Source organism: Cutibacterium sp. KB22876 (genome assembly GCF_059728865.1).
Window position 1 is genome coordinate 1,092,378 of the sequence record NZ_AP040858.1, and the last position, 56,164, is coordinate 1,148,541.

Sequence of the window (56,164 nt, forward strand, 5' to 3'; positions counted from 1 at the left end):
CTGCCCACCGTCGTCCTGCACCCGAACTGCCTGGTCGTCGGGATGGGATGTAACAAGGGCACCGAGGTCGAACCGCTGCGAGAGCTTCTCGAGAAGACCCTCGCTGACAACGGTCTGGCTCTTGGATCGGTCACTCGTCTGGTCTCCCACGAGGTCAAGGCCGGTGAGCTCGGTCTCGTGAAGCTGGCGAATCAGCTCGGCGTCGAGTACCGCACCGAGTCCGCGGAGGAGCTGGCCGCCCAGGATGTCCCGACTCCCTCCGACGTCGTCGCCCGCGAGGTCGGCACACCGAGTGTCAGCGAGGCTGCCGTGCTGTGCCAGGGAGCCGAGCTGCTGGTCCACAAGACCAAGACTCCCGAGGCCACCTGCGCAGTCGGTCGCATCCCGGCTCGGGGTCACCTCTCGGTCGTCGGCCTCGGGCCCGGCTCGCGAGATCTTCTCACCCCGCGCGCCGTCGATGCCATCCGCAATGCCACCTTCATAGCGGGTTATGCCCCCTACGTCCGTCAGATCCGCGACCTGGTGCGTCCGGGTGCCACAATCCTGGCCACCAAGATGGGCACCGAGGAGGAGCGCACCCAGGCGGCCATTGACGCGACCCGCGACGGTCGCAACGTGGCTTTCGTGTGCGGCGGCGACCCGGCCATCTATGCCATGGCCTCCCCGACCCTGGAGATGGGCACCGATGGCATCGACGTCGAGATCGTTCCCGGTGTCACCGCCGAGCTCGCCATCTCGGCGATCCTCGGTGCTCCGCTGGGCCATGATCACGCCACGATCAGTCTCTCGGACCTGCACACCGACTGGGATCTCATCCTCAAGAGGGTGAGAGCGGCTGCCGAGGGGGATCTCGTCACCACCTTCTACAACCCGCGTTCACGTACCCGAACCCATCAGCTCCCCGACGCCCTGGCGATCATGGCTGAGCACCGTCCGCCGTCCACCCCGGTGGCGATCGTCTCCCATGCCGAGCGTCGTCAGCAGGAGGTGATCATGTCCACCCTCGAGGAGTTCAAGCCCGAATGGGTCGGCATGACGACCCTTGTCGTCGTGGGTTCGACGACGACCAAGTACGTGAGCTCCGGAGACGGACGACGCCTCATGGTCACCCCACGTGACTACCACTGGATGGACGGCCACGTCACCGGTGAGGCTCGCAAGAACTACACGCACAAGGACCTGCCCAAGGCTGACGAGAAGACCTACCTGTCCAAGCCGCCGGTCCACTCGACCCGCATGTCCGGGTCCGAGAAGAACGCCGAGACGAAGGAGTCGAAATGACCGATCCACTCACCAGTGGGACCCCGCTGGTCATCGCAGCACATGGCACCCGTGACGAGTCCGGCGTGGCCGAGTGTCGCGCCCTGGCCGAGCGCATCGCCGGCAAACTGCCCGGCATCCCGGTCGAGCTGGGGTTCGTCGAGCTCGCCGAGCCCGGCATCCCGGACGCCGTCCGTGCCGCCGTCGCCCAGACACCGGAGGTTCCCGAGGGCGCTGACGGTGACGAGGACCCGGCAGCCGCCGTCGTCGTTCCGTTGATGTTCAACACCGGCGGTCACGTCCGGGAGGACATTCCAGAGGCCATCGACGAGGGCCGTGGGGACGCACGCGTCATGTATTCCGCCCCATTGCTGCCGGACGTGCGGATGCGCAAGGCCCTCAACCGTCGTCTCGCTGAGACCCTCGCTGCCGGTGAGGGACGCGAGGAGTGGCGTTCCCGCGACACGGCCGTGGTGTTGGTGGGACGCGGAGCTCTCGTGCCCGATGCCAACGCTTCCCACTACACCTTGACGAGGATGTTCTGGGAGGAGAACGACCTTGACCGGGTTGAACCGGCCTTCATCCAGGTGACCCGTCCGTCGGTTCCCGAGGCCCTCTCCGCCCTGGCTGCCCAGGGTGCCGATCAGATCGTCGTGCAGGGCAATTTCCTCTTCCCGGGGCTGCTGCACGTGTGGATGACCGAGCAGGTGGAGGCCTGGCAGGCCAGCCATCCCGGAGTCGAAATCCGCATCGCCCCGGTCATCGGTGACTGTGACGAGGTCGCTGACGTCGTCGTCGATCGCTACCGAGAACCCCTTGACGAGGTGGGCCTGGGGGAGGGAGCCCCGGTTTACATGACGGGTCTGCGTCTGCAGGGCCGCAAGGTTCTGGTCGTCGGTGCCGGGCACGTTGCCGAACGCCGCGTCGTGAGGCTGCTCGAGGCCGGGGCCGAGGTCCACGTCGTCGCCCCGAACTCCGGTATCCAGCTCACGCGGATGTCCCGCAAGGGATTGGTGGACCTGGAGCGTCGCGCCTTCCAGGTCGAGGATCTTGACGGCGTCTGGTTCGTCCAGGCCCTCACCAACGATCCTGAGGTGAACGCCTTGGTGGCCGAGGAGGCCGATAAGCGCGGCGTCTTCTGTGTGCGTGGTGACAAGGGACGCAAGGGCAGTGCCTTCACCCCGGCCACCGAGAGGGCTGGTGGCATGACGGTCAGCGTCGTCGGCGACCGTACCCCGCGTCGCTCCGCCAAGCTGCGTGACGAGGTGCTGCGAGCCTTGCAGGGCTGAATCTGTCGAGGAGGGATTCCCCGACGATGACGGTTCAGGGCTTTCCTGCCTATCATCGTCGGGTGATCTCCCATGACCTACATGCCCTGGGCTTCGACGCCCCCGATCTCGACGTCCTCGTCAATTCCGCGGCTGAGGCTGGTGCTGTCGGGGTGGAGGACGTCGGAGGGTTCGACCTGCTGGCTGCTTACACCGATCCGTCCGGGGCGCGGCTGGCGCTCATGAAGCAGAAGGATCGCGACGAGATCGAGACGATGGCCTCCCTCGTCGCCCCGACGACTCACCCCGCCGATCTGGTGCGGTTCAGCTCGACGGTGGCACTGGTCGACATCTACTCCCACGCCAACTTGGCATCCATGCTCACCGGGGAGTCGGTGCTCAAGCTGCCCGCCGCCAACCGCAAGCACCTGGCGCGCTTCCTGGCCAATGTTGACGACCCGGTTGAGATACCGCTGTGCCCCGAACCCGGTGACGACACCCCACGCTTCATCGAGCATCTGAGGGTGGGCGCCGTCGCCAATCAGATGCTGCGGGTTTTCGAGTCCGAGGAGGAGTACGGACGCTCTCACGAGGGGTCTCTGGGCGGTACCGGTGATCTGCAGTTCGCCGCCGGAACCCTGATCAGCCCGTGGCTGATGGAGATCAATGCCGGTCGCGCCACTCGCGGGGAGGCCAGCGCCGTCGCCGAGATGACGATGGTCTGCAAGCGGGTCGAGAAGCGCGCCAATGCGCTCACCGGCGTCGACTGGTACCGGATCGTCGGCGATACCTCGATCCCGATGACCCTGGCCGCCCCGGCGAACCTGCCGAGGGTTCCCCATGAGGGGTCGGTCATCTCGGGTCAGGTCGTCCCGGTGGTATCGCTGGGAACCTGGGAGGGTGAATCCTTCTGGGGCTGAGGCCGTGTGCCGGTCCCCCATGTGGCTGGCCCGTACGGTCAGCGATATTCCGTCCCCGTGGCACCCCCCAAGCGTTGGGGGTGAGCCAGCTGCAGGCGCCCCCGTTTCCCGACGGTGTCTGTTCTGGTGCCCAGCTCCACGCCGTTCACATGTGTTCCAGGCCTGGCGGGTGGGTCGCCAGACTGCAACTCACACTGCAAGTGTTGCAGTGTGAGTGAAAGTGTGGATGGTTCAGCATACGGTATGGATTCGGTAGCAGGTCGTCCGGGCACCTTGGCGGCCATCCATGACGACGAGTCTTTCCTTGAGCGGCAACGCCAGAGCGTAACGCACCTGACCAGTTGTCAGTCCCGCGTAGTCTGCAAGTTCGTGGATCGTCAGTGCTCTCCCCTGCGACGAGTGTAGCGAGTACGTGCTCCTCGTTGCGGGTTGGGACCGAAGATCTTTGGGGCCCGGTGAGGGCCTCGCTGTCTTCGCTTCGTAGTCGTCATGTTGACGCCACATGAGCGCCGGGTAGTGCCCCTGCGGATAGTCACCCAGGGCATACAGTCCTGCCAACGTTGGTTCTCCCTGATGCTGTCAGCATGTTCGTCATCCGCAGGATTCGCTCGTCAGCATGGTCGCGCAATCGTCGGTCACTGGTGCGTACTGTCGTCAGATACGACTCCACCAGCTCAGGTTCCAGGTCGTCAACGACACGTCCCCTGGCAGCGGCCAAGTCGTAGTCGATCTGTTCGTCCACATGGAGAACCTCCACCTGTCTGCCGTCAATGGTGAATGTCTGAAAATCCAGATGCGGTGATGCTTGGACGGCATCCCTGGCCTGTGTTGCGATACCCGCCTCCGTTGTTGCGATGTCCTTGACGCCCACCACGTCGAACCGACCGTTTGCTTCGTCCACCCCGAGGATGACTGTGCCGCCATTGGGCATGTTCGCGAATAGCGTCTCCGCCATCTTTGGCACGTTGCCCGATGTTCGTTACTTGCACTGTTGTTTGCAGTGTAAGTGAGAGTGTGCGCGGGCCCGGGTGAGGTGGTGGTCCGGTCTGCCGAGCGGGTCGTGGTCCAGCGACCCCGTGGCAGATGTGCCAGGGATCGTGGGGTTCGCCACCTGGCGTGGCACGAGGTGCCTTGCCGAACCGAAATACCGCACTGAATCATCCGCCGCCCCGCTGTGTTGGCTCATGTTGTCTCAACATGCCAGCCAGTTGTCTCCCCAATCGTGAGGGGACGTCAGATCCATCGAAAATGTGTGCGCACTCCTCGTCGCTGAGCTTGATCATAACTTTTCAGTCATAAAGTTATACTCAATGTCTGGACTGGATGCCTGGTTAAAAGTTTCTGGGCACAAACTTGTAGCTGGAAGTGGACTGCTCACATGGGAACAACTTTCGGGCCAGACCCGATTGCAGTTGAGATCGACGCTGCGCTGGAGCACTTGGACGCAGGGCACCGGGTCCCGGAATGCAAGTATCTTGACTTCAAGGAGGATTCCAGTCGACGAGGCAAGCACGGTGAGTTGCTACTGGGTCGACGTGAGGATGAACGAGCCGCTGAGCAGCTTGCCGGTGAAGCCGCGTGCATGGCCAACACCCCTGGGGGTGGTGCTCTGATCGTCGGAGTCAATGACAAGGATGATGGACCATTGCTCATCGGTACATCCTTGGATACCGAGTGGTTGCGGAGGAAGATCTATGAGCACACCTCTCGCGCGTTGACTGTTGACGTCCGAGAAGTCCACGTTCACGATGCCAGGTTGTTGATCGTCAGATCACCCACCGCGCTGGAACCGATCAAGGTCAAGGGAAAGATCCGCTGGCGGATTGGTGATCATTGCGAGGAGATCGACGCAACGTCATGGCACCACCGCCATCAGTACTCTATCCGCTACGACTGGTCGGCGCAGTTCTCAAACGTGAGCCTGGAGGAAGTGCGACCTGCTGCCCTTGACGCAGCACGCGCCTTCCTCCAAGCCAGCACCGACGAGGCGGCGGTGGAATTGGCCAACTGTACGAGTCGTGAGTTGCTGTCCCGGTTGAACGCCATTGATGGTGAGGGCAAGCTCACCAATGCTGCTGCTCTGGTCTTTGTGGGGCGTCCCGAGCCATGCCTTGACTACATACGTCGTGACATGCCCGGTCAGGACAGCGGTGACCGAGTACGTATTGGTGGGGTATCACTGCTTGAGCAGCTCCAACGGGTGTTCGCCGTCGCGCGGGCGTACAACCCTTTATCGCATGTGTCTTCGGGACTTGTCGAGGGGCAGGTCCGCCAGCTGCCGGAACGTGCCATTCGTGAGGCCATCGTCAATGGGTTGGCTCATCGTGAATGGGGGCTGCCCGATGCAACGCTCATCGAGCACAATGGAGCCGTCTTGCGAGTTACCAGCCCCGGAGGATTCTTCGGAGGTGTGACGGCTGAGAACATCATCACCCACCCATCGACGTCCAGAAACGTTGCTCTCACTGAGCTCTTGGCATCACTTCGAATTGCAGAACGTGAAGGTATCGGAGTTGACCGTATGGTTGGTGATTTGCTTCGCCGGGGGCTTCGCATGCCGACCATTCGGGAAATTGACGGTCCCTATGTGGTGACGACGCTTTCCGGTGTCGATCCTGACGTGGCATGGACATCGTGGCTCACTGGTATGGATGTTCCCGAGCTCATGCAAAATCTCCGCACTTTGATGGTTATGCGTTTCCTCACTGATCATCTCTGGATCGACGAGGACATTCTTGCTCCCTACCTGCAAGTCCCCGTCGAGGAAGTTCACGAAACTCTTGAGCTTCTACGGCAGACGGAGTGTGATGGCGAACCCTTGCTGAAGCCCATCCGCGGCGTTCCCGACGAAGCCCTCCCCGCGTTTACCCTCTCCAAGAGAGCAAACAAGCAGCTGGACATGGAATATGCGAATCGCGGTTTGAAGCGTTCAGTGCCTAGTAGAGCAGTGACGGCTCGTCAATATGCCCGGCATCGAGGGCGTATCAGTACGACAGAATTGGGCGTCATCCTGGATGTGTGGGCTTCCAACGTCGGACAGGTCCTCAAGGATCTCATGGCTGACGGAGTACTGCAGCCTTCGTCAGAGGCAATGGCAGGTCGCGGATTTCACTACCTGTGGACAGGTGACGAGGCATCCTGACTTTTTCAGTCCTTATGATCCATCTCGCCAAGTTCCTGGTCAGGCAGAGCGTGTTCCGATACACCGGAAAGCTAAGTGCACTTCCCCTTTCGGGGCGGTGGAGCACAACTTTTTGACCGAAAGATTGTACTTGCACCCTCGGATTGGGTGTCTGGGTGCAGTCTTCGAGGCTGCTCCCTGTGGTTCTGGCTGCTGAACCAGTCGAGAAAATTGTGCTTACCCTCGCGCTTGTGCTGTTGAGCAGAATTTTTCAGCCACAAAGTTGTACTCCAGGCATGAAGCGGCGGCGGGAGCACAACTTTTCGCAGTGTGGGGAGCTCTGCGCGGTATGGAGATCCTGTCGGTGGCGGTGTTGTGGTCCGTTCGTCTCTGTGGCAGATGTGTCAGGAGTCGTGGTGTCTGTCACCTGGTGTGGCACGAGGTACCTTGCCGAACTGAATTACCACGCGGGTGCGAAGTACCCCGTCGATTGCGCTCGGTGGGTTCCGAGGCGTGTGCCGCACGCGATCCGGCATGTCTGTGACAAGGGGCTGGCGGACGGCACGTCGCGAAGTGCGTGTCACAGGTGCTAGCCTGCCTCGCATACATGGTGCGGCCCCGATGAGGCCGCAGTGAATCCGGTGAGAATCCGGGACTGTTGCGCAGCGGTGACGGTGACGACGTCGGCAAGACCACTGGGAGTGATCCTGGGAAGGGCCGACCGAGAGTGATCCGAAGTCCGAAGACCCCATGTATGACTTGTGTCGTTCGGGCCTCGCATCAAGGTCCTCGCACCCAGAAGGAACAGCTATGCCTTCCTCGAGACGGTCGGCCGAGCGTGACCGCCGGTTGCCGGTGGCACCCCTGGTGATCATCCTCGTCGTGCTCATCGTCGTCAGCGCCGTCGTCTCGCTGACCATTGGTTCGGAACCATTGCCAATGCGTGGCGTTCTTGACACGGTTGGTGCCAGGATCACTGGTGAGCCGGGCCCCGACCCGACGATCGATGTCATCGTCTGGGACCTGCGTGCCCCCAGGGCACTGCTGGCGATCATCGTCGGAGCCGGACTCGCCCTGGCCGGAAGCGGTATGCAGACCCTGGTGCGCAACCCGCTTGCCGACCCCTACCTGCTGGGTGTCTCGGCCGGTGCGAGTGTGGGGGCCACCGCGGTCATCGCCCTGGGGATGTTTGCCTCCTGGGGCCCTCACCGGCTCACCATCGGAGCCTTGGTGGGGGCATTGGGCGCCGCCGGTCTGGTGTACCTCATCTCCATGGCCCAGGGCGGCATGACGCCGCTGCGGCTGGTGCTCTCGGGCGTCGTGCTCTCTGCGGCATTCTCGGCACTGGCGAGTTTCCTCGTCTTCCGCAGCTCGGACCCGCGCGCGGCGCAGTCGGTGCTGTACTGGATGCTGGGATCGGTGTCCGGTGCCACTTGGGACAGTTTGTGGGTGGCAGCCATCGTCACCGCTCTGTCCGTGGTGCTCATGATCGCCTTCTCGGGTTGGCTCGATGCCCTGGCGGCTGGCACCGACGTCGCTCGATCCCTCGGCATCCCCGACACCAGGGTGCGTAAGGCGTTGTTCGTCGGCAACTCGGTACTCGTCGGGGTGCTCGTGGCGGTCTCGGGCGGCATCGGATTCGTCGGACTCGTCATTCCGCACATGTCACGGCTGCTCGTGGGAGCCAGTCACCGGTCGATGCTGCCTGTCGCCGCCGCCATCGGCAGTCTCTTCCTGCTGTGGGTGGACGTCGGCGCCCGCGTCATCGCGGCACCACAGGAGGTGCCTCTCGGCGTCGTCACCGGGTTCATCGGCGCTCCCATCTTCCTGTACCTCATGGGGCGCAGTCAGTACCGATTCTCGAGTGAGTCATGACACGTCTCGAAGTTCGCAACGTCCAGTGCCGCATCAACGACCGCGTCATCGTCGACGACGTCAGCTTCATCGCCGAGCCGGGGAAGCTCACCGCCATCGTCGGCGTCAACGGAGTCGGCAAGTCGACTCTGCTGCGATCCATCGCCGGGGTGCGTCAGTTCAATTCCGGCGACGTCCTGCTCGACGGCACCTCCGTCACCGACTACACCCCCATGAAACGTGCTCGGCTCATGGCCTTCGTCGGGCAGGAGGAGTCGCCATCGCCAGACCTCCTGCTGGGTGAGATGGTTGCGCTGGGACGCACTCCGCATCGCAAGCCGTGGCAGGTGGGGCAGCGTTCCGAGCGAAGGATCATCCGGGATTCCCTGGCCCTGGTCGGACTTGACCACCTCATCGATCGTCGCTGCGACCACCTGTCCGGCGGTGAACGGCGTCGCGCCGTCATCGCCCGTGGCCTGGCCCAGGGTGCAGACCTCATCATGCTCGACGAGCCGACCAATCACCTCGACGTGCGCCACCAACTCATGCTGCTGGACACGCTGCGCGCCAGCGGTCGGACGGTGGTCGCCACCATCCACGACCTGGGCATGGCCGCAGCCCACTTCGACCACGTCGTCGTCCTGGCGGATGGCGGAGTGCTCTCTGCAGGTCCGGCCCATGAGGCGCTCAGCCCATCGAACGTCGCGACGGCATTCCACGTCGTCGCACACCATGTCACCACCCCCGATGGCAGCCAGGAGCTCGTGTGCACTGCGCCGCTGCCTGAACTCAGCAGAGAGGAAAACTGAAATGTCCACCAAATTCCTACCCGTCGTCATGGCCGCCTGTCTGGCCGTGGGACTCACCGCCTGCGGCAGTGGGGCCACTCCCAAGAGCGGCGACTCCGCCAAGGACTCCAGCGAAGTCACCGTGACCAACTGTGGCAAGAAGGTCACCTATCCCAGGAATGCCGAACGCCTCTACGTCAATGACGGCAGCATCATCGCCACGACGCTGAGTGCCGGGGCACGCAAACAGATCGCCGCAGTGAGCTCGATGGGCCGGGACAAGGAGATTCTCACCGCGAAGTATGGCGCTTCCACCATCAATGGCCTGCACGAGGCTGTCAAGGGTTACATGACGCTCGAGTCGATCATCGCCAACAAGCCCGACGTCGTCGTCGCCGGCTGGGACTACGGATTCTCCGAGGCGAACAACCTCACTCCCGACACTCTGCACGGCAAGGGCATCAACAGCTATCTGCTCACTGAGTCCTGCCGACAGAAGGACGGCCAGAACGCCCGCGGCGTCATGGACCCTTGGAATGCGGTGCGTACCGACATCACCAATCTCGCCACCCTCACTGGGCACGAGGACACCGGCAAGAAGGCCGTGAAGGACATGGATGATCGTCTCGATGCCCTTCAGAAGGCTCCGAAGGCCAAGAAGACCCCGACGGTGCTGCTCTTCGACTCCGCCAAGGACACCGTCTTCACCAGCGGAAGCAAGGGCGGCCCCCAAGCCATCATCAACGCGGCGGGTGCGCAGAACGGCGCCCATGACGTCAATGACACCTGGGTGCGCATCGGCTGGGAGAAGGTGGCGAAGATGAACCCGGACGCCATCGCCTTCGTCGACTACGACGCTCAGCCTTACAGCGAGAAGATCAAGATCTTGGAATCGAATCCGGCGACCAAGAACCTGGATGCGGTGAAGAAGAAGCGCTACCTCAACCTTCCCTACGCCATGTGGACCTCTGGTCCGCTCAACATCGATGCCGCCGAGCACCTGAGGGTCAGCCTGGAGAAGTGGGGGTTGGAACCCCAGTCGTCGATCAAACCCCAGCTGAAGATTCCGGCCTCCGTGCCCGGGCACGAGGGCTGAGAGGTAGCTGCGCCGCTTCGGTACCCCTTGGCTTCACAGGTGCGGTGTCTGTGACGTTGACGTGGTTGTCGTTGACCATGACGACGGCGAGCAGGGGTGCAGATCTCCGGACAGGCGAGCTACGGAGCCTGGCTGGGATGGTGAGATGCGGCTGCTGGGCGACGCCGGTTTCAGCCCCACTGCGATGCTCTGGCGAGGGGCTTCTCAGCGATGGTTGTTGGTCAGCTCGTCGGTCGATGCAATGGCGTTGACGGCGGCCACTGCGATCGCTGAGCCGCCACGTCGTCCCAACAAGGTGAGGTATTCCAAGTCCAGGGGCGAGTCGACAAGGGCTTGCTTGGACTCGGCTGCACCGACGAACCCGACAGGGATGCCGACGACGGCTGCCGGGCAGGCACCCGTCTCCTCGCACACCTCGAGCACCCGGTACAAGGCGGTGGGGGCGTTGCCGATGGCGACGATGGCCCCGTCGAGCTTGCCCTCCTCGGCCCACAGGTCCACCGCTGCGCAGGTTTTCGTCATGTTCTTGGCCTTGGCGATGTCGGCCAAGCGGGGATCCTTGATGTAACAGATCGTCTCGTTGTCACGGGGCAGACGGGACCGGATGATTCCGGTGGCCGTCATGGAGGAGTCGCACAGGATCGGGGCACCGTTGCCCAAGGCCTTGCGGGCGGCCTTGACCACACCTGGTGTGAAGACGATGTCGTCAGCGATGGCGGGATCCGCAGCAGCGTGAATCATCCGGACGACGACTCCCTCGACGTCGGTGGGGAAGCGATCCAAATTCGCCTCGGAACGAATGATGCGGAAGGACTCGCGGTAGATGTCGGATCCGTTGTTGACGTACTCGTGGGCCACGACGTCCTCCTGACGACGGCGAAAACTGATTCCTCGGAAGCGTAACACTCGCCAATTCCGTCGTGACAGGGCGGAATCACGCTTAGGCAACCCTTGGATGAAACCCCTGAATTGCTGTGTTTCACTGGTCTTAGAACAATTCAAGAACGCCCTGATGACGTGGTTGAAGCCGGGAACCGCCGGCACGGACGCGCCACTGTGAACGATCCCGTGAGGACCGAAAGTCAGATCTGCCATGCACGTCAGGCCTTTCCAGGACGGGACGCGAATCCCGAGAAAGGAGATGACGCCTCATGCACATCGCTGAGGGGATTCTCTCACCTACTCAGTGCGCAGTCTGGTACGCGGCTGCCGCACCATTCGTCATCCATGGCGGCTATCGAGTCGTCAAGGAGGTCAAGGAGCACCCCGAGAACAAGCTCTTGCTCGCCACTGCTGGCGCCTTCACCTTCGTCCTCTCCGCCATCAAGCTTCCCAGTGTCACCGGCTCGTCCTCGCACCCGACGGGAACCGGCGTCGGCGCTGCCCTCTTCAAACCACCGGTCATGGCATTCCTCGGGATGATCGTGTTGATCTTCCAGGCCTTGCTGCTGGCTCACGGTGGCATGTCCACACTGGGGGCCAATACCTTCTCGATGGGCATCGCCGGGCCGTGGGCCGGTTACGCCTTCTACAAACTCACCAAGAAACTCCACGGATCCGACGCGTTGGCAATCTTCCTGTGCATGGTCTTCGCCGACTTCATCACCTACGTCGTCACGAGCTTCCAGCTCGCCTTCGCCTTCCCGGATCCCACCGGTGGCGTCTGGGGAGCTGCTGGAAAGTTTCTCGGCATCTTCGCCATCACCCAAATTCCGCTAGCCCTCATTGAGGGGTTCATCGGCATCTTGCTGTTCCGTTTCCTTGCCAAGGTCGCAACCCCGCAGCTCCAGCAGCTCGGCGTCCTCGGTAACAGTCAGGAGGTGGCTCATGCCTGAGAGCACCGTAACCAAGACCCGTCAGGACAATTCTCTGACCGGACAGAGCAAGTGGGTAACCCCCGTCATCATCGTCCTCGTGGTGGCCCTGTTCGTCATCAGCATGGTACTGGGTGGCAAGAAGACCAGCGGCGACGAGGAAGGATTCGGGGGGACTGACGACGCTGCCGCCGAGGCCGCCGAGCAAGCCGGTGCCAAGAAATGGATCGAGCCGATCTTCGAGCCGAACTCGGGTGAGGTCGAGTCCGGTCTGTTCGCCATGCAGGCTGCCCTGGGTGCCGGCATTGCCGGGTACGCGTTGGGCCGCATGTCCGGCAAGAAGAAGGGTCGTGAGGAGGCCGAGCACGCCTCTGACCTGCACAGTGTCGACGACGTGCCCGAGGCCGCCGTCACCTCGTCGGAATCCACTGCGACTGCCAAGTCATGACAATCACCTCTCTCGACGACGCCGCCTGGGATTCCCCCTGGCGGCGTCGTCCGGTTGGTGAGAAGGTCGCCCTATCAGCATCCTTGCTCCTGACCGCTCTGTGTACCCCGTCGATGGAGTCATCGTCGTGGGTGAGCCCGGTCGTCGGCTCCGGCATCTGGCCCGGGGCGCTACTCGCCGGGATCATCAGCGTCATCGTCATCCTCGGCCCGGCGCGCATCCGGGGGCGAGTGCTGTGGCAAGCCATGGCCGCCCCGATCGTCTTCCTGGTGGTCGGCGGGATCTCGGTCCTCATCAGCCTTGGGTCGTCCCCCATCGGGACAGTCTGGTGGCATGCCGGGGTGTTCAGCATCGGGCCGGTCACCACCGCCCAGGCGATGTCACTGATTGAACATGGCGTCTGCGGCACCCTCACCCTCATGGTGCTGGCCGTCACCACCCCCATGGTCGATCTGCTCACGTGGTTGCGGAAGTTCCACATCCCTGACCCGTTGCTCGAGATCGCCTCCCTGACCTACCGGCTCATCTTCGTGCTGCTCGACACCGTCGTGACGGCCGGTGAAGCTCAGCACGCCCGCCTCGGCGACGCCCCGGAAGGGAAATTTGGCGGGCTCAACCGGCGCATGAGCAACACCGCAGCGCTGCTCGGATCGGTCGGAATTCGAGCCTGGACGAGGGCCAACCGCCTCAACGACGGCCTGGTCAACCGCGGATTCGAGTCCGCACTGGTGACCCTGCCCGTCAAACGCGTCGGATCAGCGCGGTTCAAGATCATCGTCGTCACCGTCATCGCCGCAGTCTGGGCGATCAGCTGGTCGACGACCGGAAGGATTTTCAGATGAGTGACGAAGCCCTGTTGTCGACCGAGCACCTGTACGCCACTCACCCTGGCCGGCCCATGGTGCTCACCGACGTCAACGTGTCCTTCCGCGCTGGAGTTCGGGTGGCGATTCTGGGAGCAAACGGATCGGGCAAGACGACGCTGATGCGTTGCTTGTCGGGCTCCCTCAAGCCCGTCAAGGGCAAGGTCAAGAGAGGTGACACCGTGCTCGGTCACGGGCGCACCCAGCTTCGTGAGCACCGTCGGGCGGTTCAGCTCGTCCTTCAGGACCCCGACGACCAACTCTTCAGCGCTGACGTGAGCCAGGACGTCTCCTTCGGCCCGATGAACATGGGGCTGGACGTGGCGGAGGTGCGCGACCGCGTCGCCGAGGCCCTGCAGCTACTCGGGGCCAGCCATCTTGCCGAGCGTGCCACGCACCAGCTGTCCTACGGCGAACGCAAGAGGATTGCTGTCGCCGGTGCCGTCGCCATGCGCCCGGATCTGCTTCTCCTTGACGAGCCCACCGCCGGACTCGACCCGGTCGGCGTCACCAAGATGCTGGAGGCTTTGGACCGTCTGCGCGACCACGGTACGACCGTGGCGATGGCTACCCATGACGTCGACCTGGCCCTGGCCTGGGCTGACGAGGCGCTCATCGTTGTCGACGGGGGAGTGCAGCAGGGGCCGATCGACGAGTTACTCGCAAATGTGACCATGGTGGAGAGGGCCCATCTACACCTGCCTTGGCCCCTCGAACTGGTCCGGCGTCTTGGGATGGATGAGCGTCCCCGAACGATGAGCGAGGTCGTCGCGATCCTGTCACACCTGGCGCCGAGCAGTCCGTGTTGACGTCATCGTTGTGACATCAGCGGCACAAGGCACTCTTGATGGGGCGGCCACAGTGCGGCGGTTCGATGGTCATCATGAACAGGTCAGCGCTGTCGGTTTCGGCAGTGCCACACCATGTGCGTTTCGCTGCCGAGCAGACCTGGGCTGCCTGCCTGCTGGCCTCCCAGATCAGCTGAGTCCAGGGTCAGACAACTGTGCACACTGGGTGGCTCGTCGTCACTCAGTGTGCTGCCAGGTCCACGCCACGACGGTGCGGGCCGGTTTCCAGCCCCGCAGCCGGCCGATGCTGTCGGCGGTCTCGACGCCGAACCTCATGAGGTCACCGCCCAGATCCCGGTGCAAGGACTCCACGAGCATCTCGGCCTCCATCGTCACCCCATGGACGACGAGCCGTCCCCCGATGGGTAGACGTGGTCGACACTGGGTGACGAGAGTTTCCGTCGCACCGCCGCCGATGAAGATGGCATCCGGGTCGGGCAGTCCCTCCGGCAGCCCCTTGGTGAGGTCGGCGTCGATGACCTCGAACTGGCCGGGCAGAGTGAGTTCTGCGGCATTCGTGCGGGCATTGGCGGCCCGTTCTGTCTTGCGCTCCACCCCGATGGCTCGGCAGGTCGGATCGGTGCGACACCACTCGACACCGATCGACCCGGCGCCGGTGCCGAGGTCCCACAGCAGCTGGCCCGGCATGGGTCGCAACGCTGCCAGAGCGACGGCCCTCACCGGATGTTTGGTGATGAGGCCGTCATGGGCGAAGTGCGTCTCGTCGAGGCCAGGCGTGCGTCCGAGGAGGGTGGCGTCAGGATCATGGGTCATGAGGGAAGCTTAGGGCAGTGCCGGGTGAGGACAACCCGACCCGTGTGACACAATCGACGGTGGCCCTCGGGGAGGAATCCGGTGTGAATCCGGAGCGGTCCCGCCACTGTGAGCGCCTCAGCGCGAGCCAGGTCGATCCTGCGGGTCAGGTCACGGAAATCCCGTGACCCGACGGGCGCGGACCCGCAAGGAGGTCGTTCATGCCGCACGCGCGCAGTGGCGCCACACCAGACGACGGGCTGTCCACCAGACAGCGACGGTTACGGCCAGTTCTTGCTGTGAACACCGGCGAGGGCAAGGGCAAGACGACAGCGGCGATGGGTACCGCCCTGCGCGCCTGGAACCAAGGGTGGAGAGTCGGCGTCTTCCAGTTCGTGAAGTCCGGACGATGGCATGTCGGCGAGCAGGACGCCCTGCAAGCTCTCGGGAAACTCCACGAGGAGACCGGTGCCGGCGGTCCCGTCACATGGGAGGTCATGGGGACTGGATGGTCCTGGGCACGCTCCTTCGATGCCGCCGATGACCCCGAGGCCGCTGCCCGCGAGGGGTGGCGACACGTGTCGGAACTCCTGGCCAGCGAGGCGCTTGACTTCTACCTTCTTGACGAGTTCACCTACCCGCTGGACTGGGGATGGCTCGATGTCGACGAGGTCGTCGACACACTGGTCAACCGCCCCGGCACCCAGCACGTCGTCATCACTGGCCGTCGCGCCCCGGCAGCCCTCGTCGAGGTCGCAGACCTCGTCACCGAGATGACCAAGGTCAAGCACCCCTTCGACGCCGGTCAGCGTGGTCAGGCGGGAATCGAATGGTGATGCGCATTCCACGAATCCTCATCGCCGCCCCGGCGTCGGGAGGCGGTAAGACGACCGTCGCGACAGGTCTCATGGCAGCCCTGCGTGCCACCGGCCGGACGGTGGCGCCGTTCAAGGTCGGGCCGGATTACATCGATCCCGGTTACCACTCGATGGCCAGTGGTCGTCCGGGCCGCAACCTGGACTCCGTCATGTGTGGTGACGAGCTCATGGCCCCGCTGCTGGCCCATGGTTTCGTCACCCCCGATGCGGCGGACATTGCGGTCATCGAGGGAGTGATGGGCCTCTTCGACGGCCAGCTCGGGACCGGACGCGGGTCCAGCGCCGAGATCGCCACCTCGATCCAGACCCCGGTGGTCGTGGTCGTCGACACCGCTCATGCGTCCCTCACCCACGCCGCAGTGGTGGCAGGTCTGGCGACGTTTGATCCGAATGTCACGATCGCCGGTGTGATCCTCAACCGGGTCGCCTCTCCTCGTCATGGTGCCGAGGTCGTGCGCGGACTCGACCGACTCGGCATCCCGGTGCTGGGGCGGATTCCGCGCACCGAGTCGATCTTCGTGCCGTCTCGCCACCTGGGCCTGGTCCCGGCGGGGGAGTGGGAGCACTCCGCCTCCAAGGTCGCCGGCCTGGGTGACCTCATCGCCGAACACGTCGATCTCGACGCCGTTATGGACCTGGCCGATTCCGCACCCGACCTCGACGTCGAGCCTTGGGATCCGCGAGCCGCTCTGCAATCAGCTGGCTGGCAAGGCCATTCCTTCGACGAGCCGCCGGTGGTCGGAATCTTCGCGGGGCGAGCCTTCACCTTCCGCTACCCCGAGACCACCGAGATGTTGCGGGCGGCCGGGTTCCGGGTCGTCGACGTCGATCCCCTCACCGATCGACATCTTCCGGACGGCATCCAGGGCCTGTACCTGGGCGGTGGATTCCCGGAGATGCACGCCACGGATTTGGAGGACAACACCGAGCTCGCGGCAGATGTCCGCGCCCATGCCGAGGCCGGGATGCCGATCGTCGCGGAGTGCGCCGGGCTTCTCTACCTCTGCCGCCACCTCGACGGGCGCGACATGGCAGGCGTCCTTCCGATGGACGCGGCGATGGCGACGAGGCTGACGATGGGGTACCGGGTCGCCACCCGCAACTCCATCAGCGTCGTCGGCCACGAATTCCACCGCACCACGACGACGCCATTGGCTGACGTCGACCCGGCTTGGCACATCACCATGCCCGACGGCACCGATCGTGCCGAGGGAGCTCTGGGAGACCCTGCTTCTCTGGGGAGTCCCACCGTTCAGGCCTCCTACCTGCACCTGCACTGGGCCGGTCACCCCTCCCAGGCGGCGTGGTTTGCCCGTGAGGTGGCGAGGTTCCACGAGGGGAGGGGGGCCCAGGACACCGAGCCTGACCTCAATCACCACGGGGACAGCGACATTGCTGACGGTCTGGTCGACCTGGCCGTCAACGTCCGCGTCCTCGAGCCGCCGCAGTGGCTTCGCGACGCAATCACCTCCACCGAGCACGACTGGGCGCGTTATCCTGACGCCGCCCCGGCCCGGGACGCCCTGGCCACCATGCACGGTGTGGGAACCGACATGGTTCTGCCCACTTCCGGAGCAGCCGAGGCCTTCCCCCTCATTGCGACCACGCAGCCGCACCACGCTGCGGTCGTCCATCCTCAGTTCACCGAGCCGGAGGTAGCTCTGAGATCAGCCGGGATTGACGTCGACCGAGTCATCCTCAATGCCTCCGACGGGTTCGCACTGGATCCGGCCCTCGTCCCGGAGGATGCCGACCTCGTCATTGTCGGTAACCCCACGAACCCCACCGGTCGGCTGCACCCGGCGTCCGACCTGCTGACCCTGCGCCGCCCGGATCGGATCCTCGTCGTCGACGAAGCCTTCATGGACGCCACTGACGAGTCCCAGTCCCTCATCGGCAACGACATGGGCGACCTGCTGGTGCTGCGTTCCCTGACGAAGACCTACGGGCTGGCCGGGATCCGTGCCGGATACGTCGTCGGGGATCCGCGACTCATCGCACGTCTGGCGGCTCACCAGACCCCGTGGTCGGTGTCCACCCCGGCCGTCGCGGCCATGGTCTCCTGCACCTCCGAGGAAGCGTCTCGGTTCCGCAACCAGCTGCGCGACGAGATTCCCGCGGCCCGCGCCGACCTCGTCGGACGCCTTCGAGAACTCGGTCTGACCATCGTCGATTCCGAGGCTCCCTTCGTGCTCGTCGACACCTCGTCAATCAGCGGCGAATCGGTGCGTCTTCCTCTGGCTGATCGCGGGTTTGCCGTGAGGCGCGGGGAGACCTTCCCCGGTCTCGATCCCAGCTGGATCAGACTTGCCGTCCGTGACACGAAGACACATGCTGAGCTCGCCCGAGCCATCTCCGATCTGACAGCACACCAACCCAAGGAAAACTGATGTCCTACTCCCCAGAACTCGTTCCCGGCACTGTCACCCTCGTCGGAGGTGGCCCCGGTGATCCCGGGCTGCTGACCGTTGCAGGGCTGGAGGCAGTGCGTCAGGCCGACGTCATCCTCCATGACCGTCTCGCTCCGGTCGTCGTCATGGACGAGAATCCCGACGCCGAGAAGATCCCGGTCGGCAAGGTGCCGCGCGGGCCCTACGTCCCGCAGGAGCGCACCAACGAGCTGCTCATCGAGCATGCCAGGGCCGGGCGAAAGGTGGTGCGCCTCAAGGGTGGCGACTCCTTCGTCTTCGGACGTGGTGGCGAGGAGTGGCAGGCCTGCGCTGCTGCCGGTGTTCCGGTGCGCGTCATTCCCGGCGTCACCTCCTGCGTGGCCGGCCCCGAACTCATGGGAGTCCCACTGACCCACCGTCATTTGGTTCAGGGATTCACCGTCGTCTCGGGGCACGTCGCCCCCGGCGACACCCGGTCCGAACTCGACTGGGCACAGATCGCCAAGACCGGCACCACCCTCGTCATCCTCATGGGCGTGGCGCACATTGGTGACATCGCTGCACGCCTCATGGAAGGTGGACTTGCCGGTGACACCCCCGTCGCCGTCGTCGCGGACGCCTCACTGTTCACCCAGCGATCCCTGACGACGACCCTGGAGAAGGCTGCCGAGGACATGGTCGAAGCGGGCATCAAGCCGCCGGCCATCACCGTTGTCGGAGACGTCGCGGGCCTGGACCTCGACGAGACCCAGGTCCACGAACCGTCTGATCACTGAGATTTCACCGTCGCGAGGTGGGCGTTGATCCACTGCACCGCCTCGTCGACCTCGCTGAGCTCGTCCCCCCAACCAGGGGCCGGGCCGCGTGACACCATGACGATCTGGACGCCGGTCTCGGCTGCCAGACGGAGTTTGGGGTCCAGCTCGGTGCCCCCGGAGTCCTTCGAGACGACGGTCGCCACACCCCCGGAGAAGATCTCGCACTCCCGGGCCATGGTGAAAGGGCCACGCTCCTGCAGCACCGTCCAGCCCTCGGGAAGCTCCTCCTCGGGGGCGTCAACGCAGCGCACGATGACCCGACGCGGGCCAAGGCGCAGGTAATGGCTGATGGGTTGGCGTCCCACCGTCAGCAGGACGACGTCAGGCAGGTCCGCAAGGGCTCGTGCGGCGGCGTCGTGATCGTCCACCCAGTGCCAGGTTGCGGCTTCGGGTTGGGTGCGCCAGCTCGGCGGTGCGAGCCGGGCCAGCGGCAGGTTGAGATCGAGACACGCCTGTGCGGCGTGGCCGTGCATGGTCGCGGCGAAGGGGTGTGAGGCGTCCACCATGACCTTGACCTCGTTGGCGGTGAGGAAGTCCTTGAGACCGTCGACACCGCCGAACCCGCCCAGTCTCGTCGGTCCTGGGACGGGTCGTGGGGACTTCGTGCGTCCCGCCAGGGATGTGCACAGGTCGATCCCGTCATCGACCAGTCGAGTGGCCAGCTGCCGGGCCTTTGTCGTGCCGCCAAGAATGAGGACGTCCATGACTCCATCAAAGCAGGCTGTGGGACAATGATCCTCGACCGCGGTGGAACACCGGTGTGAATCCGGGACGGTCCCGCCACTGTGACGCCATCGAGGCGAAGTCAGACCAGAACCGCGCACACCTGCCCCGACCGGGGTGGGACCACATTGCGACGCACGTGCGTGGCGTCCGGGACTGCGAGGACACAGGCCCGGGGGATGCGGCGGCGTCCCCGACGATGGAGCATGATGGCCCGACTGTCTGAATCCGTGTCCGCTGAGAGCCTGCTTGCCCGTACAGTGCGCGGCATTCGAGGAGCTGACGCCAAGGCCCTGGAGGCTGCCCGAGCCCGTCAGCAGGTGCTCACCAAGCCCGAGGGTTCGCTCGGGCTGTTGGAGGATCTCTCGATCCGGCTGGCGGGAATGTACGGACAGGTACCGGTCCCTGTCCCGAGCCACCCGGTCGTCGGGCTGTTCGCAGGCGACCACGGGGTGTGGGCCCAGGGAGTCTCCCCGGATCCTCAGGAGATCACCACCCAGCAGATGGCCAACATGGCGGCCGGCGGGGCAGCGATCAGCGTGTTGTCGCGGCAGATGGGTGCGCAGCTGTGGATCACCGACGTCGGTGCCCTCCACGAGGTCGACGCGCCCATTCGTCAGCGTTGCGTGCGACGAGGCACCGATGACATCTCCCAGGGCCCGGCCATGAGTGCTGACGAGGCCGTCCAGGCCCTTGAAGTCGGTATCGAGACCGGCCTCGAGGCTGTCGAGGGGGGAGCAGACATCCTCGTCACTGGCGAGATGGGCATCGCGAATACGACGCCGGCCTCGGCACTCATCAGCGTCTTCACCGGGTGCTCTCCTGCTGAGGTGACGGGTAAGGGCGCTGGGTCGGACGACCGTCGTCACCAGCACAAGATCGGTGTCGTGTCCCGCGCACTCCAGGTCAACCGGCCCGACGCCGACCACCCGGTTGAGGCATTGGCGAAGGTGGGAGGTTTCGAGCACGCCGCCATGGCGGGGTACATCCTGGCCGCGGCCTCCCGGCGTGTCCCGGTGCTCATCGACGGGGTTATCGCCTGCTCGGCAGCTCTGACGGCCACCGCGATCTGCCCGGAGGTACGCGATTTCGTCATCACCAGCCATGCCGGCGCCGAGCCGGGAATCACCGCGTCCACCAGCGCACTCGGTCTTCCGGCCCTGCTGGATCTGGGGATGCGGCTGGGGGAGGGGTCGGGGGCCATCCTCACCCTGCCAATCGTTCAGGCCAGCGCCCACATCCTCAACGAGATGGCCACCTTCGAGGACGCCGACGTCACCGACATCAAGGTGACTGGTGAGACCGATCTACCTGACACCCTCGAGACGAGTGTTCGCCCTTGCCGGGCCCTCGTTCTCGGTGGTGCCCGGTCTGGCAAGTCGACCTTCGCGGAGTCGAAGTTGCCCCGTGACTCCAAGGTCACCTACGTCGCTACCTCCGAGCGAAATCTTGACGATGCTGAGTGGGAGGAGCGGATCCAGCTGCACCGGACCCGGCGTCCGGCAACGTGGCAGACCGTCGAGACCAAGGACATCGCCTCGGTGCTGCTGGCTGACGACGACTCCCCAGTGCTGGTGGACTGCCTCGGGGTGTGGATCACACGGATTCTCGACGAGGTGGGAACCTGGACTGCTGATCCAGGTGACGGGACCTGGCAAAAATCCTTGAGAAGTCGGGTTGATGAACTGACCGACGCCATCCGTCGTACTCGGCGCGACGTCATCCTCGTTTCCAACGAGGTCGGGATGGGGGTTGTGCCTGACACCCCGGCCGGACGACTCTTTCGCGACGAGTTGGGGAGACTCAACGCCGCTGTTGGACAGGTCTGTGACGAGGTGTGGATGTGTGTGGCCGGGGTCCCGAAGAGGTGGGCATGAGCGACGAACGGCATGTGGATCTTGGAAAGCTCGGTCCGCTGCGTGGCGTGGCGGAGGCCCTGTCCCTCTTCACGATCCTCCCCGGGCCGTACCTCAGTGACATCGACCGTCCGCTGGCTCGTCGGGCCATCACGGCATTCCCCTGGCTGGGGCTGTGTCTGGGGGCGGTGGCCGGCGGAATCGTCTCCCTGGTCCTCGGACTGGGAGCCGGATCGTTGCTGGCCGGGGTGCTCGCGCTGTGCTGGCTGGCCGGTGCAACCGGAGGCTTCCATCTTGACGGGGTCGCCGACACTGCCGACGGTCTGGGGTCGCGAGCAGCGCCTGACAAGGCCCTCGAGATCCTGAAGAAGTCCGACATCGGTCCGATGGGTGTCATCAGCATCGTCCTGGTACTGATCGTGGACGCGGCTGCCGTGGTGAGCCTGGCCGGAACGACCGTTTCGGGGGCATGGTGGCGTGTGGCGATGGTGGTTGCGCTCGGGCCGGCCATCGGTCGAGCTGCCATTCTCTTCGCCACGATGACCGGCGTGCCCTGCGCTCGTCCGGGTGGATTCGGGTCCCTCGTCGCCGGGGTGACGACTCCTGAATCAGCCTCGATCAACCTGACGGTTCTGGGAGCTGTCGTGGCCTTGGCGGGCTTTGTTGCCGGAGGCTGGCGGTGGTGCCTGATCGCCCTGATTTGCGCCGCATTGGCCCTGCTCATAGCGTGGGCCTGGATTCATCACCTGGTGAGGCGTCTGTCCGGGATGACGGGGGACACCTTTGGAAGCATCAATGAGGTGACGCAGATGAGTTTCTGGGTGCTGTCCGCCTTGGCCGTGGCGGTGGTGTCATGATCGACGATCTTGGTGCTGACGTGCCGGTGAGCGGACGAGTGCAACGGGTGGTGAGCCTGGTGCCGTCAATCACCGAGGCGATCGTGGCGACGTGTCCGCAGACTCTGGTGGGATGCACGGATTACTGCATTCGGCCTGCCAACCTGGACGAGGCTGTCGGCCACGAGGTGGCGCGAATCAGGGGGACGAAGAATCCTGATCGGGCAGCCATCACCGACCTGGAACCAGATTTGGTCGTCGCCAATCAGGAGGAGAACCGCGAGTACGACGTCACCTTGTTGCGGGACGCCGGTGTGCCGGTGTGGGTGACACGGATCGACACGGTGCCCGAGGCGATCTCCAGCCTGACGAGGCTCCTCGTGGAGGGGTTCGGCGTCGAGAGACCGCAGTGGCTGTGCGATGCCGATGAGGAGTGGAACCAGCCCTGGACTGACGAGGTGCGCAGTGCCGTCGTCGCGGTGTGGCGGGATCCGTGGATCTGCGTCGGACAGGACACCTACATTGCCGACGTGTTGAGGCACGTCGGCGTGGAGTTGATCGATGTGCCGGGGGAGTCCCGTTATCCCCACGCCGAACTGGCCGACCTCATCTCGGCCCGTCCAGACCGCGTCATCTTGCCCGACGAGCCCTACCATTTCGGCCCTGGCGATGTATCGGCTTTCCCTGACCTCGACGTCCGTCTCGTCGACGGCCAGAAGCTGGCCTGGTACGGCCCGTCCATGGTCGGTGCCCGTCGATACCTCTGCGAGATGCTGCCCTGACGACACAGCCGGTGTGCTAGCTGGTCACACCATGCTGGCAACATGTGCCACAATGTCCCACGTCGCCGTGAGGCGGCATGCCTCTGTAGCTCAGTTGGTAGAGCGCCGCTCTTGTAAAGCGATGGTCGCGGGTTCGAATCCTGTCAGAGGCTCCACTGGCCCCTAGTTGTAATCGCCGGACAGGTTAGGTACGCGGTCGGCGGGTGATTTGCTTTTGAGCGCGGTGTGTCCGCGGTGGTGATTGTAGTGGTGCAGCCAGCCGGGGAGTTCGGCCAGGCGGTCGGTCTTGCTGGGGTAGGGCCGTGGGTAGGCCCACTCGGCGACCAGGGTCCTGGTGAACCGCTCGACCTTGCCGTTGGTCTTGGGCGTGTAGGGCCGGGTGTACGTGTGCGTGATGTGGGTGTCTTTGAGTGCCTTGTTGAAGGCTTTGGACCGGTAGCAGGAGCCGTGGTCGGTCAGGACCGGCTTGACGGTGATGGCCTGGCTGGCGAACCAGGCCTGGGCCCTGGTCCAGAACCCGGCGGCGGTGTCCTTGCGCTCATCGCTGAGGACCTCGACGTAGGCCAGGCGGGAGTGGTCGTCGACGGCGTTGTGGATGTAGTGATACCCACCCCCGCTGGCGGATCGGCCACGGTTGCGTACTCCTTGGGCGCGTCCGACCATGCGGTGGCCGCCGCCGTCGGGGATCCGGCCCAGCTTCTTGATGTCGACGTGGACCAGCCAACCGGGGGTGTCGTGTTCGTAGCGGACGGGTGTGGGCTGGGCGCGTAGCCGGGCGCCGGTGGCCTTGTCGATCCAGGTCAGGGGTGGGCATCCGTAGCGTTGCAGGATCTTGCCGACGGTCGAGACGCTGAGGTGCTGGTGGCGTAGGTGGTAGGCGATGCGTGCTGGGCCCCACTGGTGGGTGATGGGCAATCCCACCACCCGTCGTTGCGTGCGACGGCAGACCCGTCGGGGCTGGTGGTGGGGTCGGCTGGAGTGATCACGCATTCCGGCCGGCCCGTGGGCGCGGTAGCGTTGGGCCGTGGTGACGCTGACGTTGAAGCGTTCGGCGGCCCGACGCAGGGGCCAGCCATCCTCGACGATGCAGCAGGCCAGGCGCAAACGTCCGGTTTCGGACAACGGGGCATTACGATGGGTCATGAGGGCCTCTTGGGAGTCGTGCTTTGTGTGGTAGCAACACACTCCACCCAGAGGCCCTCGCCCGTGTCCAGCCACAGCTGTCTCTAACCAGCCCGATGTACCTAACCTGTGTGGTGGTTACAACTAGTCGATTGGCGCGACCCGAACGCGATTGCCGTCAGGGTCGGCAACGACGAATGTAGTGCCGAATACGTCCTCGTGCGGCTCTTCGATGACGCGAACACCCTTCGCAACCCAGGCGTCGTAAGTCTCCTGCACCTGCTCTGCTGTGACGTTCAGACAAACTTCCGAAGTACGTACTGGTTCGCCCGCCAGGGCTGATGACTCTCCAGTCCACAGGGCCAGAGCAACGCCTTCCGCTAGTCCGAAAGTGACGTAACGCGGTGTTTCAAAAGTTGTTTCGATTTCGAGCAAAGCCTTGTAGAAGTCAACCGATTTCTGGATGTCGCTGACGTAGACGATGAAAACCAATTCGCGGTTCATTTTCTTCCTCCAAACTCAAGATTGTTCTGGCCACGTTACGGGCTCTTCCCAGATGAGGGTGTAGCGCACGTTGCGCGGCGGGCCGGCGCGTCGGTGGCCGGATAGAGGTCGAGGTCTCTCGAGGATGAGAGCTCTTACACACTCAGCCCGAAAGACCTCGACGTGTACGACTCTACCGTCGGCGGGCGCGTTGATGCGTTGGCCAGCCCCGACCTGACTGTCTTTTGCCGCCTCGACGAACTCGGCCTCGTTGTCACCGGGCAGCGACTCGGCCCGGATCGTGCCGTATTGGCCTGCCAGGTGGTCGAGCCCGACCAGTGGTGCCGGTGCTGCGGCTGCGAGGGGAGACCACGTGACACCGTGGTCCGACGGCTTGCCCACGAACCACTGGGCTGGCGGCCTACGACGCTGGAGGTCGTTGTGCGCCGTTACCGTTGCAGCGGCTGCGGGTATGTGTGGCGCCAGGACGCCACCGCCGCGGCCGAGCCCCAGGCCACGTTGTCTCGGCGCGCTCTGCGGTGGGCGCTGGAAGGGATCGTGGTCCAGCACCTGAGCGTGGCTCGGGTCGCCGAGGGGCTCGCGGTGGCCTGGGACACCGCCAACGACGCCGTTCTGGCCGAGGGCAAGCGGGTGCTGATCGACCAGGAGCACCGCTTCGAGGGGGTGAAGGTCGTCGGGGTCGATGAGCACGTGTGGCGCCACACCCGTCGCGGCGACAGGTACGTCACCGTGATCATCGACCTCACCCCGGCACGAGATGGCACCGGCCCGGCACGGCTGCTGGACATGGTCGAAGGACGCTGCAAGCAGGCGTTCAAGACCTGGCTGGCCGACCGCCCGCAGCAGTGGCGCGACGGCGTGGAGGTGGTCGCGATGGACGGCTTCACCGGGTTCAAGACCGCCGCCGTCGAGGAACTGCCCGACGTGGTGACCGTGCTAGATCCCTTCCACGTCACGCGCCTGGCTGGCGAGGCGCTCGATGAGTGCCGACGGCAAGTTCAGCAGGCCATCTGTGGGCACCGCGGCCGCAAGGGCGACCCGCTCTATGCCGCCCGCCGGACCCTGTCGACCGGCGCCGACCTGCTCAACGACAAGCAGAAGGACCGACTGGACACCCTGTTCGCCGACGACGCCCACGTCGAGGTCGAGGTCACGGAGCGTCTACCAGCCCATGATCGCCGCCTACCGCCACGAGAACCGGCGCCACGGCCGCGAGCTGATGGCCCGGCTCATCGACTCGATCAGCACCGGCGTCCCCAAGGCCCTGGTCGAGATCACCAAGCTCGGCAGAACGCTGAAGAAGCGCGCCGCCGACGTCCTGGCCTACTTCGACCGGCCCAGCACCTCCACCGGGCCCACCGAGGCGATCAACGGCAGGCTCGAGCACCTGCCCGGCTCGGCACTGGGGTTCCGCAACCTGACCACCTACATCGCCAGATCCCTGCTCGAGACCGGCGGGTTCAGACCCCGACTACACCCTGGATTCGGATGAGCCACCAAAGCTATCAATGGTCGCTTCGAACATGATCCATAGCTTGGCCCTTGGGTTTTGGTAATGCTGCCAAGTACAATACCCGCACGCAGATGGATTCAGACCCCCAACTACGCCTTCGATTGTGAAGAGTCCGTATCTTGATCATTGGGGAGGGGTTGTTGAAACCCCATTCTCTAAGGGAATTTCTCCATTCCCAGTGCCGACACCATTCACCGTGTGGGGTGCTCCGATGTCGATCGGAGCACCCCTTGTCCGGGCGTATGACGGCATGTTTCCCTGTGATTTGCACTCTGGACGATGAATCGACATCGCAGGAGCGCTCAGGCCATCACCTGTTCCCATTCGTCACGGTGGTCCAGCATCCGTCGGACGGCGTCTTGAGCCGCCTCGAGCGAGTGGCTGGCTCCCCATCCGCACTGAATCTCATTGGCGGCTGGAGTGGCATCGAGTGTGAGAATGTCACGCAACGTTGTTTCGACCAGCTCGCAGGTGGCTGGTACGTCCGGCTCGCCGACCATGATGAGGTAGAACCCGGTCTGGCATCCCATCGGTCCGAAGTCGATGACGGACTCTGAATGGTTACGCACGCACTCGGCGAAGGAGTGCTCGATCGAGTGGATCGCAGGCATCTCCAGATGATCCTTGTTGGGCTGGCAGAACCTCACGTCGTACTTGGTGAGGGTGTCGCCGGCGGGCAGGTGCTTGACGTCCGCCACGCGGACAAACGGTGCCGCTACCTTGGTGTGGTCCAGGTTGAAACTCTCGACGTTCATCTTGTGTGCCATGGGTCCATCCTCTCGCAAGCTCTCGAATTCCACACGAGGCAGCGTCACACCCCGGCAGCAGCGAGGAATCCGTCGCAGTTCCCGTCCACCTGTACCTGTTCGCCAGCAGGAATCCAGGCGGCCTGTCCACGCACGATCTCGTCAGTGCCCTGGGGGCTTGAGCACACCGCATAGCCACCGGTGATGAGCAGGATTCGGGCTAAGTCGTTGGCCGGCAGGATGGCTGGACGGGTGGTGTCGAGGTCGAGTTCCCATAGTCGGAACTGTTCATCGGTGCCCGGGAAGACCCGCATACCTGGATCTACCTCTTCGGCCGTCATGACCCATGGTTCCTGCGTCTGGAAGTCCACGATCTCTATCAAGGAATCGACGTCGATGTGTTTATCGGTGAGTCCACCACGCACGACGTTGTTGGAATCAGCCATGATCTCGATTCCCGTTCCTGACAAGTAGGAATGCATGAGACCGGGCGGAACGGCTAATGCCTCTCCGGGCCTGAGATGAATGCGGTTGAGCATCAGTGCTGTCAGGATCGATGGGTCTCCGGGGAAGTACTCGTCGAGCTCGACAGCGGTGCGCGCGAACTTACCCAGCGGGGTGTCCTCGCCAACATGGTTGACGGCCCCGGACACCACCTCGGTGACGATCTGCCGGCGCAGGTCATCTCCGGCGAGGCAGTCGAGGAAGGTCTCGGCCAGTGCCGCCGGGCCGGAACGCTCGGTCAACGATCCCAACACCGGATCCACCGGAATACGAATGTCCAGCCCGTCGAAGAGTTGACGGGTCTCATGCGGATCCCGGAACCCGCACAGTCCCTCGAAGTCGCTCATGGCGACGAGGATTTCTGGCTTGGGCCAGTCATCGACGAAGGTGCGCTGGGAATCGGTGACGTCAACGCCAGCCTGGTTCTCGCGTACGAATCCATTTCGCGCCATACGGGCGTCAGGGTGGGCCTGGAGGCTCAGTGGGCGGCGAGCCGAGAGGATCTTGAGCAGGAAAGGTAGCCTGGATCCGAAGGCATCACGGCTGCGCTCACCCAGCTCCTCGGGGTGCGCGTCGAGGTATTCGGTGAGGGGAGCACCGTCAAGGGTCGATGGCGAGGTTTCGTGGGCCCCGAGCCAGTACTCGGCCCAGGGCTGGCCGTCGGCTTCCCTTCCCAAGATATCAGGGATCGCGTCATAGGAGCCCCAGGAGTACGTCCGGACCGTACCGGTCAGGCGTTTCATAGTGTGCCTCTCGTCAATGGCGTCGCATCGTTGACAACGCCGCGTGTGTCATCCGAGCAGCTGCGCGCTGCGGGCCTTGCGCTTTTGACTGCGGACTCGTTGCAGCCTCCCGACAAGGGCGGGCGCATATCGCGCGGCCGACTCATCGTCGATCAGCTCGTTGAGTCGTAAGTGGTAGCGGGGGGACGACATGTTGAGCCTCTCGCGGATGACGGTCTCCTTGTCAACACCCGGGTTCCCGGTCTGCCAGGACTCCTCGAGATCCAGAATCGCGCGGTCCGATGCACTGAGATCGCTGGACGTCGCGGTTTCGGGGGCGGGAGAATCTGACACAAGGCCAGTCTAGGGCGCGCATCACAATCACCACCCGGTGACGCGACGCAATCTGCCTGACGCCATCGTCGGCAGCACAATCAGTCACTTTCCGCTCATCAACTCTTTGCACTCACTGGGTGCGAGTGCTAAACATGTCATTGGCACTCGGCAAGCGAGAGTGCTACTGCCCGAATCGGTGTTGCGAGTGCCGACGAGGGTGGTCATCCCGGTGATGAGATCACCAGATCGTCCGTCGCGGGCATCACGGGGAAATACAACGCGGGGTCGCTCCCGCCACACCATCTGACGTCCACGGGCTGCCAGGCCCACCGGAGCGGAGGAATTCCCCAAACATGGCAAAGCTCATCGAATTCAACATTGAGGCCCGCCGCGGGCTCGAGGCGGGTATGAACACCCTCGCCGACGCGGTCAAGGTCACCCTCGGCCCCAAGGGTCGCAACGTCGTTCTCGAGAAGTCGTGGGGCGCCCCCACCATCACCAACGACGGTGTCTCCATCGCCAAGGAGATCGAGCTCGACGATCCGTACGAGAAGATCGGCGCTGAGCTCGTCAAGGAGGTCGCCAAGAAGACCGACGACGTCGCTGGCGACGGCACCACCACCGCCACCGTTCTCGCCCAGGCCATGGTCCGTGAGGGCCTGCGCAATGTTACCGCCGGCGCCAACCCGATGGGCCTGAAGAAGGGCATCGAGACCGCCGTCGAGGCCATCAGTGCTCGTCTGTCCGAGATGGCCATCGACATCGAGACCAAGGACCAGATCGCCTCCACCGCCTCCATCTCGGCTGCCGACACCACTGTCGGTGAGATCATCGCCGAGGCCATGGACAAGGTCGGCAAGGAAGGCGTCATCACCGTCGAGGAGTCCAACACCTTCGGCCTGGAGCTCGAGCTCACCGAGGGCATGCGCTTCGACAAGGGCTACATCTCGCCCTATTTCGTCACCGACACCGAGCGCATGGAGGCTGTCCTCGAGGACCCCTACATCCTCATCGTCAACTCCAAGATCTCCTCGCTGAAGGATCTCCTGCCGATCCTCGAGAAGGTCATGCAGTCCGGCAAGCCGCTCTTTGTCATCGCCGAGGATGTTGAGGGAGAGGCCTTGGCTGGCCTCATCGTCAACAAGATCCGCGGCACCTTCAAGTCTGTCGCCGTCAAGGCCCCGGGCTTCGGCGACCGTCGCAAGGCCATGCTCAACGACATCGCCATCCTCACCGGTGGTCAGGTCATCTCCGAGGAGGTCGGCCTGTCCCTCGACGCCGTCACCCTCGACCTGCTGGGCCACGCTCGCCAGGTTGTCGTCACCAAGGACGAGGCCACCATCGTTGACGGTGCCGGCGACTCCGAGCAGATCGCTGGACGCGTTGCCCAGATCCGCAAGGAGATCGAGAACTCCGACTCCGACTACGACCGCGAGAAGTTGCAGGAGCGCCTCGCCAAGCTCGCCGGCGGTGTCGCCGTCATCAAGGTGGGTGCTGCCACCGAGGTCGAGCTCAAGGAGCGCAAGCACCGTATCGAGGATGCCGTGCGCAACGCCAAAGCTGCCGTCGAGGAGGGCATCATCCCTGGTGGTGGTGTCGCCCTCATCCAGGCTTCCAAGGCCGCCACGATCGAGGGGCTGGAGGGTGACGAGCTCACCGGCGCCCAGATCGTCCGGACCGCCTGCTCCGCCCCCCTCAAGCAGATCGCCATCAACGCTGGTCTCGAGGGTGGAGTTGTGGCTGAGAAGGTCGCCGGTCTGCCCGCCGGAGAGGGCCTCAACGCTGCCACTGGCGAGTACGTCGACATGGTCAAGACCGGCATCATCGATCCGGCCAAGGTGACCCGTTCGGCCCTACAGAACGCCGCTTCCATCGCGGCTCTGTTCCTCACCACCGAGGCCGTCATTGCTGACAAGCCTGAGCCTGTGAAGGCCCCGGCTGGCGGCGATATGGATGGCATGGGCGGCATGGGCGGAATGATGTGATCTAGCTCATTCGATCCACAATGGGGCGTCCCCGCGGGGACGCCCCATTGTTGTGTCCGATGGCACTACTGACGAGTGTCGGTAATCGACTAGTCTCGGACGGTGCCCCCGACACCCACATACCGTCGTCCCGTCGATCGTTTCCTGGCCGGAGCCGGCACCTTCCATCCGCTGTTGTCAGTGTTGGCAGCAATGACCATCCTCGGGGTGGGACAGGGTGGTTTCGCGCTTGTGCTCACGGCCTTGGTAGGTGGTCATCCAGACGCTCAGACTTCGACGATCCTGCTTCTGGCGTCATTCTCAGGGGTCTGGTTGCTGCTGTGGTTGTGGATGAGGTTCGTCGAGCAGCGGCCGATGGTGTGCCTGGGTTTGCGCGGGCTCGCCCGGGACATCTGGATCGGCGTGGCAATCGCAGTGGCGGTTCTGGCAGTTGACGTCGCTGGCATGACAGCCAGCGGCCAGGTCCGGATGGCGTGGGCCCATCCTGATGCCATGAGCGCGGTGCTCGTAGCCGCCTCGCTCCTGTTGTTCGTGGTTCAGGGGTGTGCCGAGGAAGTTGTGCTGCGTGGCTACCTCATGCAGTCGGTCGCAGCGAAGTGGGGGGTTCCTGCTGGCCTTGCCATCCAGGCTGTGGTCTTCGCTGTCCTCCACGGAGCGAACCCGGGGATGACGTGGATTGCACTGGTCAACGTTGCGGGATACGGCCTCATGCTGGGTCTATTAGTGGTGTGGCGAGGAAATCTGCTCGCCGCTATGGGATTTCACAGCGTGTGGAACTGGTTGCAGGGAGTGGTATTGGGATTCGACGTCTCCGGACTGGGATTCAGAAACACCCTGATGACGGCTGACAAGACGGTCGGATCCCATTTCTGGCTCACCGGAGGAACCTTCGGGGCGGAAGGATCCATCATCAGTACCGGCGTCCTCGTCATCCTCATCACTGGACTTGTCGTGACGATTCGGCGCGACTGGCGCAAGAATTAGGCCATGGCATTGCTCGAGGTCATCTGTCTGCACGAGAACGACGCCAAGCGGGCAGCACAGGGAGGTGCCGATCGCATCGAATTGGTCGGCACGATGGACGACGACGGTCTTGCGCCCAGCCCAGAAGTGCTGGCACGCACCCTCAGCGCCGTTGACATCCCGGTGCGTCCCATGCTGCGCCTTCACGGTGGATTTCGCGCTGACCCGCACAGACGTGACGAGATGCTCCACCTGGTCAGCACCTATCGTGACCTCGGTGCTGACGGGCCGGTGCTGGGATTCCTCGACGAGGCCACCGGGGTTGACGTGGGGACCGTCACCGAGCTGACGGCGGGCTGGCCGGGCTGGACCTTCCACCGAGCCATCGACAACAGCCTGGAACCCGACAAGGCATGGGTACAGCTGCTGGGCCTGCCGAGGCTCGATCAGGTTCTCACTGCCGGATCACCGCGGGGGATCGATCACGGTCTCGACGACCTCATCGCCCGAGCCGAGGCCACCCCGTGTGTGGCCGAGCTCATCATGGCTGGTGGCGGTCTGCGGCCCGAGCACGTCCCGTGGCTGTATCGGGCCGGGGTCAAGGCCTTCCACATCGGCGGCCCGGCTCGTCCCCAGGGGTCGTGGAAGGCGTGGGTGGACGTCGATCTGGTGAGGTCATGGCGCGATCTCGTCGATCGCCTCGACGGATGACCGCGACTCGATGAGTCGGGGAGAACTCAGAACGCCTGAATCCACACGTCCCGGGTTCCGGGTGCGCGGAAGGGGATGTGACCGTGGTCGTCCCCGACAGCCTGAGGCGCCGGGGCGGCGGTCTGAGTCGGCCGAGCTGACGGTGGCGGCGGAGGAGTCGTCACGCTGCGAGGCTGGTGACGGGCAATGATCCGAGCCATCCCCTCGATGGTCTCGACGAGGTCCTCCATGGGAGCCGTGGTTGAATGGGTCAGTCCAACTGCGGTGTAACCCTTGGTTCCGGTGGAAGCCACGGAATTGACGTGCCAACCGTCATCACGTGGCAGCCATCCGTTCTTGACGTAGGGCGATCGCATCCCCGCCGTCATACCCCAGTCTTGGTCCTCAGCAACGCTGGACATGAGCTCCCTGGCATAGGCCTGCATGGACTCGGGAATGATCTTGTTGGGGCAGAAGATGTGGTCAGCGAGCACGACCTGGTCGGCGGCCGTCGTCGAGGTCAATCCCCAGTGGTCATCGGGGTCGAAGGTGGTGTGAGTGGCACCCATGCGGTGCATCGCCCTGCGAACCCCGTCAGCCCTACCAACCCTGTTCCACAGGGCAGTCGCGGCGTCGTTGCTGGAGTTCTCGATCATGGGGACCAGAAGGTTCTTCTCGGCTCCGGAAAGCTGACGTTTCTCACCCGCAGCCTGAATCATGACCGTCTCCATGATTGCCAGCTTGATGATAGATGCGGTGATGTAGTGCGTGGCCCCGTGATTGAGAACGTGGATGTTGCGTTGTCCATGCACCCTCATGGCGACCGACTGCTCGCCATCGCGGGTGTTGAGGTATTTCTTGAGCTCGTTCTGGTACGGGAACGTGACGTAGGGTCCGGGAGCAGCCGGATTGGCGACCCTCGTCGGAGCGGGCCTGCGCGGCTCGGGGTGATCTGGTCGGTTCGCGGCCTGGACTGCCGGTAAGCCGATGGCCGTCCCAGTAGCTATGAGCAAACCGCCTAACGCAGTGCGCCTGGAGAATAGCGCCTTCCCAGACAATTACGTCCCCCTTCTTCCACGGCCCATTTCGTTCACATCCATTTTCACGCTGTCCGGTCCAGGGCGTCCAAATCGTCCGCATCGACGATGCGATACGAGTACCCCTGTTCGGCGAGGAAACGTTGACGGTGACTGGCGAAATCGGCATCGACGGTGTCTCGGGAGACGACCGCGTAGAACCTGGCCACGAGCCCGTCCTTGGGTCGCAGCAGACGGCCCAGACGCTGGGCTTCCTCCTGTCGGGACCCGAATGCCCCCGACACTTGAATGGCGACCTCGGCACTCGGCAGGTCGATGGAGAAGTTCGCAACCTTGGAGACCACGAGTAGGTCGGTAAGCCCTCCGCGGAAATCCTGGTAAATCTTCTGACGCTTGGTTGGAGTGGTGGATCCGGTGATGATCGGACACCTCAATTCCGCGGCCAGCTCCTCCAGCTGGTCGACGTACTGGCCGATGACCAGGGTGGGCTGGCCGCGATGGCGGGCTACCAGGTCCGCAACCACCCGGTTCTTGATCGGCAGGGTCGCGGCCATCCGGTAACGGACGTCCGGTTCTGCCATGGCGCAGGTCATCCGGTCGGACTCGGGCAGGCTCACCCGCACCTCGACACAGTCGGCAGGAGCGATCCAGCCCTGGGCCTCGATCTCCTTCCAGGGAGCGTCGTAGCGCTTGGGCCCGATGAGGGTGAAGACGTCGTCCTCGTGGCCGTCCTCGCGCACCAGAGTGGCCGTCAACCCCAACCGACGGCGTGCCTGTAGGTCGGCCGTCATGCGGAAGACCGGAGCCGGAAGCAGGTGAACCTCGTCATAGATGACAAGCCCCCAGTCACGGGCCTCGAAAAGCTCCAAGTTGGGGTGCACACCCTTACGCTTGGTCGTGATGACCTGATAGGTGGCGATGGTGACTGGCCGCACCTGCTTGCGTGAACCGGAGTACTCACCGATCTCGTCGGGGGTCAAGGTGGTGCGACGGACGAGCTCCTCCTTCCACTGCCGAGCCGAGACGGTGTTGGTGACGAGGATGAGTGTCGTGCAGCGGGCCAGGCTCATGGCAGTCGCCCCGACAACGGTCTTGCCGGCGCCGCAGGGCAACACGACGACTCCGGATCCACCGTCCCAGAAGTTTTGGGCAGCCATCCGCTGATACGGACGAAGACTCCAGCCGTCCTCGGTCAGATCGATGTCATGGCGCTCGCCGTCGACGTATCCCGCAAGGTCCTCGGCGGGCCATCCCAACTTGAGCAGAGCCTGCTTGAGGGTGCCGCGCTGGGAAGGGTGGACCACTGCCGTCTCATCATCGATCTGGTCGCCGACGAGGCCACGGACCGATTTGGATCGCAGTACCTCGGTGAGCACGGCCTTGTCCGTCGACACCAGGACGAGTCCGAGGGTGGGGTGCTTCTCGATGCGCAGACGACCGTAACGAGACATCGTCTCGGTGACGTCGATGAGGAGTCCGGATGCCACCGGATAACGGGAGTACCTCATGAGGGTGTCGACGACCTGTTCGGCGTCGTGACCAGCGGCCATCGCATTCCACAGACCCAGTGGGGTCAGTCGGTAGGTGTGGATGTGTTCGGGAGCCCGTTCCAGCTCCGCAAACGGGGAGATGGCATGACGGCACTCGTCCGCCAGAGGGTGATCCACCTCCAGCAAGAGGGTGCGATCGGACTGGACAATGAGGGGGCCGGGTAGAGAAGTCATCACTTCCAGTATCGTCCCTGATCCCGGATTTGTTCCTACTTCGAGGGGTCGATGGGACGTCGTCAGGCCGGTTGGCAGGCGGTGATCCGGGACACCGGGACGACCGCCGCCCCGCCACCACCACGGATGACGCATCGCACCGCCCCCGCCGCGACCGCCATGATCCGCACCGTCTGGCGCACCGCAGTGCCATCGTCGATGACTCGCTCGATCCGCATCCACGCACCCTCCTGCTGGGCTTGGTGCAGCTGGGCGAGAAGCTGACGGCGATCCGAGAACCCACGGCCCTTGTTGTTGAGCAGTGCCGTGGCAAGGCCCTCCGGATCGGCCTGCGGAGCCGAAGACGTGAGGGCGTCGACCTTGGCGCGTGGGGGAGGAGGAGTCGAGAAGACGTCGCCGTGGGAATCGCGGGCTACGGGGGACATTCCCAACTGGCGCAGGCCTGCCAGCACCTGATCAGGTTCTGCCTGGGCCACCAGCACCTGCGGTCCAACTCGACGCAGTCCCAGATCAGTCGCCAGGGAACTGCGCAGAATGGCCTCGACGGCAGCCGGGTCGTCGACCTCCAGCAGGGCACCAGCTGCGGCCACCGACACCCGACCATGATCACGAACGACGTCGTCGAGGAGGACCAGCAGACTTTGGGGAACATCGCTGAGGGAGTGATCCGTCCACCACTGACGCACACGGTCCCCAGTCCACCCGGCGTCCAGGGCACGACGCAGACTGGTCCGGGTGAATCGCCGTACACCGGCAATCCCGGTGGACTCCCGATCGGCCAGCAGGGCCAGGTCGGCGGCGGTGTCGGGGGTCAGCGGGCCGGGGGCGATGGCGGTGAGATCGGACTGCAGGATCACCTCGTCAGTGCGTTCCGGCATGTCAGCGCAGGTGAGGGAATCGACGAGATCGGTGCGTGCTCCCAGAGCGATCAGCCCCAGCACCCGGCACTCGTCGAGGACAGCCTCGACCAAGGAGTTATCGACTGTGGTGCCCGGCTGACGCCACCGGATGCGGTCGGCGACGAGGCCGGCCTCAACGGGAGTGCCGGGTTCAGCTGTGCTCAGTTCCTCGTGGACGAGGCGTCGCCACGCGCGGGCAGTTGCCGGCGACGAGGCATCCAAGGTGTTGCCCAGGCTTCCGGGAAACTGCGGGATGCGTCTCCAGGCATCGCGCAAGCTCACCCACTGGCCCCACAACGAATCAGTGCGCCAGCGATCCGCGAGCGAGGTGGGCAGCCAGCCGCGCCCGTCGGCACCGATGAACCCGCCAGCCGCCGCGACGGCGAGGTGCACCCAGCCATCGTCCCCCGTGGCCACCCGCGACAGCACGGTGCGGGCGTCCCGCTTGGCCATGCCGCCACTGGCCAGCAGGGCACAGTCATGACGCTCCACCCCCTCCAGCAGGGCGGACATCGCGCTGACGGCTTCCAGCGCCGTCCCGAGGCCGGCACGATTGACCAGGGTGGTCTGACGCGGCTCGGGCCATGCCGGTGGGGTGGGGCTGGGCTGTTCGGCAAAGAGACGATTCCCGCGCAGGGGCAGGGCCACCTCACGGGGCAGGACGACGGTGTCGTCGCCGAGGGGACGCAACAGGCGGTGGGCCAGCGCCATCTCGACGGGAGTCGTCGCAGTCTCGGGCGTCACCGTGCGTCGAGCATTGGGGAGGTGTCCGGTGGGGGACCACACCAGACGCTCCAGCACGGCGTGCGCCTTGGGGCCCGCGGCAGCCAGTCTCTCGGCCACTTCCTCAGAACTCATGGGCATGACGGACACCGGTGCCAACCCGGCCGGGTATCCGGGCAGGTGAGTGGTGACGACCTGAATGACGTGCAGGTGGCCGGAATCCTCCAGGACGAGAACCATGTCGAGCAGATCGGAGACGCCGTCCGCGACATCGGCACGAATCGTGTCGGGCTTGGGCGGCCATCCCTGGCAGATGGCGTCAGTCAGTTCATCCAGCGTGAGGTCTCCCAGTGCCGCCAGGGCGGTCAGCAGGCTCAGTCGCCACCGATCAAGGCTGGAAATGGCGGCATTGATGGAGGCGTGGGTGCCAGCCCGCGAAGAGACCTCAGCGAGGTCGCGTGGGGTGGGATTCGCCAGGTCGGGACGCAGGGTCAGAAGCCGAGAGAGCCTCTGGGCGTCCAGACCCCGAATCGTGGAGGCAAGGGTCGTCGGTTCATCAACCGCACTCATCGACGTGGCCTCGGGTCCCGAGGCGTCAGCTGACGATCAATGAGGAGGAGCCCGAGTGCGAGCATCACGACGCATCCCAGGCGAGACATCCATGCGAACTGGGCCGGCACGGTTCGTACCGGCGACTCGATCGCGCCACCGATGATGATGACGACCGTCACAGCGGTGAGAGCCTTGCTGAGGCGTCCAGCGGCGAATGGGTGACGCCATGCCAACCACCATGCGAGGAGCAGTGCCGGTATCGACAGTGGGGACCACACGCATCCCAGTGCGAGCACGACGATCCACGGCCATCCCAACGCTCGACACAGGTCCATGATGGACCGGCTGCCGGCGGTGGCGGGCATGCGCGGATCAAGTCGCCGGGGCATCCGGACGGTCTTGAGACGCGGCGGGGGAACCGTCGAGACGGGGTCTCCCGCCGGAGCTGCCCAGGTCGAGGAGCTACTGGCCAACCGGCTTGTGCGGATGGGTTCATGCGGATCTCGATGCTCAACACGGGGGCCGGTCAGTCCTGCCTGGGTGGAGAACGGGTCATGGGGTTCGCGGTGGCCTCGACGACGCGGTATCAACTCGGCCAGCGGGCGGTAGTCCCCACCCTGGTAACCACGGGGAGCGACTGATGGCTTCCCGGCAGCCGGGTTGGCAGGAAGGCTCGGGGTCTCGAGAGGAGTGACCCGAGGAGCTTGGAAGGCACTCGGAGCAGGACGGGAGCCGACGACGTCTACGGGTGCTCCCCTGACGGTGTTCTGTGCCATGTCTCCATGGTAGGGGGTAGATCTGACCAAGCGGTGCGCTCAGTGTGTGCGGGTCAACGCTCACAGGAGATGATTGTGATCGCTCAGAAACGCTCACGTGGCCATAATCTCAACCTAGACACGAAGCGACGCGCGGCGTGGCCGCGCATGTGAGGGAGGGCCGACATGGAGGTCATCATCTGCCCCGACGAGCAGGCCGTCGGACGGATTGCCGCCGAGCGCATTGCCAGGGTTCTGGCCCAGGCGAAGACACCGGTGCTGGGAGTGGCTACCGGGTCGACCCCGCTGACGACCTACTCCTCGTTGGCTGTTCTCGCTCAGGAGGGCAAGGCTGATTTCACCGGTCTGCGTGCCTTCGCCCTGGACGAATACGTCGGTCTTCCCGCCGACGACGAGCGCTCCTACGCCGCCACCATTCGACACACCGTCACCGAGCAGCTCGGTCTGGACCCGGCCGACGTGCACACTCCGGACGGCATGGCGGACGACCTCGAAGCGGCATGCGCGGATTATGAGAAGGCGATCCAGGAGGCCGGCGGCGTCGACGTCCAGATCCTCGGTATCGGGGCCAACGGTCACATCGGATTCAACGAGCCAACCAGCTCGCTGTCCTCGCGGACTCGTGTCAAGACCCTCGCTGAGCGGACCAAGGCCGACAATGCTCGCTTCTTCGAGGAGGGCGAGAAGGTTCCCAGTCACTGCGTCACCCAGGGGCTTGGGACGATCATGGACGCCCGCAATGTCGTTCTGCTGGCCGTCGGGGCCAACAAGGCCGATGCCCTCGCCGGAGCCGTCGAGGGCCCGGTCTCGGCGATGTGCCCGGCCTCGGTGCTGCAGTTCCACCCCCATGTTCTCGTGATCGCCGACGAGGCCGCGGCCTCCAAGCTGGCGATGGCCGACTACTTCCGATGGACTGACGGCCAGCGGGGTGATCTCCCCGGCGCCATGTGAGACCCGTCGGTGTGACGCTCCCAGCCCGTCGGAAACCTTCCCGTCGGGCTGTGGAAAGATCGCGGGTGGTGGACCGTCGACAAGGCTGTAGCCTTGTATGGCGGTCCATTGACCGTCATGACCAGAAGGAGTGAGCCAGAGATGCCAACCGGAAAGGTGCGTTTCTACGACGCCACCAAGGGGTTCGGTTTCCTGACGAAGGACGGTGGCGGCGACGTGTACGTCAACGCTTCCGCCTTGCCCGCAGGGGTGAATACCCTGAAACCCGGTCAGAAGGTTGACTTCGGGGTTGTTGAGGGGCGTCGAGGAGAGCAGACCCTGTCCCTGCAGATCGTCGAGACCCCGGCCTCGCTGTCCAAGGCGAGCCGCAAGAAGCCGCGGGAGATGGCGGTGATCTGCGAGGACCTCATCAAGATGCTCGACAAGATGGGCAATGGCTACCGGCACGGACGTCATCCCGATCCGCGCACCGCCGGCGCGGTGGCCAAGATGCTTCGTGCTGTTGCCGACGAGTTGGAGCTGTGATGACACAGGTGACGTCGAGATCGCGCGCTGCGACCCGGGCCGTCAGGGTTGACGCGACGATCGCGAAGGCTGTTGACCAGGCCCGGGAAGCGGCCGAGCGTCGCGCGGGTGACTTCGGGGTCGGTGAGCACGTCGGGACGATCGTCGAGGACGAGCGCGTCCTGACCCATCTCTTCGAATGCCCGCATCCGGGATACCGGGGATGGCGGTGGGCCGTCACGATGTCGCGTGCCCTGCGCGGACGCAACGTCACCGTCAATGAGGTCGTTCTCATTCCGGGCGACGACTCCCTGCTGGCCCCCGAGTGGGTGCCTTGGCGCGACCGAGTGCGTGCCGGGGACATCACCGCCGGCACCCTCATGCCCACCGCTGACAATGATCCGCGCCTGGAGCCTGGTTATACCGGTGGTGAGCTTGCCGCCGACGAGGATCCGGCTGAGTGGGCTACCACCCGAGCTGTGGCGTCTGAGCTGGGGCTGGGCCGTGAGCGTTTGCTGTCGCGGGAGGGCCGTGACTCCACCGCTGAGCGTTGGCTCGCCGGTGAGGGTGGCCCTGACAACGCCATGAGTCGTCATGCTCCTGCCAGCTGCGTCACCTGTGGCTACTTCGTGCGCTTGCAGCACTCCCTGGGACGGGTCTTCGGGGTGTGTTCCAACGAGTTCTCGCCCTCTGACGGCTCAGTGGTCCACGTCGATCATGGCTGTGGCGGTCACTCCGACGTCGTCGAGAAGCATCGCGGTATCGAGCTGCCCGAGCCGGTCTTCGACACCATCTCGATTGACGACTCGTTGTTCGACTGAGTTGTGAGCCCCAGAGAGGGGCTCAGTGGCGGGATCGTCGCCAGCAGTATGCCGTGCCGACGATTCCCAGAGCAGTACCCGTCAGGCAGATCCAGAGCCAGTCGCGGTAGCCGTTCACGGTGAGGCGGTCGAGCATGATCCAGCAGACGATGGACGCCACCGCGAAGGCAATGGTTCCCACGATGCCGACCGTCACCCCGTTCTCATCGACAGGGGCGACATTGGCCTGGGTTAGCAGGTGTTCACGCTGGTTGGCCACGGTTCCATCGTAATGCCCTGCAACATGGCCGTGACATGTCATCCCTAGAATGCCCCCGTGCCCAGCAACACCTCATCAGCAAGATTCGACAATTGGTTTCATCTCACGGAACGAGGATCGACGAGATCGCGCGAGATCCGCGGCGGCCTCGTCACCTTCTTCACGATGGCCTACATCCTGGCCCTGAACCCTCTCATCATCGGTACCGCGGCGGACAAGAACGGTAAGCTCCTCAACGGGGCTCCGAAGTTCCTCGACGCCGCCGGCACCACCCTCAACACGGCTGCCATTGACGACAACAAGATGATGGTCATGGCCGTCACCGCTTTCGTGGCTGCGATCATGACGATTGCCATGGGTATCTGGGGACGATTCCCGATGGGTATCGCGACCGGCCTTGGCATCAACTCCCTGCTTGCCTACGTCGTTGCCCCGACGATGACCTGGTCCCAGGCGATGGGCCTGGTGGTGTGGGAAGGCGTCCTCATCCTCGTCTTCGTCCTCACCGGCGTCCGAGAAATGATCTTCCGGGCCGTCCCGAACTCTCTACGCTCGGCGATCAGCGTCGGAATTGGCCTGTTCATCGCCTTCGTTGGTTTCGTGGACTCGGGCGTCATCCGTCGCGGCTCCGGCACCCCCGTCACCTTGGGCGTCGGCGGCAGCCTGGAGGGTTGGCCGATCTTCCTGTGCCTGTTCGGATTCCTCCTTCTCGTCGTGCTGCACCAGCGTCACGTCAAGGGATCCATGCTCATCGCGATCATTGGTACCTCCCTGCTCGGAGTCATCATTGAGGCCATCGCTCACCTGGGACCGCAGGGCGAGAAGAATCCTACCGGCTGGGCCCTCAACGTCCCACGGCTGCCCGGGGCGGATGACTTCCGCCTGCCAGACCTAAGCCTGCTGGGTCACGTCGACCTGTTCGGTGGCTTCCTGGTTGACGGTCACTTCCACGTCGGAGTGTTCCTGGGGACCCTTTTGGTCGTCTTCTCCCTCATGCTCGCCGACTTCTTCGACACCATGGGAACGGTTGTCGCCATCGGTGACCATGCCGGCATCCTCGACGAGACCGGCAACCCCGAGCACCTCAAGGGGATCCTCGTCGTCGATGCCCTGGCTGCCGTCGCTGGTGGTCTCGGGTCGGCCTCCTCGGCCACCGGTTACGTCGAATCGGCCGCTGGCGTGGGGGAGGGGGCGCGAACGGGTATCGCCTCCATCGTCACCGGTATCGGATTCCTGCTGGCGATGTTCCTGTCCCCCATTGTGTCGATCATTCCCTCGGAGGCAGCCGCGCCGGTGTTGGTCTTCGTTGGATTCCTCATGATGGCCCAGGTCACCCACATCGACTGGAAAGACGTCGAGGAAGGTCTTCCGGCCTTCCTGGGCATGGTGCTCATGCCGTTCGCCTACTCGATCACGACGGGCATCGGCGCTGGCCTCATCATGTTCTGCATCACCAAGACCATCGCTGGCAAGGCACGCAAGATCCATCCGCTGTTGTGGGTGGTTGCGGCCCTCTTCGTGGTCTACTTCGTCCAGTCCCTGCTCATGAGACTGTTTGGCCAGATGTGAGGCTGGTGGGTTGAATCCCACCGACGGTGTCCGGTTGCCAGACCACCAAGAGGTCTGGTGCCGGGCGCCCCAGGTCGCCGGCGAGGTCCATCCATCCCGGATATGAGTTGAGGAATTCCAGGATGGCGTCACCCTCGCCTCGCCGCTCGGCCGGTATCTTGTCGACGACATCAGCCAACCCAAGCCGAGTCGTCAGTACCTGCCCGGTGCGCGCATAACCGATCCTCATGCCAGGTGCCGGTCGCAGCGGAATCTGCGGTTCCCCTACCATGAGCCGCTTGATGGCACAGGTACTGGACAAGCCGACAGCGGCGAGGTCGAAATCAAGCTCATCGAGCCGCGCCACCGACATCGGGATCTCGGTCCATCCCCACGACAGGTGGGTCAACCACTCATTGACGAGTCGCCAGCACCGTCCCAGGCGATCAGGCTCGATGAATCGGCCACGAACCAAGTCCTCGACATCATTGGGAGTTGGCCATCCCACAGGCAGCATCGGTCCCTCGACATTGGGCTTGTGGAGCGGGTGGAACGGGCTGCGCCGACCTGATCGACGATGGTGGTGGACGGGTACGCTGAATGTGGCCTCGGTCCACTTGCGCAGTTTCGCCGAGAGGCCCTCGTCAGCCCCAAACATGTCGCGAACTTCGTCGATCGCGATGGCGTTGAGCCTCAACCCACTCATGGCTACAGATTATTCGCCATGAGGTCGACATAAGGTGTAATCCATGAATCCACGCTCTAGGCAACACATCATCCGCGGGGTTCTCATCATCCTCGTACTGATCGTCGTGGTGGGATCCCTGCTGTGACAGGTCGATCCGACATGGCAGGATGTCTTTTCGTGACCCGACGATCCTGGCCCCGACGTTCCCGCAGCGCGAGTGCGCTGGTGGCCCTGGGATGCGCCTGGGGATTGTCGGCTGGCCCTGCTGCCGCCGTCGATCTAACCATCACGACAGACAAGAAGCTTGGCATCCCGGTTGGCATGGCTGCCGACCTCGACAATGACTGCTACTGGGTCACCGATGGTTCTCCGTCGACGGTCCACTCCCTGCTTGCCCTCGACAAGACGGGCAAGGAAGTCCATCGGGTGAGGTGGGAGCCAGCCTTCCACGACGTGGAGGCGATGGCGTGGGCCAATGGCGTGCTCTACGTCGCCGACATCGGTGACGAGAAAACCAGGCGCCGCGGCATCCGCGTGATGTCTCCCACCTCGACGGCAGCCAGTCAATCCACCTACTACGAGTGGATGTTCACGTACCCCGACGGCGCTCACGACGCCAAGGCCATGGCAGTCAGTCCCAAGGGGAGCTTCTACATCGTCACTGACGGTCCCCACCCGGCGATCTACCGTAGTGGCCCGCAGGTCAGTCGCACGGAGTCCAACCCGCTCGAAAAGGTGGCGGACGCCCCCGCCGGAGTCAAAGACGCCACCTTCCTGCCAGACGGGTCACGGCTGGCCGTGCTGACCGACCATGAGGTTCGGGTCGTTGACGCCTACTCCTGGAAGACGGTCGCCAATGCGGCGTTCTCGGGCGGGCAGACCATCACCACAGACACCACTCAGAAGACCCTGGAGATCGCGACCTCCGGCAACAAGGTGCGGGGAATCGACTTCCCGACGACGCTGACCTCGATCTCGCCGACCCCCTCGTCGACTCCGAGTGCCAAGGCAGGGGCCACCCAGGCCAGTGGCAAGCCCACCTCCAAGGCGCGCTCGGGCACCTTTATCGCGGTGTTGGGAGCGGTCGCGGTGGCGCTGTGTGCCGGCGTTGTGACCTTCGTGTACGACCGCTCCCAGGACATCACCTGGCGACACCGTTAGTCGTGGTGCTCCAGTAGCCAATCCAGGCAGGCCGTCAACGCCTCGATGTCGCCGGGTTCGATCGAGCTGAAGGTGGCCACTCTGATCTGATTGCGGCCCAGCTTGCGATACGGCTCGATGTCGAGGATCCCGTTCTCGCGGGCGCGGGCACACAGCTGGGTGGCGTCGACGGACTCGTCGATGTCGATCGTCACCACCACCGGGCTGCGTAGCGCCGGATCGGTGACGAAGGGGGTTGTCAACGGGTTGTCCTCAGCCCAGCGGTAGAGGATCCCTGAGGTCGACGCGGTGCGGGATGCCGCCCACGTCATGCCGCCGTTGTCCAGCAGCCAGCGGCACTGCGCCTCCAACATGACGAGGGTGGCCAGCGCGGGAGTGTTGAGGGTCTGATCTGCCCGGCAATTCTTCACTGCGACGCTCAGATCGAGCATCTGAGGTACCCAGCGAGCCGAGGTAGTCAATCGTTCCGAGCGTTCGATCGCTGCTGGTGACAGAATTGCGAGCCACAACCCGCCGTCCGAGGACAGGTTCTTCTGCGGTGAGAAGTAGTAGGCGTCAGTCTGCGCCACGTCTGCAGTAACTCCGCCAGCAGCTGACGTGGCATCGACGAGGACCAGGGAATTCTCGTCAATCTCATCCGGTCGACGGATCGGGGCGACGACCCCGGTGGAGGTCTCGTTGTGAGCCCACGCATATGCGTCGATCTCTCCCAGAGCTTGTGGCAGGGCGAGCTCGCCGGGCGGGGCCTGGAAAACTGCCGGATCTGCGAGAAAGGGAGCCCCCTGCAGGACCGAGGAGAATTTCTTCGTGAACTCGCCATAAACGCCTGTCGCGGCGCGCTTCTCCACCAGGGAGACGGTCGCCATGTCCCAGAAGAGGGTGGCTCCGCCGTTGCCAAGGGCAACCTCATATCCGGCGGGAAGGTCGTAGAGGGTGGAGAGTTCCTCGCGGATCGCGGCGACCACATGGCGGACAGGTGGTTGGCGATGGGAGGTACCCATCACTGATCCCGGTTCGGACAAACTGGCCACCACCTCCCGTCGAATCCGGGACGGGCCACACCCGAAACGGGGGTCGGAGGGCAGGAGGTCATTGGGAATCCTTGGCTCAGCCATGGTCCGATCCTCGCAGATCTTGGTGCTGACGAAGCTCGTGTTCACGCTGTGACCATGTGGCAGCATGTGGGAAAACCCGCTGTCAAGGAGGCATCGATGATCAGCCGTATTGCTTCGCACCACGTCGTCGCCCGTGACGGAAGTGATTCACCGGCAACGATCACCGTCGAGGCCGGACGCATCACCAAGGTCGGGGAGGGGATCGATCCGCAGGCTGAGCTCGTCGACGAGTGGATCCTGCCTGGCTACGTCGACACCCATTGCCATGGTGGCGCCGGTGTCGACTTCACCGATCCCGACCATGACGCCGCCGTGCGAGCCGTTACCTACCACCGCAGCCAGGGTTCGACGACCCTCTTCGCCTCCACGGTGACCGCCGCCATTGACGACGTCGTCGACCAGATCGGACGACTCCGTCAACTCATTGACGAGGACGAGATCGCCGGCATCCACCTCGAGGGCCCCTTCCTTGCAGAGTCACGCAAGGGTGCCCACGCTGTCGAGCTGTTGTGCGACCCCGACCCGGTCTCGGTGGATCGACTCATCGAGGCAGGAGGGCCTGCTCTCAGGATGGTGACGATTGCTCCGGAGCGCGAGCACGGTCTGGAGGCCGTCGCGACCTTCAGCAAGGCGGGGGTGCATGCCGCTATCGGTCATACCGAGTGCGACAACACCACTGCCAGCGCTGCCGTCGATGCCGGATCCGATGTCATCACCCACCTGTTCAACGCGATGCCGTCCATCCATCACCGCAAGCCCGGTCCGGTCCCGCCGATGCTCACTGACCCGCGCGTGGTCTGCGAGCTCATCTGTGACGGCGTGCACCTGGCACCAGACGTCATTCGGATGGCCGTTTTGGCTGCCGGACCGCAGCGCATCGCTCTGGTCACCGACGCCATGAGCGCCACCGGTCAACCTGACGGCGACTACATTCTGGGCAGCCTGCCGGTGAAGGTTGTCGACGGCCGCGCCCGACTGCTGGACGCTGACGGTTCGCTGGGAGCGATTGCAGGATCCACTCTGACGATGGGTCGCGCAGTCGAGTTCGTCACCTCGGTCGTGGGACTGCCGCTGGGGCAAGTTGCCGTCATGGCGGCCACCACACCGGCCGAACTCCACGGTCTGAGCGACGTTGGCATCCTGGAGGAGGGGCGCTGGGCCGACATGTGCCTCACCGACGAGAAGGGTCGTCTGGTCCGCGTCATCCGTCGCGGTGAGTCCGTCTGACGACCACGACAGGTATTTGAGCACTAAACTTCCTGACGGGGGGTCGCTCGGGCATGAGCAATGACGCCCCGACCGTTTTGTCAGACAATCTGTCCGATGGGCAGGTGGACAGCGACGCCCCTCGGCTGTGAGGGCGGGGAAGAGGTGCACCGTGAGCAGTGAGCTCGTCGATACAACGGAGATGTATCTGAGGACTCTCTACGAGCTGCTCGAGGAGGGTGTCGAGCTGCGCCGCGCCCGTATCGTCGAGCGACTGCACCAGTCCGGCCCTACCGTCTCCCAGACCGTGGCTCGTATGGAGCGTGACGGACTCGTGGTCGTCGAGTCTGACCGTTCGATTTCGCTGACGCAGGAAGGCCACGACGCGGCCGAGGCGGTGATGCGTAAGCATCGTCTGGCCGAGTGCCTGCTCACCGAGGTCATCGGTCTTCGCCCCGACCTGGTCCATGACGAGGCGTGCCGTTGGGAGCACGTCATTTCCGGTGAGGTTGAGAAGCGCCTCACCGAGATCCTCGACAGCCCTGATGTCTCCCCGTACGGTTGCCCCCTTCCTCCCGAGCAGATCGGTCGTCGTCCGGACGACTCCGCCCGTTTCCACGACGACTCCAAGCCTCTCGACGAGATCATTGCCGAGGCCGGCTGCCCGGTCAGTGTGACCATCACCCGGTTGTCGGAGTTCTTCCAGGCCACCGAGGGCAATCTCACCGACGTCTACGCCGCTGGACTGTTGCCGGGCATGAGCATCGAGGTCAAGGATGATGCCGACGGCATCCGTCTGACGGGTCCCGACGGTTCGGTTGTCGTCGATCCGGAGGTCCTTTCCGGTCTGTTCGTCGTCCAGAACTCCTGAATCGCGGTGACGATGCCGCAATGAGTGTGTCCCAAACCCTGCGGCCCCGTCAGCTGCCAGATCTAAACCAGATCGCGACGCTCTGTGAGGCGGGTTGGTATGACACCGCCGATTCCATGTTACGGATGACGCGGGCGTCCGAATCCGACGATCCCCACTTGGTGCAGGCCGCTGCTGTGACGGCCGTGGCTCGCAGAGTCCTGGCCCTCGACGCCGAGGATTTCGAGGAGATCGGGGACCCCCTGCCTGCTGATCTGCGATCCCGTCTCACCGCCGCGGGTTTTCCGCACCACCCGCGGGCAACCGAGAGGGGAGCACTGGGAGACCTGGTGCCCCTCTACGAGCTCATGCTCGAGGTCCTCGACATTCGGATGCACCGCGAGGAGCCACAGCAGGTCGTCGTGACCTGCCACATCCTGGGAGAGTACCTGGGTCAGCTGGCCTGGCAGTCGGTGCTGGGAGACGGCGGGGACCCACTCACGCTGCCCGGCAAGGTGGGGGAGAAGTGGGGAGTCGACGGCCAGGACTGCGCCCACACCTCGGCCATGAACGCGACGGCTCGGCGCAGCCTTCATGCTGCTCAGGGTGATGAGGAGGGCTACACCTCGTATCTGGACAAGTTCCATTCCAGGTTGGGTGAGGCCCTGGGGGTGTGTGCGATGAACCATGCCACCATTGATGCCGGTGAGCGTCCTGACGTCGGTATCACTTGTCCGCACCCGTGTCAGTGGGTGCTCGCCGGTACGTGGGAGGAACGCCGGGCCCTGGACGCTCGGGTGCGTCTGGCCCGTATCTTCCAGGAATCTGGCCTGGTGGCCCTGCGCCATCATGCCCCAGTGGGGCATTTCTTCGGGGTGCCGTCGGGCAGCGAGATCGGCAACGCCTGGGTGACGACCTGGAACAAGCTCAACGAGCAGTGGGCGGACGGGTCCAACCCGATGCTGGACCCCTCGACTCCCGGCTACGACGTCGACGTCTCCGACGAGGCACTGCCCGGCCTGTCCCGTGTGGTGTCGGTCATCGCCGCGCGACCCATTCGCGCCGGTCATCTGCTACGTGATCTGGGAGCGACGGCGATTGCCGAGTTGAAGGCCGTGTGACATTTAAGTCGGCATGGCACCGAGCGCTGCGACATCCAGGTGAATCACGGATCGGCACATCGGGAATACACCAGCTCCTGACGCTGTTGCACCAGACATGGGCCGAGGCGCCACGGCGTTGCGGTCGACCGAACCCAAACGATTACCGGGAGGTACAACGTGGCTACCGTCGCATTGACCAAGGACAATTTCTCCTCGACCATCGATTCGAACGATGTCGTCCTCATCGACTTCTGGGCATCCTGGTGCGGGCCGTGCCAGCGCTTCGCGCCCATTTACGAGGACGCCAGTGAGCGTCACACTGACGTGACCTTCGCCAAGGTCGACACCGAGGACCAGCAGGAGCTGTCCGCCGGTCTGGAGATCACCTCCATCCCGACGATCATGGCCTTCCGCAACGGTTACCTCGTCTTCCGTCAGTCCGGCCTGCTGCAGGGCCGTCAGCTCGACGAGCTCATCGAGAAGGTCAAGGAGATTGACGTCGAGGATCTCAAGAAGCAGGCCGAGGCCCAGAAGCAGGGCTGACACCAGGTTTTCTCATTCCCGCCAATGTGTGCGGACACGGGGTCGGCGACAGGGTGGTAACGTCCTGCCGTCGACCCTGCTTACGTCATACGTGATTGAGCCATGGATGCCAGGTGGGTCGCGGTGCCGAGCGCAGTGGTGCGTCGGTGCGACATCCCGTCCATAGGAGTTGTCCGTGACATCGAGAACCGCGGTCGCCAAGCTCGTCGAGACGACGCGACCGGCAGGCCCGAAACGCCGTATTGGTGTGGTGGCGGCGGTCGCCACCCTGGGCTCACTGCTCTTCGGCTATGACACCGGGGTCATCTCCGGCGCCCTACCCTTCATGTACCTGCCACATGGTGCTGGTGGTTTGGCCCTGACGGTGGGCCATGAAGGTGCCATCGGAGGAACGCTCACCCTTGGTGCGGCCTTCGGTGGGCTCATCGGCGGCATGATGAGCGATCGCTGGGGACGCCGTCACAACCTGCTGACCCTCGCTGTCTTGTTCATCATTGGTGCTCTCGGCACGGCCGTGGCTCCCAGCATCTGGGTGATGTACCCCTTCCGGGTGGTGCTCGGCTTTGCCGTTGGCGCGGCCTCGGCAACGGTGCCGGTCTATCTGTCGGAGACCTCTCCGAAGCGGATGCGTGGTCGCATCGTCGCTCTTGACCAGTTCATGATCGTCTTCGGTCAACTGTTGGCCTTCTCCGTCAATGCCGCCATTTCTGCGGCACATGGCGGTCCGATCCTGACGGTGACGGCAGATCCGTCCGGCCGACTCGCTCCCGGAACCTATTCCTGGGACAAGCTGCAGGCCATGGCAACGTCCCATGGCGGAACGATGAGTGACGAAGCTTTCCACACTTTCGTCATGCAGCTGTCGGTGTCTGCCGGATCTGGTGGAGCTTGGCGGTGGATGCTCGTGGTGTGCACCCTGCCGGCTGTTGCCTTGTGGATCGGCATGCGGAGGATGCCTGAGTCGGCGCGCTGGCACTTGAGCCACGGTCGGCTGCAGGAGGCGATTGCATGTCTGAAGCAGGTGCGCGTCGAAGGGGTTGACGAGCCGATCGTCGACGAGGTCACCGAGATGGTCGAGCTCAACGGTGAGGGCGGCAGACTTACTCATCGCCAGCAGTGGGCCGTCGTCATGGAGTCGCGGTGGACGCGTCGTCTTCTGCTCGTCGGAATCTTCCTTGCTGCGGTCAACCAGACCACAGGTGTCAACACCGTCATGTACTACGCGCCGAAGGTGCTGGAATTCGCAGGGATGAGCACCCAGGCCTCGATCATTGCCCAGGTGGCCAACGGCGTCATGTCCGTCATCGGTGCCGGTGTTGGACTGTGGCTCATCGAGAGGTTCGATCGTCGGCACCTGCTGATCTTCGACGTCACCGCTGTCGGTGTCTGTCTGCTCGGGATTGCCGCCACCTTCGGATTCGCCATTGCTCCGCATATGGGCAAGGGTGTGCCGACATGGGCGCCCATCCTCGTGCTCGTCCTCATGAGCATCTTCATGCTCATCGTCCAGTCCACCAACGGCACGGTGGTGTGGACCATGCTCGGTGAGATGTTCCCGACCCGGATGCGCGGAGCCATGAATGGTGCCGCGGTGTTCTGCGGATGGCTGGCGAACGCGACGATCACCTGGACGTTCCCGGCCATGCTGGCAGGGCTTGGTGGTGCCGGAACCTACCTCACCTACGGCATTGTCAACCTCGTCATCGCGCTCATCCTGGTCAAGGTGATGCCGGAGACACGGGGACGCTCGCTGGAGGAGATCGAGGTCGAGATGAAGCGGCGGTACGCCTAAGGGCGGCCCCGATAGGATTCGAACCTACGACACATGGTTTAGGAAACCACTGCTCTATCCCCTGAGCTACGGGGCCCTGCCCACGAAGGGCCACACCAGCCTAGTCCGGTGTGGTGGGCAGGGCCAACCCGCCTCTCAGATGGACCGGGATGTCCTGTCAACCTCGTGGGCCACGCAGGCGGGCCTCGCTACACTCGGTCATCAACACCTGACCGCCAAACACCTGCGATGGGAGTGGGGATGACCCAGCCCAGGCCCGAGCGTCTCGACGTCCTCTTCATCGGTGCTCATCCCGACGACGAGTCCGGTTTGCTCGCTGCTTTCGGACGGTGGCGTCACGAGTGCGGAGTGAAGGTGGGCGTCGTGTCCATCACCCGTGGTGAGGGTGGCGGCAATGCGGTTGGCAGCGAGGACGGCCCGCTGTTGGGTCTGCTGCGGGAGAGGGAGGAACGCAGTGCCCTGTCCCTGGTGGGCGTTGAGAGGTTCTTCTACCTCGACAAGGTCGACTTCTACTACACCGTTTCGGCGCCCCTCACGGCTCGGGTGTGGGGACACCTCGACACCCTCTCTCGGCTTGTCAGGGTGGTCAGGGCGACCCAGCCTTCGGTCATCATCACCATGAATCCAGCCCCGATGCCGGGGCAACACGGCAACCATCAGATGGCCGGTCGGCTGGCCGTCGAGGCCTATCTGGCGGCGGCTGATCCCACCTTCGCGCCCGACCAGGTCGAGGTCGAAGGACTCCAGCCGTGGCAGGTGTCACGGCTCCTCCTGGACTCTTTCGGCGGGGAGCGCCCCACTGGTCCGGACGCAGCCCTGGTGCCTGAACAGGCTGATGCCAGCACCGTTTACGCGTTGTGGGAAGGGGTCACTGACGATGCCGGTGTGACCTGGGCCCACCATCAGCGTCAGGCTCAGCGGAGATTCATCTCCCAGGGCTGGGCATGTCTGGGAGATGTTCCCACCCAGCCCCATCTCATCGGTTCAACCTTTCTCAGTCAGGTGGCGTCCCGGGGCCCCCACCCCCAGATGGGGACCCCGGAAGCATCTCGCGTCGACGCCGTGCTCGCCGGTGCAGCAGTGCGGCAGGATGGTGGGTTGCCGCTGGGAACGACGGTTGACCTGGACCTTCCCGCGACGGCCACGGCCGGGCAGGTACTCGATGGTCGTCTCTCACTTTCCGGTGATCTGTCCGGAGTGACCCTCGAGACCGTCGCACCCGAGGGCTGGCAGGTGGAGATCGGAGAGATCGATGAGGTTTCCCCTGAGCCGGCGTTCACCACCGAGGTGAGGGTGACGATCCCGATGAATGCGTTTGAGGGGCCTGCTCGGGTCGGGCTGCGGATTCGTGCCGACCAGGGAGTGGGATACACCGACACGCGAGTCGTCGTCCTGCCATCTGTGAGTGCCCACCAGGATTTCCTGCCCCAGGTCAGCCAATATGAACAGTGGGTTGACTCAGTCGGGATGCCTCAGCTTTCAAGGCTGGTCAGGCCAGTCGTGACGCTGGGATCAGGGCTGACGAGGCGGCTGGGGTTGGTCGTCACCAATCACAGCGACCGAGAGCAGTCCGGCGACCTCATCCTGGACCTTCCCGAAGGGTTCGATGTTGCCTGTAGCCGCATCAGCTACGGTCCGTTGCCGCCGGGAGAGGCCTGCCGGGTCGAGGCGGAGCTGACGAACACCGACCCCACCCTGGAGACCGGCAAGTACGGCGGCGACTACGAGTACACCCTGACGGTGACATCGCAGGACGGTCAGTGGTCCACTCCGCAGTGGATCGAGCTGGTGCCGTCCACCCGTGTTCCCCACGCCCCACGTCCTCCCAAACTCGATGGTGCCTTCGACTCCGAGGTCTTCACCGGCGAGCCCATGGACATCTCCCGGGTCTGGGAAGGTGACGAGTGTGCGGCCATGCGTGACGCCTCCGGAAAGGTCTGGATGGCCTGGTGCGACGACTACCTCTACGTCGATGCGTCCGTTCATGACCCCAAGCGGGGATCGGTGTTGGCCAGCGCCGACTGCAAGGGCCATTGGCGTACGGATTCCCTGGAGATCGACATCGATCCGCAGGGGACCTCGGAGAACACCTCGTCCACCTTCAAGGCGGCCGTCATCCCTTTCACCTCAGACGTCGGGGCGTGGGCTCTGCGTGACGCCGACCAGCGTCAGGGTCCGGCCTGGCAGACCGCTCCCGGCATGAGATGGACGGCTCGACCGATTCCGGACGGCAGCCACATTCAGGTGGCCATTCCGATGTCGATCCTGCCCTCACCCATCGACCCCAACCACATCGGGGTGAACATCCTCTATTACGACACCGATTCCGACCAGACTGCCAAGAGTCGCATTGGTTGGTCGGTGTGGGGAGGGGTGCAGGGAGACCCCTATCGCTGGGGAGTTGCAGTCCTCGACGATCATCCCGGCCAGGGTCGGGACTGGCCGGTCGACGATCCTGTCATGCCACTGGACGCCCTCAATTCGGCGGATTCCCCGCAATCCATTGAGCAGGCCATGACGACAGGGATCGGATTGTCCGGGCTGGCACGTCTGGACTCGCGCCGGGCCGGGGAAGTCACCTCCGCGAGCTGGGTGGGGGACGCGGTCTCCGTCGGCCTACATGGTTGGGTCGGGGGAGTCGTCCACGTCCTACTGGTGGACCGACGCTCCCGCACTGTCACCTCCAGCGTGGCAACGGTGGACGAACCTGGTCAAGTGACCTTGACCCTGTCCCCGGAACGTCGCCCTGGGAGCCGGGTTCGCGTTCTGGCTGCGTGGATCACCGGTGACGGGGTGGCATGCTCCACCGCGCCGGTAGCCCCTCCTCGATAGACTGGCCAGGTCCGTCTACCAGCAGGGGAGCAAGGATGAGCGAAGAAGGACTTGAAGCTGCACGCCAGAAGATGACCGAGGCAGGTGTCGATCCCGTCGCCATCAATGTCTTCACCTCCTACTACCACCAGCTCGAGACCGGTGTCACCGGACTCATCCGCGAGGACACCATCTCCCCGCTGACCGATCCGCCGATGCTCGACGACGTCGAACTCAGCGAGGAACAGGCTGCTGATGCCCTCGACAAGACCGTCATCATCAAACTCAACGGCGGGCTCGGAACCTCAATGGGGCTCGATCGCGCCAAGTCGCTGCTGGAGGTGCGTGACGGCAAGTCATTCCTCGACATCATCGCTACCCAGGTGCTGTCGGCCCGCAAAGAGTTCGGCGCCCGTCTGCCGCTGATGTTCATGAACTCCTTCAACACCCGTGCGGACACCCTCAAGGCCCTCGAGAAGTACCCGGACCTAGCCGTCGAGGGATTGGACCTGGACTTCCTGCAGAATCAGGAGCCCAAGCTTGACGCCGAGACTCTCGCCCCGGTTGAGTGGGAGAAGGACCCCTCCTTGGAGTGGTGCCCGCCGGGCCACGGTGACCTCTACACCGCCCTGCTCGGATCCGGTGTGCTCGACAAGCTCCTGGCGGCCGGGTTCAAGTACGCCTCGGTGTCCAACGGCGACAACCTGGGAGCGGTCCCCGACGGTCGTCTGGCTGGCTGGTTCGCTGCCTCGGGTGCCCCGTACGCCGCTGAGCTGTGTCGTCGCACCATCAATGACAAGAAGGGTGGACACCTGGCCGTCCGCAAGTCCGACGGCCAGCTCATCCTGCGCGACACCGCTCAAACCGCCGATGAGGAGATGGAGTACTTCACCGACGAGAACCGTCATCCCTACTTCCACACCAACAACTTGTGGTTCGACCTCGAGGCCCTCAAGAAGGTCCTCGACGAGCGTCACGGCGTGATGGGTCTGCAGATCATCCGTAACGAGAAGACCGTCGACCCGAAGGATTCCTCCTCGACCCCGGTCATCCAGATCGAGTCGGCCATGGGCGGTGCCATCGAGATTTTCGAGGGTGCCACTTGCATCTGCGTGGATCGTTCCCGGTTCCTGCCGGTCAAGACGACTAATGAGCTGTTGCTGCTGCGTTCCGACGTCTACGATCTCGACGACTCCGCTCACTTGGTCAAGATGACTGACGACACCTGCGCCATTGACCTTGACAAGGAGTTCTACAAGAAGGTCGGTGACTTCACCGACCGCATCGCGGAGCCACCGTCGCTGCGCAGGGCCACCTCTCTCACGGTCAAGGGAGACTGGACCTTCGGGTCGGGGGTCGTCGTCGAGGGAGATGTCTCTCTCAGCACCGAGAAGCCTCAGACGATCCCTGACGGCACCGTACTCACCGGCGAGATTCCCGGTGAGAAGTGACACCTGATCAGCAGTGTTGGGAAGCGGTGGCCGCAGTCCTCACCGGACAGCGGTTCACCGCCCCTGACGAGCCCGGTTGGGAGGCAGCCGACCTGGTGAAGTGGTTGGTCGGGTTGGGTTGGCCTGCCGGACGACTCGCGCAGCGGCGTGCTGAATGCCAACAGGCCGGTCGCTCGTGGCCCGATCCGCTTCCCGACGACCTGTCCACCGGACTTGAGTTCGCCCGCTATGGAGCGGTACTCGCCCAGGCGCGTCGGATCGCCGGGCTGGACGGGTTGAGCGCGACAGTGCATCGCGGCGCGGTGGTCATCGGGCCGGACGAGGCTCGTCTGTTGGCCGAACGACCACCGCACAGCGTGTTGCACTGAGGCGGCTCACTGAACCGGACGGGACCGCAGCTCGTCGCGGATCTCGATGAGCAGATCGGCGGTGGTGGGGGCGGCAACCGCCTCCTCCTCGGTGTGCTTGAGCTTCTTCGTGGCGATCTCCACGGGCTTGATGAGCCCGAAGTAGATGACGAGGGACATCACGAAGAAGGAGATGACGTCGGTGATGAAGGCGCCGACATGGACTCCACCGGGTACCCAACCTGAGAAGTTGGGGGTGCCGCCGATCCTGCCGAGCAGATCCATGATCACTGTGGTGAACGACTTGACGACGGTGGAGAACGCGCCGCCAAGGATGAATGCCACGGCGAGCTCGATGAGGTTGCCGCGCATCAGGAAGTCCTTGAATCCCTTCACAGGGCTCCTTTCGGGTTGTGGTGTGTGCCCAATGGCCTCGGGCCCGTCGAGAACCATAATGGGACATCAGAGGTGCGGCTAAAACCGTTCACGCTGTTTCGTCGGATGCGAACTCATTCCACAACCAGTCCCAGGGGCTGTCCTTGGCCTGCCACGGCGATCGCCGCGGCATCGGCGGATCCGGTGGACACCACCACTAACTCCGTGGACGGGGAGCCTTGCGTGAGTCCACCTCCGCTGGTGGGCAGGCTACGGATGATCGCGCCATGGGTCAGGACGTGCGGTGTCCCATCCTCGCCGGGGGAGACGACGGACACCCGCTGGCCCACCTGCAGCATCCCGACCATCGACGAGTCGACAAGATGGATTCCTACCAGGGCTTTCCCGGATCCGACGCTGGAGCCGGACAACACGGCAGACGTCGTCAGGATCGTCCCCTCAGTGATGCGAGCCGATGCTTGGCGGCCTTCCACCTGAGCGAGGGTGACTGTTTCATGGGGAAGGAT

At 64.2% G+C, this 56,164-nt stretch carries 51 protein-coding genes, 2 tRNA genes, 1 pseudogene and 2 riboswitches (2 of these 56 only partly in view); of the genes and pseudogenes, 35 read left to right on the top strand and 19 right to left on the bottom strand.

What is annotated here, in order from left to right; all coding sequences use genetic code 11:
- The 3 genes from cobJ to AC6I1W_RS04995 form a co-directional block, all read left to right on the top strand.
- Positions 1-1,281: the end of a precorrin-3B C(17)-methyltransferase gene (gene cobJ / locus AC6I1W_RS04985; protein WP_497743523.1), read on the top strand. 1,296 nt of this gene lie to the left of the window's left edge; 1,281 of the gene's 2,577 nt are visible here — the last part of the coding sequence; the start codon falls outside the window, past its left edge; the stop codon is at positions 1,279-1,281.
- The gene (locus AC6I1W_RS04990) at positions 1,278-2,549 is read left to right on the top strand and encodes a CbiX/SirB N-terminal domain-containing protein (protein WP_117188810.1); all 1,272 of its coding nucleotides are present in this window, start codon (positions 1,278-1,280) and stop codon (positions 2,547-2,549) included. The genes cobJ and AC6I1W_RS04990 overlap by 4 nt, the downstream gene beginning before the upstream one ends.
- Before the next feature lie 62 nt (positions 2,550-2,611).
- A complete protein-coding gene (locus AC6I1W_RS04995) occupies positions 2,612-3,448 on the top strand; it encodes a VOC family protein (RefSeq protein WP_171048608.1) in 837 nt (278 codons plus the stop codon).
- Between the two features lie 532 nt (positions 3,449-3,980).
- Here AC6I1W_RS04995 and AC6I1W_RS05000 read toward each other — a convergent pair.
- A complete protein-coding gene (locus AC6I1W_RS05000; RefSeq protein ID WP_069101822.1) occupies positions 3,981-4,403 on the bottom strand; it encodes an AlbA family DNA-binding domain-containing protein in 423 nt (140 codons plus the stop codon).
- A gap of 423 nt (positions 4,404-4,826) precedes the next feature.
- Here AC6I1W_RS05000 and AC6I1W_RS05005 point away from each other — a divergent pair, with 423 nt between their 5' ends.
- The 4 genes from AC6I1W_RS05005 (at position 4,827) to AC6I1W_RS05020 (ending at position 10,307) form a co-directional block, all read left to right on the top strand.
- Positions 4,827-6,590, top strand: coding sequence for an RNA-binding domain-containing protein (locus tag AC6I1W_RS05005; protein ID WP_065674333.1), 1,764 nt, complete (start codon positions 4,827-4,829; stop codon positions 6,588-6,590).
- A gap of 568 nt (positions 6,591-7,158) precedes the next feature.
- Positions 7,159-7,338: riboswitch (cobalamin riboswitch) on the top strand.
- An 86-nt stretch (positions 7,339-7,424) separates the two neighbouring features.
- Positions 7,425-8,444, top strand: coding sequence for a FecCD family ABC transporter permease (locus tag AC6I1W_RS05010; protein WP_179856619.1), 1,020 nt, complete (start codon positions 7,425-7,427; stop codon positions 8,442-8,444).
- Entirely contained in the window at positions 8,441-9,232 is a 792-nt protein-coding gene (locus AC6I1W_RS05015; RefSeq protein WP_284950373.1) for an ABC transporter ATP-binding protein, read from the top strand. The genes AC6I1W_RS05010 and AC6I1W_RS05015 overlap by 4 nt, the downstream gene beginning before the upstream one ends.
- Position 9,233: 1 nt before the next feature.
- Positions 9,234-10,307 (top strand): ABC transporter substrate-binding protein, encoded by a 1,074-nt coding sequence (locus AC6I1W_RS05020; RefSeq protein WP_270237242.1) that lies wholly within the window; start codon positions 9,234-9,236, stop codon positions 10,305-10,307.
- A 204-nt stretch (positions 10,308-10,511) separates the two neighbouring features.
- Here AC6I1W_RS05020 and AC6I1W_RS05025 read toward each other — a convergent pair whose 3' ends face one another.
- Positions 10,512-11,165 carry a precorrin-8X methylmutase gene (locus AC6I1W_RS05025; protein ID WP_065674337.1) on the bottom strand — a complete coding sequence of 218 codons (654 nt, stop codon included), beginning with the start codon at positions 11,163-11,165 and terminating at the stop codon, positions 10,512-10,514.
- 293 nt (positions 11,166-11,458) lie between these two features.
- On the opposite strand from AC6I1W_RS05025, the gene AC6I1W_RS05030 reads away from it, so the two are divergent.
- From AC6I1W_RS05030 to AC6I1W_RS05045, 4 genes are read left to right on the top strand one after another with little or no spacing between them, the layout of a single operon-like run.
- Positions 11,459-12,142: an energy-coupling factor ABC transporter permease gene (locus tag AC6I1W_RS05030; protein WP_065674338.1), complete on the top strand. Its 684-nt coding sequence runs from the start codon at positions 11,459-11,461 to the stop codon at positions 12,140-12,142.
- Positions 12,135-12,569, top strand: coding sequence for an energy-coupling factor ABC transporter substrate-binding protein (locus AC6I1W_RS05035; protein WP_065674339.1), 435 nt, complete (start codon positions 12,135-12,137; stop codon positions 12,567-12,569). Before AC6I1W_RS05030 ends, AC6I1W_RS05035 begins: the two co-directional genes overlap by 8 nt.
- A complete protein-coding gene (gene cbiQ / locus AC6I1W_RS05040; protein ID WP_065674340.1) occupies positions 12,566-13,411 on the top strand; it encodes a cobalt ECF transporter T component CbiQ in 846 nt (281 codons plus the stop codon). Before AC6I1W_RS05035 ends, cbiQ begins: the two co-directional genes overlap by 4 nt.
- Positions 13,408-14,241, top strand: a complete 834-nt coding sequence (locus AC6I1W_RS05045) for an energy-coupling factor ABC transporter ATP-binding protein (RefSeq protein WP_065674341.1) — start codon at positions 13,408-13,410, stop codon at positions 14,239-14,241. Before cbiQ ends, AC6I1W_RS05045 begins: the two co-directional genes overlap by 4 nt.
- A 216-nt stretch (positions 14,242-14,457) precedes the next feature.
- On the opposite strand, the gene cbiT is transcribed toward AC6I1W_RS05045, so the two are convergent.
- Positions 14,458-15,054, bottom strand: a complete 597-nt coding sequence (cbiT, locus tag AC6I1W_RS05050; protein ID WP_065674342.1) for a precorrin-6Y C5,15-methyltransferase (decarboxylating) subunit CbiT — start codon at positions 15,052-15,054, stop codon at positions 14,458-14,460.
- Between the two features lie 23 nt (positions 15,055-15,077).
- A riboswitch (cobalamin riboswitch) is annotated at positions 15,078-15,214 on the top strand.
- Positions 15,215-15,254: 40 nt separating this feature from the next.
- On the opposite strand from cbiT, the gene cobO reads away from it, so the two are divergent.
- Genes cobO through cobA form a run of 3 tightly spaced genes read left to right on the top strand, consistent with a single transcriptional unit; the run spans position 15,255 to position 19,077 of the window.
- Positions 15,255-15,869: a cob(I)yrinic acid a,c-diamide adenosyltransferase gene (gene cobO, locus AC6I1W_RS05055; protein ID WP_065674343.1), complete on the top strand. Its 615-nt coding sequence runs from the start codon at positions 15,255-15,257 to the stop codon at positions 15,867-15,869.
- Positions 15,869-18,301 carry a bifunctional hydrogenobyrinic acid a,c-diamide synthase/histidinol phosphate aminotransferase CobBC gene (gene cobBC / locus AC6I1W_RS05060; RefSeq protein ID WP_284950378.1) on the top strand — a complete coding sequence of 811 codons (2,433 nt, stop codon included), beginning with the start codon at positions 15,869-15,871 and terminating at the stop codon, positions 18,299-18,301. The genes cobO and cobBC overlap by 1 nt, the downstream gene beginning before the upstream one ends.
- Complete coding sequence (gene cobA, locus AC6I1W_RS05065; protein WP_004810745.1) at positions 18,301-19,077, top strand: uroporphyrinogen-III C-methyltransferase; 777 nt, start codon at positions 18,301-18,303, stop codon at positions 19,075-19,077. Before cobBC ends, cobA begins: the two co-directional genes overlap by 1 nt.
- On the opposite strand, the gene AC6I1W_RS05070 is transcribed toward cobA, so the two are convergent.
- Complete coding sequence (locus AC6I1W_RS05070) at positions 19,071-19,823, bottom strand: cobalt-precorrin-6A reductase (protein WP_270237245.1); 753 nt, start codon at positions 19,821-19,823, stop codon at positions 19,071-19,073. The two genes, cobA and AC6I1W_RS05070, sit on opposite strands and share 7 nt — an antisense overlap.
- A gap of 225 nt (positions 19,824-20,048) precedes the next feature.
- Between AC6I1W_RS05070 and cobT the strand changes: the two genes are divergently transcribed.
- From cobT to AC6I1W_RS05090, 4 genes are all read left to right on the top strand, one after another.
- Positions 20,049-21,719, top strand: coding sequence for a nicotinate-nucleotide--dimethylbenzimidazole phosphoribosyltransferase (gene cobT / locus AC6I1W_RS05075; RefSeq protein WP_270237247.1), 1,671 nt, complete (start codon positions 20,049-20,051; stop codon positions 21,717-21,719).
- Complete coding sequence (locus tag AC6I1W_RS05080) at positions 21,716-22,555, top strand: adenosylcobinamide-GDP ribazoletransferase (protein WP_270237249.1); 840 nt, start codon at positions 21,716-21,718, stop codon at positions 22,553-22,555. The genes cobT and AC6I1W_RS05080 overlap by 4 nt, the downstream gene beginning before the upstream one ends.
- Entirely contained in the window at positions 22,552-23,316 is a 765-nt protein-coding gene (locus AC6I1W_RS05085; RefSeq protein WP_270237251.1) for a helical backbone metal receptor, read from the top strand. Before AC6I1W_RS05080 ends, AC6I1W_RS05085 begins: the two co-directional genes overlap by 4 nt.
- 79 nt (positions 23,317-23,395) lie before the next feature.
- Positions 23,396-23,471, top strand: a tRNA-Thr gene (locus AC6I1W_RS05090).
- A 7-nt stretch (positions 23,472-23,478) separates the two neighbouring features.
- On the opposite strand, the gene AC6I1W_RS05095 is transcribed toward AC6I1W_RS05090, so the two are convergent.
- Both AC6I1W_RS05095 and AC6I1W_RS05100 read right to left on the bottom strand, forming a co-directional pair.
- The gene (locus AC6I1W_RS05095) at positions 23,479-24,459 is read right to left on the bottom strand and encodes an IS481 family transposase (protein ID WP_497743524.1); all 981 of its coding nucleotides are present in this window, start codon (positions 24,457-24,459) and stop codon (positions 23,479-23,481) included.
- Positions 24,460-24,582: 123 nt separating this feature from the next.
- The gene (locus tag AC6I1W_RS05100) at positions 24,583-24,942 is read right to left on the bottom strand and encodes a VOC family protein (RefSeq protein WP_270237297.1); all 360 of its coding nucleotides are present in this window, start codon (positions 24,940-24,942) and stop codon (positions 24,583-24,585) included.
- A 162-nt stretch (positions 24,943-25,104) separates the two neighbouring features.
- On the opposite strand from AC6I1W_RS05100, the pseudogene AC6I1W_RS05105 reads away from it, so the two are divergent.
- A pseudogene (locus AC6I1W_RS05105) lies at positions 25,105-26,434 on the top strand (ISL3 family transposase).
- A 323-nt stretch (positions 26,435-26,757) separates the two neighbouring features.
- On the opposite strand, the gene AC6I1W_RS05110 reads toward AC6I1W_RS05105, so the two are convergent.
- Genes AC6I1W_RS05110 through AC6I1W_RS05120 form a run of 3 tightly spaced genes read right to left on the bottom strand, consistent with a single transcriptional unit; the run spans position 26,758 to position 28,781 of the window.
- Entirely contained in the window at positions 26,758-27,240 is a 483-nt protein-coding gene (locus tag AC6I1W_RS05110) for an S-ribosylhomocysteine lyase (RefSeq protein ID WP_171048616.1), read from the bottom strand.
- Positions 27,241-27,266: 26 nt separating this feature from the next.
- Positions 27,267-28,448, bottom strand: a complete 1,182-nt coding sequence (manA, locus tag AC6I1W_RS05115; protein WP_270237299.1) for a mannose-6-phosphate isomerase, class I — start codon at positions 28,446-28,448, stop codon at positions 27,267-27,269.
- 48 nt (positions 28,449-28,496) lie between these two features.
- Positions 28,497-28,781 (bottom strand): DUF3263 domain-containing protein, encoded by a 285-nt coding sequence (locus AC6I1W_RS05120; protein WP_016667042.1) that lies wholly within the window; start codon positions 28,779-28,781, stop codon positions 28,497-28,499.
- A 335-nt stretch (positions 28,782-29,116) separates the two neighbouring features.
- Between AC6I1W_RS05120 and groL the strand changes: the two genes are divergently transcribed.
- The 3 genes from groL (at position 29,117) to AC6I1W_RS05135 (ending at position 32,422) form a co-directional block, all read left to right on the top strand.
- On the top strand, positions 29,117-30,748 hold the full coding sequence (groL, locus tag AC6I1W_RS05125) for a chaperonin GroEL (RefSeq protein ID WP_016667043.1): 1,632 nt from the start codon (positions 29,117-29,119) through the stop codon (positions 30,746-30,748).
- Between the two features lie 192 nt (positions 30,749-30,940).
- Positions 30,941-31,732 carry a CPBP family intramembrane glutamic endopeptidase gene (locus tag AC6I1W_RS05130; RefSeq protein ID WP_270237331.1) on the top strand — a complete coding sequence of 264 codons (792 nt, stop codon included), beginning with the start codon at positions 30,941-30,943 and terminating at the stop codon, positions 31,730-31,732.
- A 3-nt stretch (positions 31,733-31,735) separates the two neighbouring features.
- On the top strand, positions 31,736-32,422 hold the full coding sequence (locus AC6I1W_RS05135) for a copper homeostasis protein CutC (RefSeq protein WP_493536905.1): 687 nt from the start codon (positions 31,736-31,738) through the stop codon (positions 32,420-32,422).
- A 26-nt stretch (positions 32,423-32,448) separates the two neighbouring features.
- Here AC6I1W_RS05135 and AC6I1W_RS05140 read toward each other — a convergent pair whose 3' ends face one another.
- From AC6I1W_RS05140 to AC6I1W_RS05155, 4 genes are all read right to left on the bottom strand, one after another.
- Positions 32,449-33,459 carry a serine hydrolase gene (locus tag AC6I1W_RS05140; protein WP_270237303.1) on the bottom strand — a complete coding sequence of 337 codons (1,011 nt, stop codon included), beginning with the start codon at positions 33,457-33,459 and terminating at the stop codon, positions 32,449-32,451.
- A 44-nt stretch (positions 33,460-33,503) separates the two neighbouring features.
- Positions 33,504-35,162 (bottom strand): DNA repair helicase XPB, encoded by a 1,659-nt coding sequence (locus AC6I1W_RS05145; RefSeq protein WP_016667047.1) that lies wholly within the window; start codon positions 35,160-35,162, stop codon positions 33,504-33,506.
- Positions 35,163-35,224: 62 nt separating this feature from the next.
- Positions 35,225-37,354: a helicase-associated domain-containing protein gene (locus tag AC6I1W_RS05150; RefSeq protein ID WP_284950384.1), complete on the bottom strand. Its 2,130-nt coding sequence runs from the start codon at positions 37,352-37,354 to the stop codon at positions 35,225-35,227.
- Positions 37,351-38,112, bottom strand: a complete 762-nt coding sequence (locus AC6I1W_RS05155; protein ID WP_371258412.1) for a hypothetical protein — start codon at positions 38,110-38,112, stop codon at positions 37,351-37,353. Before AC6I1W_RS05155 ends, AC6I1W_RS05150 begins: the two co-directional genes overlap by 4 nt.
- Before the next feature lie 165 nt (positions 38,113-38,277).
- Between AC6I1W_RS05155 and nagB the strand changes: the two genes are divergently transcribed.
- From nagB to AC6I1W_RS05170, 3 genes are all read left to right on the top strand, one after another.
- Positions 38,278-39,063, top strand: coding sequence for a glucosamine-6-phosphate deaminase (nagB, locus tag AC6I1W_RS05160; RefSeq protein ID WP_065673240.1), 786 nt, complete (start codon positions 38,278-38,280; stop codon positions 39,061-39,063).
- A 141-nt stretch (positions 39,064-39,204) separates the two neighbouring features.
- Entirely contained in the window at positions 39,205-39,588 is a 384-nt protein-coding gene (locus AC6I1W_RS05165; protein ID WP_284950385.1) for a cold-shock protein, read from the top strand.
- The gene (locus AC6I1W_RS05170) at positions 39,588-40,388 is read left to right on the top strand and encodes a DUF3027 domain-containing protein (protein ID WP_065673242.1); all 801 of its coding nucleotides are present in this window, start codon (positions 39,588-39,590) and stop codon (positions 40,386-40,388) included. The genes AC6I1W_RS05165 and AC6I1W_RS05170 overlap by 1 nt, the downstream gene beginning before the upstream one ends.
- Positions 40,389-40,410: 22 nt before the next feature.
- Here AC6I1W_RS05170 and AC6I1W_RS05175 read toward each other — a convergent pair whose 3' ends face one another.
- The gene (locus tag AC6I1W_RS05175; protein ID WP_065673243.1) at positions 40,411-40,689 is read right to left on the bottom strand and encodes a DUF2530 domain-containing protein; all 279 of its coding nucleotides are present in this window, start codon (positions 40,687-40,689) and stop codon (positions 40,411-40,413) included.
- 93 nt (positions 40,690-40,782) lie between these two features.
- Between AC6I1W_RS05175 and AC6I1W_RS05180 the strand changes: the two genes are divergently transcribed.
- Complete coding sequence (locus AC6I1W_RS05180; protein ID WP_333490144.1) at positions 40,783-42,216, top strand: NCS2 family permease; 1,434 nt, start codon at positions 40,783-40,785, stop codon at positions 42,214-42,216.
- Here the strand turns inward: AC6I1W_RS05180 and AC6I1W_RS05185 are convergent.
- Positions 42,191-42,901 carry a hypothetical protein gene (locus tag AC6I1W_RS05185; protein WP_065673244.1) on the bottom strand — a complete coding sequence of 237 codons (711 nt, stop codon included), beginning with the start codon at positions 42,899-42,901 and terminating at the stop codon, positions 42,191-42,193. The genes AC6I1W_RS05180 and AC6I1W_RS05185 overlap by 26 nt on opposite strands.
- Before the next feature lie 303 nt (positions 42,902-43,204).
- Here AC6I1W_RS05185 and AC6I1W_RS05190 point away from each other — a divergent pair, with 303 nt between their 5' ends.
- Positions 43,205-44,044 carry a hypothetical protein gene (locus AC6I1W_RS05190; protein ID WP_065673280.1) on the top strand — a complete coding sequence of 280 codons (840 nt, stop codon included), beginning with the start codon at positions 43,205-43,207 and terminating at the stop codon, positions 44,042-44,044.
- On the opposite strand, the gene serC is transcribed toward AC6I1W_RS05190, so the two are convergent.
- Complete coding sequence (gene serC / locus AC6I1W_RS05195) at positions 44,041-45,225, bottom strand: phosphoserine transaminase (RefSeq protein ID WP_016667056.1); 1,185 nt, start codon at positions 45,223-45,225, stop codon at positions 44,041-44,043. The genes AC6I1W_RS05190 and serC overlap by 4 nt on opposite strands.
- Positions 45,226-45,255: 30 nt before the next feature.
- Here serC and AC6I1W_RS05200 point away from each other — a divergent pair, with 30 nt between their 5' ends.
- The 5 genes from AC6I1W_RS05200 (at position 45,256) to AC6I1W_RS05220 (ending at position 50,653) form a co-directional block, all read left to right on the top strand.
- Positions 45,256-46,386 (top strand): N-acetylglucosamine-6-phosphate deacetylase, encoded by a 1,131-nt coding sequence (locus AC6I1W_RS05200; protein ID WP_117188992.1) that lies wholly within the window; start codon positions 45,256-45,258, stop codon positions 46,384-46,386.
- 127 nt (positions 46,387-46,513) lie between these two features.
- Positions 46,514-47,236, top strand: coding sequence for a metal-dependent transcriptional regulator (locus tag AC6I1W_RS05205; RefSeq protein WP_065673245.1), 723 nt, complete (start codon positions 46,514-46,516; stop codon positions 47,234-47,236).
- Positions 47,237-47,256: 20 nt separating this feature from the next.
- On the top strand, positions 47,257-48,336 hold the full coding sequence (locus tag AC6I1W_RS05210) for a hypothetical protein (RefSeq protein WP_270237305.1): 1,080 nt from the start codon (positions 47,257-47,259) through the stop codon (positions 48,334-48,336).
- A gap of 141 nt (positions 48,337-48,477) precedes the next feature.
- Entirely contained in the window at positions 48,478-48,861 is a 384-nt protein-coding gene (gene trxA, locus AC6I1W_RS05215) for a thioredoxin (RefSeq protein ID WP_171048615.1), read from the top strand.
- A 175-nt stretch (positions 48,862-49,036) separates the two neighbouring features.
- On the top strand, positions 49,037-50,653 hold the full coding sequence (locus tag AC6I1W_RS05220) for an MFS transporter (RefSeq protein WP_270237307.1): 1,617 nt from the start codon (positions 49,037-49,039) through the stop codon (positions 50,651-50,653).
- 3 nt (positions 50,654-50,656) lie between these two features.
- On the opposite strand, the gene AC6I1W_RS05225 is transcribed toward AC6I1W_RS05220, so the two are convergent.
- Positions 50,657-50,729, bottom strand: a tRNA-Arg gene (locus tag AC6I1W_RS05225).
- 164 nt (positions 50,730-50,893) lie between these two features.
- Between AC6I1W_RS05225 and AC6I1W_RS05230 the strand changes: the two genes are divergently transcribed.
- The 3 genes from AC6I1W_RS05230 to AC6I1W_RS05240 are packed head-to-tail and all read left to right on the top strand — an operon-like array spanning position 50,894 to position 55,283.
- On the top strand, positions 50,894-53,485 hold the full coding sequence (locus tag AC6I1W_RS05230) for a sugar-binding protein (RefSeq protein WP_270237308.1): 2,592 nt from the start codon (positions 50,894-50,896) through the stop codon (positions 53,483-53,485).
- Positions 53,486-53,520: 35 nt separating this feature from the next.
- A complete protein-coding gene (locus AC6I1W_RS05235) occupies positions 53,521-54,915 on the top strand; it encodes a UTP--glucose-1-phosphate uridylyltransferase (protein WP_065673248.1) in 1,395 nt (464 codons plus the stop codon).
- Positions 54,912-55,283 carry a hypothetical protein gene (locus AC6I1W_RS05240; protein WP_016667065.1) on the top strand — a complete coding sequence of 124 codons (372 nt, stop codon included), beginning with the start codon at positions 54,912-54,914 and terminating at the stop codon, positions 55,281-55,283. Before AC6I1W_RS05235 ends, AC6I1W_RS05240 begins: the two co-directional genes overlap by 4 nt.
- A 6-nt stretch (positions 55,284-55,289) precedes the next feature.
- Here the strand turns inward: AC6I1W_RS05240 and mscL are convergent, their stop codons facing one another.
- Both mscL and AC6I1W_RS05250 read right to left on the bottom strand, forming a co-directional pair.
- Complete coding sequence (mscL, locus tag AC6I1W_RS05245) at positions 55,290-55,658, bottom strand: large conductance mechanosensitive channel protein MscL (RefSeq protein WP_016667066.1); 369 nt, start codon at positions 55,656-55,658, stop codon at positions 55,290-55,292.
- Positions 55,659-55,771: 113 nt separating this feature from the next.
- A protein-coding gene (locus tag AC6I1W_RS05250; protein ID WP_333490145.1) for an SAF domain-containing protein crosses the window boundary here: on the bottom strand, positions 55,772-56,164 show its 3' portion. The gene runs 192 nt beyond the window's last position; the window shows 393 of its 585 coding nt (coding positions 193-585); the start codon falls outside the window, past its right edge; it ends in the stop codon at positions 55,772-55,774.

What these genes read in the sequence shown, in the direction of transcription:
- AC6I1W_RS04990 (WP_117188810.1), top strand. Translation starts at nt 1,278, where the DNA reads ATGACCGATCCACTCACCAGTGGGACCCCGCTGGTCATCGCAGCACAT.
- AC6I1W_RS05000 (WP_069101822.1), bottom strand. Translation starts at nt 4,403, where the DNA reads ATGGCGGAGACGCTATTCGCGAACATGCCCAATGGCGGCACAGTCATC.
- AC6I1W_RS05005 (WP_065674333.1), top strand. Translation starts at nt 4,827, where the DNA reads ATGGGAACAACTTTCGGGCCAGACCCGATTGCAGTTGAGATCGACGCT.
- AC6I1W_RS05015 (WP_284950373.1), top strand. Translation starts at nt 8,441, where the DNA reads ATGACACGTCTCGAAGTTCGCAACGTCCAGTGCCGCATCAACGACCGC.
- AC6I1W_RS05020 (WP_270237242.1), top strand. Translation starts at nt 9,234, where the DNA reads ATGTCCACCAAATTCCTACCCGTCGTCATGGCCGCCTGTCTGGCCGTG.
- AC6I1W_RS05030 (WP_065674338.1), top strand. Translation starts at nt 11,459, where the DNA reads ATGCACATCGCTGAGGGGATTCTCTCACCTACTCAGTGCGCAGTCTGG.
- AC6I1W_RS05035 (WP_065674339.1), top strand. Translation starts at nt 12,135, where the DNA reads ATGCCTGAGAGCACCGTAACCAAGACCCGTCAGGACAATTCTCTGACC.
- cbiQ (WP_065674340.1), top strand. Translation starts at nt 12,566, where the DNA reads ATGACAATCACCTCTCTCGACGACGCCGCCTGGGATTCCCCCTGGCGG.
- AC6I1W_RS05045 (WP_065674341.1), top strand. Translation starts at nt 13,408, where the DNA reads ATGAGTGACGAAGCCCTGTTGTCGACCGAGCACCTGTACGCCACTCAC.
- cbiT (WP_065674342.1), bottom strand. Translation starts at nt 15,054, where the DNA reads ATGACCCATGATCCTGACGCCACCCTCCTCGGACGCACGCCTGGCCTC.
- cobO (WP_065674343.1), top strand. Translation starts at nt 15,255, where the DNA reads ATGCCGCACGCGCGCAGTGGCGCCACACCAGACGACGGGCTGTCCACC.
- cobBC (WP_284950378.1), top strand. Translation starts at nt 15,869, where the DNA reads ATGCGCATTCCACGAATCCTCATCGCCGCCCCGGCGTCGGGAGGCGGT.
- cobA (WP_004810745.1), top strand. Translation starts at nt 18,301, where the DNA reads ATGTCCTACTCCCCAGAACTCGTTCCCGGCACTGTCACCCTCGTCGGA.
- AC6I1W_RS05070 (WP_270237245.1), bottom strand. Translation starts at nt 19,823, where the DNA reads ATGGACGTCCTCATTCTTGGCGGCACGACAAAGGCCCGGCAGCTGGCC.
- cobT (WP_270237247.1), top strand. Translation starts at nt 20,049, where the DNA reads ATGATGGCCCGACTGTCTGAATCCGTGTCCGCTGAGAGCCTGCTTGCC.
- AC6I1W_RS05080 (WP_270237249.1), top strand. Translation starts at nt 21,716, where the DNA reads ATGAGCGACGAACGGCATGTGGATCTTGGAAAGCTCGGTCCGCTGCGT.
- AC6I1W_RS05085 (WP_270237251.1), top strand. Translation starts at nt 22,552, where the DNA reads ATGATCGACGATCTTGGTGCTGACGTGCCGGTGAGCGGACGAGTGCAA.
- AC6I1W_RS05095 (WP_497743524.1), bottom strand. Translation starts at nt 24,459, where the DNA reads ATGACCCATCGTAATGCCCCGTTGTCCGAAACCGGACGTTTGCGCCTG.
- AC6I1W_RS05100 (WP_270237297.1), bottom strand. Translation starts at nt 24,942, where the DNA reads ATGAACCGCGAATTGGTTTTCATCGTCTACGTCAGCGACATCCAGAAA.
- manA (WP_270237299.1), bottom strand. Translation starts at nt 28,448, where the DNA reads ATGAAACGCCTGACCGGTACGGTCCGGACGTACTCCTGGGGCTCCTAT.
- groL (WP_016667043.1), top strand. Translation starts at nt 29,117, where the DNA reads ATGGCAAAGCTCATCGAATTCAACATTGAGGCCCGCCGCGGGCTCGAG.
- AC6I1W_RS05130 (WP_270237331.1), top strand. Translation starts at nt 30,941, where the DNA reads ATGACCATCCTCGGGGTGGGACAGGGTGGTTTCGCGCTTGTGCTCACG.
- AC6I1W_RS05135 (WP_493536905.1), top strand. Translation starts at nt 31,736, where the DNA reads ATGGCATTGCTCGAGGTCATCTGTCTGCACGAGAACGACGCCAAGCGG.
- AC6I1W_RS05145 (WP_016667047.1), bottom strand. Translation starts at nt 35,162, where the DNA reads ATGACTTCTCTACCCGGCCCCCTCATTGTCCAGTCCGATCGCACCCTC.
- AC6I1W_RS05150 (WP_284950384.1), bottom strand. Translation starts at nt 37,354, where the DNA reads ATGAGTGCGGTTGATGAACCGACGACCCTTGCCTCCACGATTCGGGGT.
- AC6I1W_RS05155 (WP_371258412.1), bottom strand. Translation starts at nt 38,112, where the DNA reads ATGGCACAGAACACCGTCAGGGGAGCACCCGTAGACGTCGTCGGCTCC.
- nagB (WP_065673240.1), top strand. Translation starts at nt 38,278, where the DNA reads ATGGAGGTCATCATCTGCCCCGACGAGCAGGCCGTCGGACGGATTGCC.
- AC6I1W_RS05165 (WP_284950385.1), top strand. Translation starts at nt 39,205, where the DNA reads ATGCCAACCGGAAAGGTGCGTTTCTACGACGCCACCAAGGGGTTCGGT.
- AC6I1W_RS05170 (WP_065673242.1), top strand. Translation starts at nt 39,588, where the DNA reads ATGACACAGGTGACGTCGAGATCGCGCGCTGCGACCCGGGCCGTCAGG.
- AC6I1W_RS05175 (WP_065673243.1), bottom strand. Translation starts at nt 40,689, where the DNA reads ATGACATGTCACGGCCATGTTGCAGGGCATTACGATGGAACCGTGGCC.
- AC6I1W_RS05185 (WP_065673244.1), bottom strand. Translation starts at nt 42,901, where the DNA reads ATGAGTGGGTTGAGGCTCAACGCCATCGCGATCGACGAAGTTCGCGAC.
- AC6I1W_RS05190 (WP_065673280.1), top strand. Translation starts at nt 43,205, where the DNA reads ATGGCTGCCGACCTCGACAATGACTGCTACTGGGTCACCGATGGTTCT.
- serC (WP_016667056.1), bottom strand. Translation starts at nt 45,225, where the DNA reads ATGCTGCCACATGGTCACAGCGTGAACACGAGCTTCGTCAGCACCAAG.
- AC6I1W_RS05200 (WP_117188992.1), top strand. Translation starts at nt 45,256, where the DNA reads ATGATCAGCCGTATTGCTTCGCACCACGTCGTCGCCCGTGACGGAAGT.
- AC6I1W_RS05210 (WP_270237305.1), top strand. Translation starts at nt 47,257, where the DNA reads ATGAGTGTGTCCCAAACCCTGCGGCCCCGTCAGCTGCCAGATCTAAAC.
- AC6I1W_RS05230 (WP_270237308.1), top strand. Translation starts at nt 50,894, where the DNA reads ATGACCCAGCCCAGGCCCGAGCGTCTCGACGTCCTCTTCATCGGTGCT.
- AC6I1W_RS05235 (WP_065673248.1), top strand. Translation starts at nt 53,521, where the DNA reads ATGAGCGAAGAAGGACTTGAAGCTGCACGCCAGAAGATGACCGAGGCA.